Annotated in this window: 63 protein-coding genes and 2 pseudogenes (2 of these 65 cut by a window edge); 39 read left to right on the top strand and 26 right to left on the bottom strand. The window is 41.0% G+C overall.

Annotated elements, in window-relative coordinates:
- From sufB to CDC33_RS17215, 7 genes are all read left to right on the top strand, one after another.
- A protein-coding gene (gene sufB, locus CDC33_RS17245; protein WP_109009508.1) for a Fe-S cluster assembly protein SufB crosses the window boundary here: on the top strand, positions 1-1,165 show its 3' portion. 275 nt of this gene lie to the left of the window's left edge; the window shows 1,165 of its 1,440 coding nt (coding positions 276-1,440); its start codon lies beyond the left edge, outside the window; its stop codon occupies positions 1,163-1,165.
- Between the two features lie 127 nt (positions 1,166-1,292).
- Positions 1,293-2,084: a Fe-S cluster assembly ATPase SufC gene (gene sufC, locus CDC33_RS17240; protein ID WP_109009507.1), complete on the top strand. Its 792-nt coding sequence runs from the start codon at positions 1,293-1,295 to the stop codon at positions 2,082-2,084.
- Positions 2,084-3,454: a Fe-S cluster assembly protein SufD gene (gene sufD, locus CDC33_RS17235; protein ID WP_109009506.1), complete on the top strand. Its 1,371-nt coding sequence runs from the start codon at positions 2,084-2,086 to the stop codon at positions 3,452-3,454. The genes sufC and sufD overlap by 1 nt, the downstream gene beginning before the upstream one ends.
- Before the next feature lie 14 nt (positions 3,455-3,468).
- Positions 3,469-4,731, top strand: coding sequence for a cysteine desulfurase (locus CDC33_RS17230; protein WP_109009505.1), 1,263 nt, complete (start codon positions 3,469-3,471; stop codon positions 4,729-4,731).
- Between the two features lie 103 nt (positions 4,732-4,834).
- Entirely contained in the window at positions 4,835-5,434 is a 600-nt protein-coding gene (locus tag CDC33_RS17225; protein ID WP_109009504.1) for a hypothetical protein, read from the top strand.
- A 106-nt stretch (positions 5,435-5,540) separates the two neighbouring features.
- A complete protein-coding gene (locus CDC33_RS17220; RefSeq protein WP_109009503.1) occupies positions 5,541-6,173 on the top strand; it encodes a Uma2 family endonuclease in 633 nt (210 codons plus the stop codon).
- A gap of 37 nt (positions 6,174-6,210) precedes the next feature.
- Positions 6,211-6,843 carry a Uma2 family endonuclease gene (locus tag CDC33_RS17215; RefSeq protein ID WP_109009502.1) on the top strand — a complete coding sequence of 211 codons (633 nt, stop codon included), beginning with the start codon at positions 6,211-6,213 and terminating at the stop codon, positions 6,841-6,843.
- A gap of 53 nt (positions 6,844-6,896) precedes the next feature.
- On the opposite strand, the gene CDC33_RS17210 is transcribed toward CDC33_RS17215, so the two are convergent.
- Entirely contained in the window at positions 6,897-7,178 is a 282-nt protein-coding gene (locus tag CDC33_RS17210) for a hypothetical protein (RefSeq protein ID WP_146195831.1), read from the bottom strand.
- 291 nt (positions 7,179-7,469) lie between these two features.
- Between CDC33_RS17210 and CDC33_RS17205 the strand changes: the two genes are divergently transcribed.
- Together CDC33_RS17205 and CDC33_RS17200 are read left to right on the top strand one after the other, a co-directional pair.
- Positions 7,470-7,691 carry an addiction module protein gene (locus CDC33_RS17205; RefSeq protein WP_109009500.1) on the top strand — a complete coding sequence of 74 codons (222 nt, stop codon included), beginning with the start codon at positions 7,470-7,472 and terminating at the stop codon, positions 7,689-7,691.
- The gene (locus CDC33_RS17200) at positions 7,688-7,987 is read left to right on the top strand and encodes a type II toxin-antitoxin system RelE/ParE family toxin (RefSeq protein ID WP_109009499.1); all 300 of its coding nucleotides are present in this window, start codon (positions 7,688-7,690) and stop codon (positions 7,985-7,987) included. The genes CDC33_RS17205 and CDC33_RS17200 overlap by 4 nt, the downstream gene beginning before the upstream one ends.
- 103 nt (positions 7,988-8,090) lie before the next feature.
- On the opposite strand, the gene CDC33_RS17195 is transcribed toward CDC33_RS17200, so the two are convergent.
- Positions 8,091-8,789 carry a Uma2 family endonuclease gene (locus CDC33_RS17195; protein ID WP_109012606.1) on the bottom strand — a complete coding sequence of 233 codons (699 nt, stop codon included), beginning with the start codon at positions 8,787-8,789 and terminating at the stop codon, positions 8,091-8,093.
- A 113-nt stretch (positions 8,790-8,902) separates the two neighbouring features.
- Here CDC33_RS17195 and CDC33_RS17190 point away from each other — a divergent pair, with 113 nt between their 5' ends.
- The 3 genes from CDC33_RS17190 to CDC33_RS17180 all read left to right on the top strand — a co-directional run bounded on the left by CDC33_RS17190 (position 8,903) and on the right by CDC33_RS17180 (position 11,481).
- Positions 8,903-10,477, top strand: coding sequence for a CPBP family intramembrane glutamic endopeptidase (locus tag CDC33_RS17190; RefSeq protein WP_109009498.1), 1,575 nt, complete (start codon positions 8,903-8,905; stop codon positions 10,475-10,477).
- Positions 10,478-10,979: 502 nt separating this feature from the next.
- Positions 10,980-11,255 (top strand): TM2 domain-containing protein, encoded by a 276-nt coding sequence (locus CDC33_RS17185; RefSeq protein ID WP_109009497.1) that lies wholly within the window; start codon positions 10,980-10,982, stop codon positions 11,253-11,255.
- Positions 11,256-11,271: 16 nt separating this feature from the next.
- Entirely contained in the window at positions 11,272-11,481 is a 210-nt protein-coding gene (locus tag CDC33_RS17180) for a hypothetical protein (protein ID WP_244919254.1), read from the top strand.
- 170 nt (positions 11,482-11,651) lie between these two features.
- On the opposite strand, the gene CDC33_RS38840 is transcribed toward CDC33_RS17180, so the two are convergent.
- On the bottom strand, positions 11,652-12,485 hold the full coding sequence (locus CDC33_RS38840) for a hypothetical protein (RefSeq protein WP_181374045.1): 834 nt from the start codon (positions 12,483-12,485) through the stop codon (positions 11,652-11,654).
- 717 nt (positions 12,486-13,202) lie between these two features.
- Between CDC33_RS38840 and CDC33_RS17170 the strand changes: the two genes are divergently transcribed.
- Together CDC33_RS17170 and CDC33_RS17165 are read left to right on the top strand one after the other, a co-directional pair.
- Positions 13,203-15,704 carry a heavy metal translocating P-type ATPase gene (locus tag CDC33_RS17170; RefSeq protein ID WP_109009496.1) on the top strand — a complete coding sequence of 834 codons (2,502 nt, stop codon included), beginning with the start codon at positions 13,203-13,205 and terminating at the stop codon, positions 15,702-15,704.
- A gap of 184 nt (positions 15,705-15,888) precedes the next feature.
- Positions 15,889-16,386 carry an FHA domain-containing protein gene (locus tag CDC33_RS17165; protein ID WP_109009495.1) on the top strand — a complete coding sequence of 166 codons (498 nt, stop codon included), beginning with the start codon at positions 15,889-15,891 and terminating at the stop codon, positions 16,384-16,386.
- 72 nt (positions 16,387-16,458) lie between these two features.
- Here the strand turns inward: CDC33_RS17165 and CDC33_RS17160 are convergent, their stop codons facing one another.
- Positions 16,459-16,806 (bottom strand): hypothetical protein, encoded by a 348-nt coding sequence (locus CDC33_RS17160; RefSeq protein ID WP_109009494.1) that lies wholly within the window; start codon positions 16,804-16,806, stop codon positions 16,459-16,461.
- Positions 16,807-17,002: 196 nt separating this feature from the next.
- On the opposite strand from CDC33_RS17160, the gene thyD reads away from it, so the two are divergent.
- On the top strand, positions 17,003-17,923 hold the full coding sequence (gene thyD, locus CDC33_RS17155; protein WP_109009493.1) for a thylakoid membrane protein ThyD: 921 nt from the start codon (positions 17,003-17,005) through the stop codon (positions 17,921-17,923).
- Positions 17,924-18,296: 373 nt separating this feature from the next.
- Positions 18,297-18,455, top strand: coding sequence for a hypothetical protein (locus tag CDC33_RS17150; RefSeq protein WP_244919253.1), 159 nt, complete (start codon positions 18,297-18,299; stop codon positions 18,453-18,455).
- On the opposite strand, the gene CDC33_RS17145 is transcribed toward CDC33_RS17150, so the two are convergent.
- From CDC33_RS17145 to CDC33_RS17115, 6 genes are all read right to left on the bottom strand, one after another.
- Positions 18,441-18,821 carry a hypothetical protein gene (locus tag CDC33_RS17145; protein WP_109009492.1) on the bottom strand — a complete coding sequence of 127 codons (381 nt, stop codon included), beginning with the start codon at positions 18,819-18,821 and terminating at the stop codon, positions 18,441-18,443. The genes CDC33_RS17150 and CDC33_RS17145 overlap by 15 nt on opposite strands.
- A 270-nt stretch (positions 18,822-19,091) precedes the next feature.
- The gene (locus CDC33_RS17140) at positions 19,092-19,601 is read right to left on the bottom strand and encodes a GNAT family N-acetyltransferase (protein ID WP_181374044.1); all 510 of its coding nucleotides are present in this window, start codon (positions 19,599-19,601) and stop codon (positions 19,092-19,094) included.
- Positions 19,601-19,891, bottom strand: coding sequence for a type II toxin-antitoxin system TacA family antitoxin (locus CDC33_RS17135; protein WP_109009490.1), 291 nt, complete (start codon positions 19,889-19,891; stop codon positions 19,601-19,603). Before CDC33_RS17135 ends, CDC33_RS17140 begins: the two co-directional genes overlap by 1 nt.
- A 157-nt stretch (positions 19,892-20,048) precedes the next feature.
- The gene (locus tag CDC33_RS17130) at positions 20,049-20,294 is read right to left on the bottom strand and encodes a DUF8620 family protein (RefSeq protein WP_109009489.1); all 246 of its coding nucleotides are present in this window, start codon (positions 20,292-20,294) and stop codon (positions 20,049-20,051) included.
- Between the two features lie 156 nt (positions 20,295-20,450).
- Entirely contained in the window at positions 20,451-20,873 is a 423-nt protein-coding gene (locus CDC33_RS17120) for a tetratricopeptide repeat protein (RefSeq protein ID WP_109009487.1), read from the bottom strand.
- Between the two features lie 72 nt (positions 20,874-20,945).
- The gene (locus tag CDC33_RS17115) at positions 20,946-21,302 is read right to left on the bottom strand and encodes an iron-sulfur cluster assembly accessory protein (protein ID WP_109009486.1); all 357 of its coding nucleotides are present in this window, start codon (positions 21,300-21,302) and stop codon (positions 20,946-20,948) included.
- Between the two features lie 327 nt (positions 21,303-21,629).
- Between CDC33_RS17115 and CDC33_RS17110 the strand changes: the two genes are divergently transcribed.
- The 4 genes from CDC33_RS17110 to CDC33_RS17095 all read left to right on the top strand — a co-directional run bounded on the left by CDC33_RS17110 (position 21,630) and on the right by CDC33_RS17095 (position 27,743).
- A complete protein-coding gene (locus CDC33_RS17110; RefSeq protein ID WP_109009485.1) occupies positions 21,630-23,267 on the top strand; it encodes a DUF6930 domain-containing protein in 1,638 nt (545 codons plus the stop codon).
- Between the two features lie 2,075 nt (positions 23,268-25,342).
- Positions 25,343-25,519, top strand: coding sequence for a ribbon-helix-helix domain-containing protein (locus tag CDC33_RS17105; RefSeq protein WP_181374043.1), 177 nt, complete (start codon positions 25,343-25,345; stop codon positions 25,517-25,519).
- 274 nt (positions 25,520-25,793) lie between these two features.
- A complete protein-coding gene (gene zds, locus CDC33_RS17100; protein ID WP_109009483.1) occupies positions 25,794-27,233 on the top strand; it encodes a 9,9'-di-cis-zeta-carotene desaturase in 1,440 nt (479 codons plus the stop codon).
- 66 nt (positions 27,234-27,299) lie between these two features.
- Entirely contained in the window at positions 27,300-27,743 is a 444-nt protein-coding gene (locus CDC33_RS17095) for an SRPBCC family protein (protein WP_109009482.1), read from the top strand.
- A gap of 313 nt (positions 27,744-28,056) precedes the next feature.
- On the opposite strand, the gene CDC33_RS17090 is transcribed toward CDC33_RS17095, so the two are convergent.
- From CDC33_RS17090 to CDC33_RS17065, 5 genes are all read right to left on the bottom strand, one after another.
- Positions 28,057-28,368: a HigA family addiction module antitoxin gene (locus tag CDC33_RS17090; RefSeq protein ID WP_109009481.1), complete on the bottom strand. Its 312-nt coding sequence runs from the start codon at positions 28,366-28,368 to the stop codon at positions 28,057-28,059.
- Positions 28,369-28,379: 11 nt separating this feature from the next.
- On the bottom strand, positions 28,380-28,682 hold the full coding sequence (locus tag CDC33_RS17085; protein ID WP_109009480.1) for a type II toxin-antitoxin system RelE/ParE family toxin: 303 nt from the start codon (positions 28,680-28,682) through the stop codon (positions 28,380-28,382).
- Positions 28,683-28,781: 99 nt separating this feature from the next.
- A complete protein-coding gene (locus CDC33_RS17080) occupies positions 28,782-29,018 on the bottom strand; it encodes a 2Fe-2S iron-sulfur cluster-binding protein (protein ID WP_109009479.1) in 237 nt (78 codons plus the stop codon).
- Positions 29,019-29,117: 99 nt separating this feature from the next.
- Positions 29,118-30,596 (bottom strand): cobyric acid synthase CobQ, encoded by a 1,479-nt coding sequence (gene cobQ, locus CDC33_RS17075; RefSeq protein WP_109009478.1) that lies wholly within the window; start codon positions 30,594-30,596, stop codon positions 29,118-29,120.
- 291 nt (positions 30,597-30,887) lie between these two features.
- Positions 30,888-31,292, bottom strand: a complete 405-nt coding sequence (locus CDC33_RS17065) for an Npun_F0494 family protein (RefSeq protein WP_109009476.1) — start codon at positions 31,290-31,292, stop codon at positions 30,888-30,890.
- Between the two features lie 195 nt (positions 31,293-31,487).
- Here CDC33_RS17065 and CDC33_RS17060 point away from each other — a divergent pair, with 195 nt between their 5' ends.
- The gene (locus CDC33_RS17060) at positions 31,488-31,925 is read left to right on the top strand and encodes a peroxiredoxin (protein WP_109009475.1); all 438 of its coding nucleotides are present in this window, start codon (positions 31,488-31,490) and stop codon (positions 31,923-31,925) included.
- Positions 31,926-32,003: 78 nt separating this feature from the next.
- On the opposite strand, the gene CDC33_RS17055 is transcribed toward CDC33_RS17060, so the two are convergent.
- From CDC33_RS17055 to CDC33_RS17025, 6 genes are all read right to left on the bottom strand, one after another.
- Entirely contained in the window at positions 32,004-32,402 is a 399-nt protein-coding gene (locus CDC33_RS17055; RefSeq protein WP_109009474.1) for a hypothetical protein, read from the bottom strand.
- 50 nt (positions 32,403-32,452) lie between these two features.
- Positions 32,453-33,340, bottom strand: a complete 888-nt coding sequence (locus CDC33_RS17050) for an ABC transporter permease (protein ID WP_109009473.1) — start codon at positions 33,338-33,340, stop codon at positions 32,453-32,455.
- A gap of 130 nt (positions 33,341-33,470) precedes the next feature.
- Positions 33,471-34,490, bottom strand: a complete 1,020-nt coding sequence (locus tag CDC33_RS17045; RefSeq protein WP_109009472.1) for an ABC transporter ATP-binding protein — start codon at positions 34,488-34,490, stop codon at positions 33,471-33,473.
- Positions 34,491-35,090: 600 nt separating this feature from the next.
- The gene (locus CDC33_RS17035; protein WP_109009471.1) at positions 35,091-35,717 is read right to left on the bottom strand and encodes a Uma2 family endonuclease; all 627 of its coding nucleotides are present in this window, start codon (positions 35,715-35,717) and stop codon (positions 35,091-35,093) included.
- A gap of 108 nt (positions 35,718-35,825) precedes the next feature.
- Positions 35,826-35,978, bottom strand: a complete 153-nt coding sequence (locus tag CDC33_RS17030; RefSeq protein WP_109009470.1) for a ribbon-helix-helix domain-containing protein — start codon at positions 35,976-35,978, stop codon at positions 35,826-35,828.
- A gap of 376 nt (positions 35,979-36,354) precedes the next feature.
- Positions 36,355-37,836, bottom strand: a complete 1,482-nt coding sequence (locus tag CDC33_RS17025; RefSeq protein WP_109009469.1) for an aminotransferase class I/II-fold pyridoxal phosphate-dependent enzyme — start codon at positions 37,834-37,836, stop codon at positions 36,355-36,357.
- A 392-nt stretch (positions 37,837-38,228) separates the two neighbouring features.
- Between CDC33_RS17025 and CDC33_RS17020 the strand changes: the two genes are divergently transcribed.
- Positions 38,229-38,489 carry a DUF4926 domain-containing protein gene (locus CDC33_RS17020; RefSeq protein ID WP_109009468.1) on the top strand — a complete coding sequence of 87 codons (261 nt, stop codon included), beginning with the start codon at positions 38,229-38,231 and terminating at the stop codon, positions 38,487-38,489.
- A 42-nt stretch (positions 38,490-38,531) separates the two neighbouring features.
- A complete protein-coding gene (locus tag CDC33_RS17015) occupies positions 38,532-39,239 on the top strand; it encodes a M15 family metallopeptidase (RefSeq protein WP_109009467.1) in 708 nt (235 codons plus the stop codon).
- 348 nt (positions 39,240-39,587) lie between these two features.
- Here CDC33_RS17015 and CDC33_RS17010 read toward each other — a convergent pair whose 3' ends face one another.
- On the bottom strand, positions 39,588-40,061 hold the full coding sequence (locus tag CDC33_RS17010; protein ID WP_109009466.1) for a TspO/MBR family protein: 474 nt from the start codon (positions 40,059-40,061) through the stop codon (positions 39,588-39,590).
- 89 nt (positions 40,062-40,150) lie between these two features.
- The gene (locus CDC33_RS17005; protein WP_109009465.1) at positions 40,151-40,624 is read right to left on the bottom strand and encodes a TspO/MBR family protein; all 474 of its coding nucleotides are present in this window, start codon (positions 40,622-40,624) and stop codon (positions 40,151-40,153) included.
- Between the two features lie 132 nt (positions 40,625-40,756).
- On the opposite strand from CDC33_RS17005, the gene CDC33_RS41290 reads away from it, so the two are divergent.
- The 5 genes and pseudogenes from CDC33_RS41290 (at position 40,757) to CDC33_RS16975 (ending at position 44,444) form a co-directional block, all read left to right on the top strand.
- Positions 40,757-40,885 (top strand): hypothetical protein, encoded by a 129-nt coding sequence (locus CDC33_RS41290; protein WP_280524417.1) that lies wholly within the window; start codon positions 40,757-40,759, stop codon positions 40,883-40,885.
- A gap of 607 nt (positions 40,886-41,492) precedes the next feature.
- The gene (locus CDC33_RS16990; protein WP_109009462.1) at positions 41,493-42,848 is read left to right on the top strand and encodes a UDP-N-acetylmuramoyl-tripeptide--D-alanyl-D-alanine ligase; all 1,356 of its coding nucleotides are present in this window, start codon (positions 41,493-41,495) and stop codon (positions 42,846-42,848) included.
- Positions 42,845-42,967 (top strand): annotated as a pseudogene (locus CDC33_RS16985) (GNAT family N-acetyltransferase); the annotation flags it as partial. The gene CDC33_RS16990 and the pseudogene CDC33_RS16985, both read left to right, overlap by 4 nt.
- Positions 42,968-43,396: 429 nt before the next feature.
- Positions 43,397-43,747 (top strand): hypothetical protein, encoded by a 351-nt coding sequence (locus CDC33_RS16980; RefSeq protein ID WP_109009461.1) that lies wholly within the window; start codon positions 43,397-43,399, stop codon positions 43,745-43,747.
- 460 nt (positions 43,748-44,207) lie between these two features.
- Complete coding sequence (locus tag CDC33_RS16975; RefSeq protein ID WP_109009460.1) at positions 44,208-44,444, top strand: hypothetical protein; 237 nt, start codon at positions 44,208-44,210, stop codon at positions 44,442-44,444.
- A 145-nt stretch (positions 44,445-44,589) separates the two neighbouring features.
- On the opposite strand, the gene CDC33_RS16970 is transcribed toward CDC33_RS16975, so the two are convergent.
- Complete coding sequence (locus tag CDC33_RS16970) at positions 44,590-44,862, bottom strand: hypothetical protein (protein WP_109009459.1); 273 nt, start codon at positions 44,860-44,862, stop codon at positions 44,590-44,592.
- Between the two features lie 169 nt (positions 44,863-45,031).
- Between CDC33_RS16970 and CDC33_RS16965 the strand changes: the two genes are divergently transcribed.
- The 3 genes from CDC33_RS16965 to CDC33_RS16955 all read left to right on the top strand — a co-directional run bounded on the left by CDC33_RS16965 (position 45,032) and on the right by CDC33_RS16955 (position 47,985).
- Positions 45,032-46,204, top strand: a complete 1,173-nt coding sequence (locus CDC33_RS16965; RefSeq protein WP_109009458.1) for a pyridoxal phosphate-dependent aminotransferase — start codon at positions 45,032-45,034, stop codon at positions 46,202-46,204.
- A gap of 141 nt (positions 46,205-46,345) precedes the next feature.
- On the top strand, positions 46,346-46,783 hold the full coding sequence (locus CDC33_RS16960; protein ID WP_109009457.1) for a secondary thiamine-phosphate synthase enzyme YjbQ: 438 nt from the start codon (positions 46,346-46,348) through the stop codon (positions 46,781-46,783).
- Between the two features lie 149 nt (positions 46,784-46,932).
- Positions 46,933-47,985 carry a Rieske 2Fe-2S domain-containing protein gene (locus tag CDC33_RS16955; protein WP_109009456.1) on the top strand — a complete coding sequence of 351 codons (1,053 nt, stop codon included), beginning with the start codon at positions 46,933-46,935 and terminating at the stop codon, positions 47,983-47,985.
- A 1-nt stretch (position 47,986) separates the two neighbouring features.
- Here the strand turns inward: CDC33_RS16955 and CDC33_RS16950 are convergent, their stop codons facing one another.
- Complete coding sequence (locus tag CDC33_RS16950; RefSeq protein WP_109009455.1) at positions 47,987-48,664, bottom strand: SDR family oxidoreductase; 678 nt, start codon at positions 48,662-48,664, stop codon at positions 47,987-47,989.
- A gap of 29 nt (positions 48,665-48,693) precedes the next feature.
- Positions 48,694-48,816 (bottom strand): hypothetical protein, encoded by a 123-nt coding sequence (locus CDC33_RS41285; RefSeq protein ID WP_280524416.1) that lies wholly within the window; start codon positions 48,814-48,816, stop codon positions 48,694-48,696.
- 332 nt (positions 48,817-49,148) lie between these two features.
- Between CDC33_RS41285 and CDC33_RS16945 the strand changes: the two genes are divergently transcribed.
- From CDC33_RS16945 to CDC33_RS16900, 8 genes and pseudogenes are all read left to right on the top strand, one after another.
- Positions 49,149-49,544 carry a hypothetical protein gene (locus tag CDC33_RS16945; RefSeq protein WP_109009454.1) on the top strand — a complete coding sequence of 132 codons (396 nt, stop codon included), beginning with the start codon at positions 49,149-49,151 and terminating at the stop codon, positions 49,542-49,544.
- Positions 49,545-49,794: 250 nt separating this feature from the next.
- Positions 49,795-50,037, top strand: a pseudogene (locus tag CDC33_RS16940) (FAD-dependent oxidoreductase); the annotation flags it as partial.
- A gap of 862 nt (positions 50,038-50,899) precedes the next feature.
- Complete coding sequence (locus CDC33_RS16930; RefSeq protein ID WP_109009453.1) at positions 50,900-52,663, top strand: WD40 repeat domain-containing protein; 1,764 nt, start codon at positions 50,900-50,902, stop codon at positions 52,661-52,663.
- A 923-nt stretch (positions 52,664-53,586) separates the two neighbouring features.
- Entirely contained in the window at positions 53,587-54,147 is a 561-nt protein-coding gene (locus CDC33_RS16920; RefSeq protein WP_109012603.1) for a Uma2 family endonuclease, read from the top strand.
- A 185-nt stretch (positions 54,148-54,332) separates the two neighbouring features.
- On the top strand, positions 54,333-54,674 hold the full coding sequence (locus CDC33_RS16915) for a hypothetical protein (RefSeq protein WP_146195830.1): 342 nt from the start codon (positions 54,333-54,335) through the stop codon (positions 54,672-54,674).
- A 73-nt stretch (positions 54,675-54,747) separates the two neighbouring features.
- Complete coding sequence (locus CDC33_RS16910) at positions 54,748-55,308, top strand: Uma2 family endonuclease (protein ID WP_109009451.1); 561 nt, start codon at positions 54,748-54,750, stop codon at positions 55,306-55,308.
- A gap of 214 nt (positions 55,309-55,522) precedes the next feature.
- Positions 55,523-55,726, top strand: coding sequence for a hypothetical protein (locus CDC33_RS16905; protein ID WP_109009450.1), 204 nt, complete (start codon positions 55,523-55,525; stop codon positions 55,724-55,726).
- 78 nt (positions 55,727-55,804) lie between these two features.
- On the top strand, positions 55,805-56,213 hold the 5' portion of the coding sequence (locus CDC33_RS16900) for an AI-2E family transporter (RefSeq protein ID WP_109009449.1). It continues 743 nt past the right edge of the window; only the first 409 of its 1,152 coding nucleotides appear in the window; the start codon lies at positions 55,805-55,807; its stop codon lies beyond the right edge, outside the window.

Raw genomic sequence — 56,213 nt, 5'->3', positions numbered from 1 at the left:
ACTAAACAGCTTGGATGAAGTTGATCCAACCCTTTTAGAAACCTTCGAGAAATTAGGCATTTCTCTATCTGAACAGAAACGGCTGGCAAATGTCGCCGTTGATGCAATTTTCGATAGCGTTTCTGTCGCTACTACATTTAAAGAAAAGCTAGCGGAAGATGGCGTTATTTTCTGTTCGTTTTCCGAAGCGTTGCAAGAACACCCAGAACTGATCAAAAAATATTTGGGTAGCGTTGTTCCTATCGCTGACAATTATTTTGCCGCCTTGAACGCCGCCGTATTTAGCGATGGTTCTTTTGTCTACATTCCTAAAGGCGTGAAATGCCCAATGGAACTGTCTACCTACTTCCGCATCAACTCTGGTGATACGGGACAATTTGAGCGGACTTTGATTGTCGCCGAAGAAGGTAGTTATGTTTCTTACCTCGAAGGTTGTACCGCCCCGATGTATGACAGCAACCAGTTGCACGCCGCAGTTGTGGAACTTGTCGCTCTCGACAACGCCGAAATTAAATATTCCACTGTGCAAAACTGGTACGCTGGCGATGCCAATGGTAAAGGCGGTATTTACAACTTTGTCACCAAGCGCGGTTTGTGTCAGGGCGTAAATTCTAAGATTTCCTGGACTCAAGTAGAAACAGGTTCAGCAATTACTTGGAAATATCCTAGCTGTGTGTTGGTGGGTGATAATTCTGTGGGTGAGTTCTACTCGGTGGCGCTGACAAATCATCAGCAGCAAGCCGATACGGGTAGTAAGATGATTCACGTAGGTAAGAATACCCGCAGTACAATTATTTCTAAAGGAATCTCCGCAGGTAATTCTAGTAATAGTTACCGAGGTTTGGTGAAAGTTAACCCGACGGCAAAAGGGGCGAGAAATTATTCTCAGTGTGACTCAATGCTGATTGGGGATAATGCCCATGCCAACACTTTCCCTTATATTCAGGTGCAAAATAACGGTGCGAAGGTGGAGCATGAAGCTTCTACTTCTAAAATTGGGGAAGATCAGTTATTTTACTTTGCTCAACGGGGCATTTCTTCGGAAGATGCTATTTCGATGATGATTAGCGGCTTCTGTAAGGATGTTTTCAATCAGCTACCGATGGAGTTTGCTGTGGAAGCTGATAAGTTGTTGAGTTTGAAGTTGGAAGGCAGTGTTGGATAAATGGAAGCAAGGATAAACACAGGGACATCGGCGTTCTGTGTTTATCTTTTGGAAGAGTAACGAACCGCCTTCGCGGAGCGTCTCGTAGAGAAGACGCCAAGAGCGCAGAGAAAGAGAAGGAGAGAAGATGATTATTGAAAATAGTGAAGTTGTGCTGTCAGTACGGAATCTGACGGCTAATGTTGATGGGACACCGATTTTGAAGGGTGTGAATCTGGAGGTGCGATCGGGTGAAATTCATGCGATTATGGGGCCGAATGGTTCTGGTAAGAGTACCTTTTCTAAGGTGTTGGCTGGACATCCGGCGTATGAGGTGACTGGCGGTGAGGTGATTTTCCAGGGACAAAATTTGTTGGAGTTGGAGCCGGAGGAACGCGCTAGAAGTGGTGTATTTTTGGCGTTTCAGTATCCGTTAGAAATTCCGGGTGTGAGCAATTTGGATTTCTTGCGGGTGGCGTACAATTCTCGTCGGAAGGCGCAAGGTCTAGAAGAAATAGACGCTTTTGATTTTGATGATTTGATTGAGGAAAAGCTGGATGTGGTGAAGATGAATTCCAGTTTTCTCAGTCGGAGTTTAAATGAAGGGTTTTCTGGTGGTGAGAAGAAGCGGAATGAAATTCTGCAAATGGCGCTGCTAGAACCAAAGTTAGGAATTTTGGATGAAACTGATTCGGGTTTGGATATTGACGCGCTCCGAATTGTGGCGAATGGTGTAAATCAACTGGCAACTCCAGAAAATTCTACAATTTTGATTACTCACTACCAGCGATTACTCGATTATATTGTGCCTGATTTTGTGCATGTGATGGCACAAGGGCAGATTATTACGAGTGGTGGTAAGGAACTGGCGCTGGAATTAGAATCTCGCGGTTATGACTGGGTGCTGGAAGAATTTGCGGCTGCTGAGGTGGGTGTGTAATGAATATTCAAGTATCTCCTAGTCCAATACCTAATTCAAATGCAGTCAGTTTGACATCTATGTTAGATAGAGATGATTATCTGACTGGGTTGTTAAATCAAGTAACGGCAACTAAAACAGAAGGTTGGTTGCAGGAATTACGCCAAAGTGCTGCTAATTGGGTACGTCACTCGATTATCCCGACTACCCGCGAGGAAGAATGGCGGTTTACTGATTTGTCGTCTCTACGAAAGGTGCAATTTAATGTAGAGGCGCGAAATTTCGCGTCTGTAGAATTGGATATTTTGCCAGAAGCGGCTAATAGTCGTTTGATATTTGTGAATGGCGTTTTTGCGCCGGAGTTATCCGCAGTTTCAGATTTGCCATCTGGAATTGTCGTGAGTAATTTGGCTGGTTTGTCTGCGGTTGAGCAGGAGGGTGTACAGCAATATTTAGCTCAAGCTGAGGGAGCGCAGGAAGTTTTTACTGCTCTCAATACGGCTGGGATAACTGATGCTGCTGTGGTGTGGGTGAAGAAGAATGTGGTAGTTGAAACGCCAATTCATTTGGTGTTTATTTCGGTTGCGGGGGAGACTGCGACGATTTCGCAGCCGCGTTGTTTGGTGGTGGCGGAAAGTGGTTCGCAGGTGACGTTGGTTGAGGAATATACGAACCGCCAAGACGCCAAGAGCGCGGAGGACGGAGTTTATTTAACTAACGCGGTTACGGAAATTTGGGTTGGTGAAAATGCCCAAGTTAGTCACATTAGGGTTGAGCAAGAAGGTGCAGAAGCTTTTCATATTGGGAAAACAGCGATCGCACAGGCTCGTGATAGTCGATATACAAGTCATGCCATAACTTTAGGTGCAAAGTTGTCGCGGCATAATTTGGAGATTTTGCAAACTGGTGAGCAGACACAGACTACTCTCAATGGTTTGACGATAATTTCTGGTAAGCAGTTGTCTGATACTCACAGTGCGATCGCACTTAACTATCCTCACGGTACAAGTGACCAATTGCATAAATGTATTGTAGGCGATCGCGCTCATGCGGTGTTCAATGGTAAAGTTTTTGTACCTAAACCAGCGCAGTTAACAAATGCGTCTCAGTTGAATCGCAATTTGCTGTTATCGTCTAAAGCCAGAGTTGATACGAAACCCCAATTGGAAATTACTGCGGATAATGTAAAGTGCGCTCATGGTGCTACCGTTAGCCAATTGGAAGATGATGAAATATTTTATCTGCAAAGTCGGGGAATTGATGAAAACGATGCTCGGAAGTTGTTAATTAATGCCTTCGCTGCTGAAGTTATCAACCAAATACCGATTCCCTCTCTGCGAGAAATCCTTTTAAACATAGTAAATAATCTCAAGTCCCTGACTAATGAGTAATAACTAATCTACCAATGACTTTTACTCCTACCAAAACCCTTGCTGATAAAGTTCGCGCTGACTTCCCGATATTGCATCAGGAAGTTAATGAGAAACCCTTGGTTTATCTCGATAATGCTGCGACATCGCAAAAGCCTTTGTTCGTATTAAATACTCTACGGGATTATTACGAGCAATATAATGCTAACGTCCATCGAGGCGCTCATTCTCTGAGTGCTAAAGCTACTGATGCTTATGAAGGTGCTAGAGATAAAGTTGCCAAATTCATCAATGCTGCATCGCGTCAGGAAATCGTCTACACCCGCAACGCAAGCGAAGCTATTAACCTAGTAGCCTACAGTTGGGGAATGAATAATTTGCAGCCGGGAGATGAGATTATTCTCTCGGTGATGGAACACCACAGTAATATTGTGCCTTGGCAATTGGTCGCACAAAAAACGGGTGCAGTACTGAAATTTGTAGAATTAACACCAGAAGAAACTTTTGATTTGTCACAGTTTAAAAAGCTGATTTCCGACAAAACAAAATTGGTGTCGGTGGTGCATATTTCTAATGCTTTGGGTTGCATTAATCCAGTAGAAGAAATTGGTGCGATCGCTCACAGCTACGGTGCTAAATTTTTAGTTGATGCTTGCCAAAGTGTTCCCCACTACCCTGTAGATGTGCAGAAAATAGATTGTGACTGGTTGGTAGCATCTGGTCATAAAATGTGTGCGCCAACTGGGATAGGATTTCTGTATGGCAAGTTGGAATTGCTAGAATCAATGCCACCATTTTTTGGTGGTGGTGAGATGATTGCAGAGGTGTATTTAGACCATTCCACTTATGCAGAATTACCGCATAAATTTGAAGCTGGTACACCTGCAATTGGAGAAGCGATCGCACTTGGTGCTGCGATCGATTATCTTAGCAGTATCGGCATGGATAAAATCCACGCCTACGAAGCAGAATTAACCGCTTATTTGTTCCAACAATTAGAGCAAATTCCCCAAATTAGAATTTACGGCCCCAAACCAAATGCTAAAGGTGAAGGGAGAGCCGCTCTTGCGTCGTTCACCGCCGGAGAAGTCCACGCCAACGACTTATCTACATTATTAGATCAAGAAGGCGTTGCCATCCGTTCTGGACACCACTGCACACAACCATTACACCGTTACTTAGGACTTGCTGCAACCGCACGAGCAAGTCTATCTTTCTACAACACCCGCGAGGAAATTGATATTTTCATCAAAGCACTGAAAGAAACTCTGGACTTTTTTGCAGGTTTTCTTGCTTAAAGTTACAAAATATTCCGATACTAATTGTGCCAAATATCAGCAACATATCTTGCTAATAGTTGGCACAATTTAATTATCTGGATTATTTACAGGAGTAACTAAAGTGTCATACAGTGACTTTACTTTAGATAGAGTTAGAAAAACCTTTGGCCTAACTATTTCTGATAAAATTGATATATTTGCATCTGTACATGAAGTAGAGTGTCCACCATTACTTGCAGAAGTCTTGCGGGAAAATGTACCTTTAGCTCTTGCTAGTAATACTGAAAAATCCCGTTCAGAGATGATTATTACACCAGTTTTAATTGCTGTAAGGAAATATTTAAATAATCAAATAAGTTTATTTTCTGGTATCGATTTTACTGTTGATTCAGCCCAAGGTTTAAATGGAAATTGCGATTTTATTATTAGCCGTTCACCAGAGTTACTCATTCTGAACGCACCAGTTGTCACAATTGTAGAAGCCAAGAAAGAAAATATCAATGCAGGATTAGGTCAGTGTGTAGCAGAGATGTTAGCAGCTAAATTGTTTAATGAACGTGAGGGTAATAACATTCAGGCAACTTATGGAACTGTCACCACTGGAACTAACTGGAAGTTTTTGAAGCTCATTGGGCAAGTGATTGAAATCGACTTGAGCGAGTATTATATTAATGATATATGTAAAATCATCGGGATTTTATCTAATATCCTGACAGAATAAATATTTTAACTAATTCTGGAGGTTTAACAAGTTTTGTGGTGCAGTCTAAATCCCATTACAAATCTTAATTACGAATTAAGAATTACGAATTACGAATTATTTTAATATGCTTGTCAAATCAACGCCTGCGGAACAAAGAACAGTCCTACACAACGTTAGCTGGGAAACCTTTGAAGCCTTGCTGAGAGATACAGGTGAAGATAGAGGTTCTCGGTTTGCTTACGACTGTGGCACTTTAGAAATCATGACTCCACTTTTTGAACACGAAAATCCTAAAATTCAGTTTGACCGATTGATATTCGCTTTAGCAGTGGAATTAAAAACTAAAATTAGAAGTGCTGGTTCTACAACATTGAAACGTAAACCAATAACAAAGGTAATAGAACCAGATACTTGCTATTATATTCAAAATGAGCCACTAATTAGGGGTAAACAAGAATTAGATTTAACAACAGACCCAGCACCAGATTTAGCAGTTGAAATTGATATTACTAGCAGCTCTGTTAATAAATTTAATATTTATGCAGCTTTAGGTGTAGGAGAATTATGGACATATAATGGAGAAGTTTTAAAATTTTACCAATTAGTAGAAAACCAGTATATTGAGATTAAGTTAAGTATAGCTTTTCCTTTAATTTCTGTTAGTGAAATGAATAGATTTATCCAGCAAAGTAAAACTATGGATGAAATTGATTTGGTGCAATCATTCAGCGCTTGGGTGCGTGGAAAGATAGCTTAAAATCATGAATTAATTACAAATTACAAATTATTTTAATATGCTTGTCAAGTCAACGGTTGGTGAACAAAGAACAGTGCTACATAACATTAGCTGGGAAACCTTTGAAGCCTTGTTGAGAGATACAGGTGAAGATAGAGGTTCTCGGTTTGCTTATGATTGCGGTGTTTTAGAAATTATGACTCCACTTTTTGAACACGAAAATCCTAAGATTCAGTTTGACCGATTTATTCTAGTCTTGGCTGAAGAATTAGGAATAGAAATTATAAGTGCTGGTTCTACAACATTAAAACGAAGAATTACAAAGCGGGGAATAGAACCAGATACTTGCTACTATATCCAAAACGAACCAGCTATTAGAGGTAAGGTAAAGCTAAATTTAGAAAATGATCCGCCGCCTGATTTAGCAATTGAGATTGACATTACCAGTAGTTCAGTTAACAAATTGGGGATTTATTCAGCCTTGGGTGTAACTGAACTTTGGAGATATGATGGACAAAATTTAAAATTTTATCAGTTGATAGAGGGGCAATATGTCGAGTGTAAGTTTAGTATTGCCTTTCCTATAGTTTCAGTGAGTGAGATAAGCAGATTTATTGAGCAAAGTAAATGTATGGGTGAAATTGCTTTGCTCAAATCCTTTCGCGCTTGGGTGAGGGAGAGGATAAGTTAGTTGGCTGATGATTTGTCTTGGCGAGTAACACAATTACACTTAAATTAATGCTACTAAGTTTGCTGATCATCTTTTTTAGTCCCAATTTTTGTAAGTGTCAGCCATATAATAAAGACTCCTATAAAAATATATATAGTTGCATTACTAATCTCAACAATACCAAATTTTTCAACGATCAATTGAGAAAAACTAGTTAAAGTTGCGAAAGCAATAAAAATTAATGATAACCCAGTAATAATTCCACCAATTAGTTTTAATATTGTAATATTTTCACTTTTATCATCTATTCTATTAGGGGTAAAAAATCTTATAACAGACATAATATCCTCCAACATAAACATACTCTCCGATTAAAAATGAATTGTACAAAGTTGTACTTGTACACTTTATAAGATTATTATGATAATGCCAATAGGGTAACAGGTATCCTCACAAAATAAATATATTTGACTTCAGATTTAACTAATCTAAGGTAGATATGATGTGTGTGGATCTGCTGCACTGTTTATTAGCTGCTAGAACATTTACTGAATCAGACAAACTTTATCTATTACTTTCCTGGGAAGAAGATAAGTCATTTATAATCTAAAATAAAATTATATTGAGCAACTGCATTAACAAAAACCATGCACCCCATATTAAAAATTGATATTTCTGAACTAAGCGTATCTGAACGTATACAGCTTGCCGAGGACTTATGGGACAGCATTCTTACCACACCCGATGAAGTTCTCCTGAGCGATGAGCAAAAACAAGAATTAGATAGACGTTTGGAGATGCACCACCAAAACCCAAACCGAGGTTCAACCTGGCAATCTGTGAAGCAAAGACTAGGTTTACCTGAATGAGCTATCAGTTAATAATTAGTCCAGAAGCAGAACTGGATATTCAAGATGCTTTTGAATGGTATGAACAACGTGATTCTGGAGTAGGTTCGGAGTTTGTACGTGCAGTTGATAGCTGTTTAGCATTAATCGGACGCAACCCTTCAGCTTATCCAGTGGTGTATCGACAAGCGCGGCGATTATTAATACGTAGGTTTCCCTATGGTGTTATTTATATTGTAGAAGAAAATGTTATCACTGTAATTGCTTGTTACCACGTCAAGCGTAATCCTAAACAATGGCAGAGCAGGAATATTTGAAGGCTTTTATAATCTCGCCTACAATCACCTGAACCATCTATAATTCCTGTTCTCAAATAAGTCATTAGTAATAGTGTAATCAAAGCGATCGCACCCCACAAAATCAACTCAAAGAATCTGGGTCTATTCCCAACTTTCGTAATTCTTGTGCCAGTCTTTGAGCACGTTCTTCAGCAGTGGTAGCGCGTTGTTCGGCTGCTGTAGCTCGTTCTTCTGGGGTTAGATATCTGACTCCTTGTTTGTCATACCAATACAACCAATCCCGCGTAATTCCCTGATAGGTTCCCCGTTCATAACTAATTGCTAAACCTATCTCTGATAACCAAACTAGATTTCCTGGCTGCAATACATATTCACCATTTACAAAGCGATAAACTTCTAAAGGTGCTTTTCTCCGGCGTTGGGGATTGTAGACAACATAATACAAAATCTCCATTTTTGCATAAAGTTTCTTTTTGCTGGTGTATTCCCCACGCCGTCTGTGAGAAACAACTTCTAATGCCATAATCGGCATCACCTTTTCTTCCCACAACACATAGCTTAAACGCAAGTTCTCATCAAAAACTCGCTCGACTCCTAAGCTTAAAAACCCATCGGGTACAATTGGCGGTAATTCAGGATCGTAATATATCCCCATATCAACCCCAAAAAACCAATCCATCCGGCTTGCCCACAGCCAAGCTAAGATGGCTTCTAACAAGCCCGGAATCAAATGTTGTAGTTGATTATCCACAGGTTCATCGTCAGAATCGGGCAGATCCTCGGCGGAGGGTAAGCAGTGCAATGGGTTGTAATTTAACATGATGGGTGCAAGCGCAAACTTATAATATTGATGATATCTATCCACCTCTGACTTTTTCTTGCGATAATTCCCAAGGGGGACGCGCTCTCCATTGGCTAGTAAAAGAGGGATAGATGACACTCAAGCGATTAGTTTTAATTTTTATACTGACGCCGATAGCAGTTCTGTTGGCAGTTTGGGCTTTATTCAGTAGTTGGCAAGAACCTCAGTTCCAAAGTCGCCTAGAACTATACCAAACCAATATTGCTCTCCAAGCCGAAGCTTGGCAATCAGAAAATAACAGCGATGACAATCTCAAAGCAGTTCAAGAAGCAATACTTGGTGAGCAACCCCTAGAAAGCGCCACAAAGCAGTATCAAGAGGCGCGTCAATCAGTTGCAGCTAATTTAGACAAAGTTAACAACAAACTTAAACAATTACGCTCTCAACCTGAAATAACTCCCATACCTCCGAAACCTCTACCGGATGTTCCTCCCACTACTAAAACTTCTAAAAAGGGACAGCAACAGTTACAGGAGTCCCTCAAGCAATTACAAAAATTACAGGCTGAATTAGACTTGCGCCTGGGAATTTTACAAGCACAGCAAGGACAGACGGATACAGCTCTCAAAACTTGGAGCGAATTACAACAACGCTCAGATATCAATCCAGAATTTGGAGAAACCGCAGCTGTATTAAGTGGACTGTGGAGCAATCCTCCCCGTCTGCTCCAAAATTCTCAAGAACGGATTCAGAAGAATTTAGAAGGTTGGTTTCGCTCTACTGCTTTGGTTCAGTTATACCAACTCCAGCAACGACAAGACGCTTTATCAGCAGTTAAAGCTGCACAACAAGAATCTGCTGCTCAAGCGGTGATCAAATTAGCAGTTATTGGCACTATCCCCACTTTGGCAGCTTTAACTGGTCTAATACTGCTGATTTTCTTAGTTGCTCAACGCTTGTTGAAAGGAAAAACCTCGTTACTCGCTCAAAATGCTGATGTCCCTTGGTCAACACCTTGGGATGGTGAAACGATTTTGCAGGTTTTTATCGTCGGCTTTTTCTTCATGGGGCAAATTTTTGTCCCTTTATTGCTATCGCTACTCCCCATCCCTCGTCCTGCGGGTGATGTGCGACTTCAGGCTTTTTATGTTTTAGTTAGTTACTTTCTAGTCGCATTGGGTGCGCTGTTAGTGCTGTATTTTTCTCTCAAGCGCTTTTTTCCATTACCAGAATTTTGGTTTCGCTTCCGTTTTCAAGATAACTGGTTTTTATGGGGACTAGGAGGCTATTGCGCGGCTTTACCTATAGTTGTGGTGGTATCTTTGATTAATCAACAGCTATGGCAAGGACAAGGTGGTAGTAACCCTCTGTTGCAATTAGCGTTGGAAAGCCAAGATGGTGTAGCACTTGGCATATTTTTCTCCACAGCAGCGATCGCAGCTCCATTTTTTGAAGAAATTCTGTTTCGCGGCTTTTTGCTACCCTCTCTGACTCGCTACTTACCCGTGTGGGGAGCGATTCTTACAAGTGCTTTGTTGTTTGCGATCGCTCACCTGAGCTTGTCGGAAATTCTTCCCCTCACTGCATTGGGAATTGTCTTAGGGGTCGTTTACACGCGATCGCGCAACCTCCTTGCTCCTATGCTCCTCCATAGCCTCTGGAATAGTGGCACATTATTAAGCCTATTTGTCTTGGGTAGTAATTAACACTATATATCTACTGTTGCAAAAAACAAAAATATCTGATTCTATCTGCATAGGTAAAAACAATTTACTAGTTATATCTCGTTATTAGTGCGATGGCGTTTCATGCCCCGTGGAAGCAATGTCTACTACAGGCTACGCCTATGCAAAAAACTCCGGAAATAATACTGATGGACTTGTAAAAAGTGGTGTAGCAGTTTTCGCTGATTCTTGAGGTTCATTCCTCCAAGATAAATGTCTTACTTAAAAATCTGCAAAATTGCCGCACCAGGGTTTGCGATCGTCAAATCTACCAAAAGTTATTAAGGAGCGCCAGATTTTCCGGCTATGCCGGAAGACATTTTAGCGTACTCTCTGGAATAGAAGTACGCTGATTTTGGCTATTTATCTTGGGGCTTATTTGTACTTAAAAAATTAAAAATATATGTATTAAGCAAGTAAATGTATTTGCTTTGATTACAATAAAGACTTTATTTTTATACCTCACTTATCAAGGAGCAGCACTATGTCAAATTTCAACCCCAGTCACCCTACCAAACAACTTCTAGCTGGTTACTGTGCCATTATCCTTGGAGGATTTGGGGTTCATAAATTTATTCTAGGATACGCTCCAGAAGGCTTTATTATGTTAGTGATTTCTGTAGTCGGAGGTTCTTTTACCTACGGAATTGCCTTGTTAATTATGGTACTTGTAGGTTTAATTGAAGGCATGATTTATTTGAATAAGCCTCCTGAAGAATTTGTAAATACCTACTTTGTGAATAAGCAGGGCTGGTTCTAGTGCAAGAAAGCAGTTCATGCTGGAGGCTGATTATTTCTCTTTTTATATGCTCATTTTCAAACCTAAACAGCTTTACTGGGCAATATTTTTCTTGTTGGGCGTAGGGTATTTCAGCGTTATGTCTCATTTGGAAATCAACTATTTCTTAAAAAGCCTGATTGCGATCGTGCCAATGCAAGTAGTAGCTATTATCTATGTGACTTATTTACGCTGGAGCCGTCATTGACCCTATGGGGAACTCAAAATTCCAAATCATCAAAGTTCAGATCCGCCACCAAACTTCTAGGCGCCGGAAACCGACGCTCAGAGTCAAGGGAAACCGACGCTCCGACTTCCCTCAAAATTAAAAATTAATCTAAAATCCTTCTGAGTAGCATTACATGCAAGGTGTTTAAATTATCTTCTTCGAGAAGATGCTAACTTCTTGTTTATAAGTAAGCCACCAAATGCAAAGAATGCCAGAGCAAGGTTAGTACTGGGTTCGGGTACTGAGGTGACGTTATCAAGTGACTGAAATCTAATAAAATCCAATTGGTAAGCTGAATTCACACAACAATTATCGAAAGATATGCTGTCATTAGACTGGTCGCCAAATGCCACAGTACCAACTACACTTTCGTTTTGTGGTGTTACACCAGTACGTGTTAGTACAGGAGTCGCAGTACCTGCAATAATGTCATCAAAAGAGTTATCCACGTAGACATTCAGATTGCCATCTATATAGCTAATTGCATATTCATGAAAAACAGAAGTGTCGATTGCAAAGCTATCCCCTACTAAGTCTGACCACTGTATACTTTTTTCGCCTATAGTTAATGAATTAGCCCGATCTACCTCAGAAAAAGAATAATTGCCATTTGGGAAAAAAATCTGCTGTGCGAAGGGTGACAAGCCCAAACCATAGTCAAAAGAGTTGAAAGAAGAACGCAGTACTTTTACACCCAACGAAATTATATAATTGTTAGCATTAATGTTTCTGCTATACAGATTAACTGCTGTTCCGGTAGTACTTACACTCAATACATCACTTGGTCTACCACTGAATTGTGGTGTCACCGTTATTGTACTATTCGGTGGTTCAGAACTCTCTAATTGCCAACCAACAGCTTCAGGTGTGCCGGTGCCGTCAAAGAGGAAGGTTGCTGCTTGTGCCGCAGAGGGTAAACCAACACTAGCGCAGCCCAGAACAAGACCAGCACTAGCAATGCCCAGTTTTTGAGTTAATTTCATTAAAAATTTCCTTCAATTCAAATTAGATCATTTAAGTCTTAAAATGTCGGTTAACGGTTATGAGTAACAATAGAATGTGTTACTCACACTCTGTAACTTTTATAAAGTATTATTTATTAATTTTTTTTTTCAATATATAAAAATAAAGTTCACTAATTCTTCATAAATCTATTACCTCTGCTTGATAAAGTAAAACTTAAAACTTTAAAACGTGACAGACCACGTAAAAAACTTAAGGTAATGGCTACTGATAAAGGTTAGGATTCACTCATAAAAACGTGCTGCCCTACGTAAGCGCGGTATTCGACCCCAATTACCAAAACGGGTATGCAAAACCAAGAAAAATAGAGGTAGGCTGATTAAAATCGCCGTTCCAAAATTTCAATAGGAACGTTGTTTTCCTTGGTATCAACGTAAATATCGTCGTCTAGTCATTCGTTGAGAACAAAAAAAGTATATTTTGATGCATTAATTGACCTTGCTACTATTCATATCTGGATTCAAAAAATTTTATTAGTGGGATAGGTTCAGATAAATTTGAGAACTTGGAACGTTGAATTAGAGTGCAGCGATAGTCATTGACCCTCAGCGAGATACGATAAATTAATAAATTTAATAGGGTTGACATACAGTCGTAGTTCCATATTTCGCCTACGCTCAAATTAGAGACGCTTTTACTCAGGCGTTGAATTTCTGTAGCGAATCTAAACACTTGCCATGCAACTTGTCCCAAAAACTAAGCTAACCCCAGAATTTGACCCAATCCTAGAGAAAATTATTCTCGATGTTGGGGGTATGAAGTGTGCTGGGTGTGTGAACGCAGTAGAACGACAGCTAACCCAACATCCAGGAGTCAAGAGTGCCTGTGTGAACCTGGCCACAGAGGTAGCAGTTGTAGAGTCAGAAACTGGTGCGGTAGATGCAGATGCACTAGCACAGAGATTAACAGCCGTTGGATTCCCGACTCAACCCCGAAAACCTAATGGCACAGTCGCAGACGAAATATCTACCTTACCAGATCCAGCAGAACGACAACGCAAAGAAATGCGCTCTTCTTTTAGGCAGTTAGCGATCGCTGCAATCTTACTATTATTGTCGGGAAGTGGACATTTTGGTAATCTTGGTAGCTCAGTGCTGCCAGTACTAAATAACATCTGGTTTCACTGTGGATTAGCGACAGTAGCCCTATTAATTCCCGGTCGCCCCATTTTAGTAGATGGCTGGCTGGGCTGGCGGCGAAATGCGCCTAACATGAACACTCTGGTGGGATTAGGAACGCTGACAGCCTACGTTGCTAGTTTAGTAGCGCTGCTATTTCCCAAAATGGGTTGGGAGTGTTTCTTTGACGAACCAGTAATGATGCTGGGCTTTATTCTTTTGGGAAGGACATTAGAACAACAAGCTAGAGGTCGTGCTGCTGCGGCATTTAGGAAATTGCTAGCACTCCAGCCACAGGTAGCGCAATTGATTGCCAACCCAGAAAAAGGAGGAATGGGATCTTCTAGTGTAGAGATTCCTGCTGAACAAGTACGTGTTGGTGAATGGGTACAAGTACTGCCAGGTGATAAAATTCCTGTCGATGGTGAAGTGGTGGTTGGTAAAACAACGGTGGATGAATCCATGTTGACTGGGGAAGCCGTGCCAGTAATTAAGCAACCAGGCGATATGGTAACAGGAGGGACGCTAAACCAGTCAGGAGCGATCGCTATTCAGACAACCCGGACTGGAAATGATACAACTTTAGCTCGGATTGTTGCCCTAGTAGAAGCCGCCCAAACTCGAAAAGCCCCAGTACAGAAATTAGCAGATACAGTAGCTGGTTACTTTACTTATGGAGTGCTGACAGCATCTGTATTAACATTTGTCTTTTGGTACTTTTTCGGTACTCACATCTGGGCTGATGTCAGCATGTCTGGTGGCATGGAAATGATGAGCCACGCTACACATGAAGCTCCCCACTCCTCTTTATTAATTAGTTTAAAACTAGCGATCGCAGTTATGGTAGTCGCCTGTCCCTGTGCTTTGGGACTTGCCACACCAACAGCCATTCTTGTCGGGACTGCTATGGGCGCAGAACGGGGTCTGTTAATCAAAGGCGGCGACGTTTTAGAAAAAGTACACAAGTTAAACACCGTAGTCTTTGATAAAACCGGCACTTTGACCACGGGTAATCCCATCGTTACAGATTGTCTGTTAATTGAGGAAATGGGGAGTAAGGAACTCCACTCCCCACTCCCCAGTACAGACGCGATTAATCGCGTCTCTGCCTACTCCCTCATCCAACTAGCAGCAGCCGTAGAAAGCGGTACTCACCACCCCCTAGCAAAAGCGATTCAGCAAGAAGCACAGCAGCAACAGTTATCTATTCCAGAGGCTGTGGAGTTTCACACGGAACCAGGACTAGGAGTCTCTGCTGTCGTAGAGGGCAAAGTTGTACTCTTGGGTAACTGGGACTGGTTGAGTTGGCACGGCATTGCTATTAACGAAACTGCACAACAGGTAGCACAGAATTTGGCAACAGATGGTAAAACGGTCGTTTGCGTAGCAGTTGGGGGAGCTTTAGCCGGGTTAATTGCTGTTTCTGATCCCCTCAGACCAGATGCCCAATCCACCGTAGACAAATTGCGTCAGATGGGCTTACGGGTAATGTTGCTCAGTGGCGATCGCCAAGAAGCAGCTAATGCTATAGCCAAACAACTAGGATTAGATAGTGCTGATGTCATAGCAGGTGTTCCCCCAGCCAAAAAAGCAGCTGCAATACAAGCACTCCAGAACGAGGGACTGGGGACTAGGGACTGGGGACTAGGAAAAATTCTTCCCAATCCCCAATCCTCAATCCCCAATCCCCAATCCGTTGTGGCAATGGTAGGAGATGGAATCAACGATGCTCCAGCTTTATCCCAGGCAGATGTAGGAATTGCTTTACACTCCGGGACAGATGTGGCGATGGAAACTGCTGAAATTGTCCTAATGCGCGATCGCTTAAACGATGTCGTTGAATCTATTCAGCTTAGTCGCGCCACTTTCAACAAAATCCGCCAAAATTTATTCTGGGCTTTTGCATATAATACAGTTGGGATACCTTTAGCAGCAGGCGTTTTATTCCCTAGTCTGGGTTTTGTCCTTAACCCCTCTGGTGCTGCTGCATTAATGGCTTTCAGCTCTGTTAGCGTCGTCACAAACTCAATATTATTAAGGCGATTAGCTCATCACCCGTAAAATTTCCCTTCTCTTGTTAAACTGAGTCGCCCCGTCAGCTTTTACGCAGCCCATAAAGCCTCTTGAAACACTTACCAAAGCTATCATAGCTAGTGGAGTAGAACGAATATGTTCTACTCTTTCAAGGTATTATGCAACTTTAAAGCTTATTTAGATCAGCACCACAGATTTATGGTGCCCGAAAATGGCAAGATACGATACTAAACAAATATTGATCAATCACAGTTCCACCAATTTGTCAATGGCAGCAGAAACCAATGAAAACCATCTACTGATTATTGAAGACGATCAAGGTCGCAAAGAATTTTCTCTAGAGCACCCCGTCTACTCTATCGGTAGAGATCGTGAGTGTAATATCCGTTTGATGTCGCAGTTTGTCTCCCGCCGCCATGCCACGTTAGTGAGATTGCCACGAGATCATAATAGTCATAGCTACTATTACCGGATTGTAGATGGCGATGCCAAAGGCAAGCCTAGTTCCAACGGTTTGATGATTAATGGACGTAAGATACCAGCTCACGATCTTAGAAATGAAGACGAGATCGTTTTTGGCCCTCAAGTACGTGCTATTTATTACCTTTTAAGAAACACTCAGCGTTTGGGACAAACGGATTCGAGTGAGTACGATATTACACTAATAAACCCCGGTATGGCCGAGGATTTAGAGGATGTGGAAGAGTGAATTATAACTACCAATAACAGCTTGATAATCCCACGTCTTGAAGTCGTGGGAGTGTCAATTCAATCACCAAAGCTATCCTGCAATACTTTCAATCAAATGCCAATGGCGGCTACTTTCAATTGACTGCTTGATGACTTCAAACATTTGTCGGCAGTAATTATCTAGTTGGAGTGGTAGTTCTTCATTTTTAATCACAATGCTCATCCGGGTTTCTGTTTCAGTAGATTTTGATTTATCAATCAATACTTCTACTGTGATCAATTTAGGAAAAGGAACATGGCCCGGAACTTCACGAGCGATAATATAATCGCCAGTGTAGTATTGAATATCCAACTGACAGTCCTGTAGAAGTTCTACAAGTAACGGCAACAGATGGTCACTCTTGACAGAAACAGTAAATGAACAGGTATAGCGAGCCATAATAGCCCCACGCCTTGCAACACTCTGTCCATCCTATAATACCGAAGTATCTAAACGAAAAGTGATTAAAAAAGCAAAGTTTTTGAGATTAGGCATTACCAGATACACAGTCACATCTGTTCTATCCACAACGAAAGTGCCGTAAGCTGAAAGTTTGATCAAAAACTTTACAATAAAGGTTTGGCTGAGGTAGAACATGAAAGTCGCAATTACTGGAGCAACAGGATTTGTCGGTAGTCGTTTGGTACAACGACTCCATGCAAAAGGTGATCAAATAGTAGTATTAACTCGGAACACCACCTTTGCTCAAAAGGTTTTTCCATCCGAGGCTTTTGCAAATGTAGAAATTGTTGCCTATACACCAAATACATCTGGTTCTTGGCAAAGCATTATCGCTAGTTGTGATGCCGTAGTTAATTTGGCAGGAGAACCCATTGGTGAGGGACGCTGGACACCAGAACGCAAACAAGAAATCCTCAATAGCCGGAAGCTAGGTACCCAAAAAATAGTTGAAGCAATAACCAACGCTAACCCCAAACCAACTGTTTTAATTAATGCTTCGGCTATTGGCTACTACGGCACCAGCGAAACAGCAAATTTTGATGAAACAAGCCAATCTGGTAACGATTTTCTCGCCCAAGTCTGTCAAGTCTGGGAAGCAGAGGCGAGAAAGGTACAAGATGCTGGTGTACGATTAGTAATTCTGCGTTTTGGGATTGTTCTGGGTAATGGTGGTGCCTTGGATAAAATGATTACGCCTTTCAAACTCTTTGCTGGTGGCCCCATTGGCAGTGGTAGGCAGTGGTTCTCATGGATTCACGTAGACGATTTAGTTAGCCTGATTCTGGAAGCTTTAACTAAACCGGAAATAGAAGGTGTATATAACGGCACTGCCCCGAACCCAGTCAGAATGATAGATTTAAGCCAAACCTTGGGAGAAGTGATGAATCGCCCTTCTTGGCTGCCTGTTCCTGGTTTTGCGATCGAAGCTCTTTTAGGAGACGGGGCTATGGTAGTTTTAGAAGGTCAACAAGTCATCCCCAAGCGCACCCTAGAAACAGGTTTTGAGTACAAATATCCTAATTTGCAATCAGCGTTAAGACAAATTCTTAATTAAAAGGAAGTGGGGAGTGGGGAAATGATTGCAGCACAAAATAACAAGAGTAGTTTGTTACTCTTAGGACTTACGCACTGTACAAAATAACTATCTTGTGCATTAACCTAAATACGTTGTTTCGGGCTTTTATCAATCACCTTTGATTGAGTGCGTAGGCGTAGCCCGCCGCAGGCATCGCTAAAATCTCATTGAAAAATCTAGCTATCAGCCTTGAAAACTCTACCTGTTATTTTGGCTTTTCTGTCAATGCGTAAGTTCTATACCAGTCAGCCACTTGCTTAACTGTAGCGATCGCTAATTTCAGTCAAGTAGTTTTGACTCATTCGGTGTCAAAATCGTTGTAGGCTGTGAATCGCAGGGTCTCAGTCTCCCAGTGAAAACAAATCGTCATGGTCGTGCCAAGGTTCTTACTCAGTCAGAAATACAGCTAATTTTCAGTGACGGCTTAGATAATGACCGCGATCGCGCCTTGTTCGGTGTATGCCTATTTAGTGCAAAATATAATTACAACTTTGATTTAGTGCCCACATAAGTTTTTACCGTTTAAACTATTATTTTCAATACACTCATTTGTCAATGGGGTATTTTGAGCAGGACGAAAGAAGTTTGATATTTGTCCAAAAATTGAAAGTAATATACTAGTAACTATAAGTAAACCAAAACAACCTAACCATGCACCTATAGCTGATCCTTGGGCACTAAGCCTTTTAAATTCTGTAAGCATTTCTAAACGGAGTTCTGCATAAGCAATTTCAGGATTTTCTGATGAAATTATCTTATCGTAAATAAAATTACACGCTTGTAAATCAAGTGTAATTCCTAAATATCTAAGTTCTTGAATAAGGCTATCTGCTAATTCATTTGGGCTAGGAGACGTTAGATCGTTAGTATTTGACATGACTTTAGTTTGTGTAAAAAGGTTCTTCAGTACTTAGTCATAGAGTTCCCTAAATATCAGTAAAGCTATCCTTAAGAGCAAAATTTTATATTTCTTATAGGATAAGTAAGTTAATGGTTGTGGGTAGATGTCGGGAAATGGGGTAAAATCATCTTTCTCAATCACCTTCAGCGATCGCACCCAACCGCAAAAGCAAAACCCCGTGCTACGTGAGATGCTACGGGGTCTAATTTGAGGGTGTTGGGGGAATGGGTGGGAAGGGTTTTCATTTTAATCTATAATGCTTGCTCGAATATCTTTTAAAGTCATCATTAGTGTTAATGGTTCTATTGGTGATGGTTGAAACCCACGTTTTAAATAAAATCTTTTGGCTTCTTCATCTTTAGCGTGAACCAAAATACATCTAACACCTGCTATTTGGGATACTGATAAAATACGAATAATAGCATCTTTTAATAAGCCAGACCCTATACCCTGTCCTTGCCATTTGGTATCGACTGCTAGTCTACCAATAAGCATACACGGTATAGGGTCTGGTGCGTTCCGTTTAGCTTTGCTAACAGCTACTAAATGAGTTACAGATCCGGTTGCTAAACAGTAATAGCCTATTACTTGATTTTCAACAGTTACCACAAAAGTTCTAGCCGTATCCCCCTCATTTTTCAAAGCTTTCTCCTTCAGCCAGTTATTCAAAGCTTCTGATTTAGATTTAAACTCTAATAGATCATGCTCATGAGTAAGTGGCTGAGGAGGATTAATAGTTTTTGTTTGTTCTATCATTAATCCCAAGGCGATTTAGTCGTTAATAATTTACGAATTTCTTCATTCGCTTTAGGTGGTGAGTCCAACATAGCAAGGAAATTTTGATATTTTTCCTCGTTTAACGCGAAGAAGGTTTTGTCACAGATGACTTTTTCAGCTTCTCGGCAGGCTACCTCTAACATAAAGTCAGAACGGTTCTTACCAAGAATCGAAGCGGCATTATCAATTAAATCCCGTTGTTGTTCTTGAACTCTAATATTAATTACTTGGTTACGACCAAGGTTATCCATTTTAGAACGGCCAAGCATTGGGTATCTTCCATTTGTGTATCTCATTTAGCGTTGCTGAATTAAGTTTCAAGCTTCATTCAGCAATGCTTAATATCTAATATAGAACATTGTGTATACAACGTCAACACAAAGTTTGGGGTTGACGACTGTTGTCAAATTATGCTCTTCTGCTGCGCTATTGACTAGATAGAAATTTTTTGGAAACCCAACTGATAATACCACTGAGAATGGCACCGCCCATGAGGATACCGATCGCTGGGTTAAACACGGGTTGCCACAGTTTATGCCACAAATCCAAACCCAAGTTTACTCCTACAGAATCACCGATCGCAGCGATCGCTAACCAGATAAAGCCAAACAAAACCAAAAAAACATCGGCGACTAAAATCGTGTTTAGCCAATTTAATAATTTATCTTTCATGATGGGAATGGGAAATGGGGAGTGGGGAGTGGGGAGTGGGGAATGAGAAATAGGGAGTTGGTATTAGCAAGAAACAAGCTAGACAAAAGAGACTTATTCAATAATTTTTCCTTGTCCCTTTTCCACTCCCTACTCCCTATTCCCTACTCCCTGTCCTTATTCTTCAAACAGCCAATTTTTGACTTTTGTCAAACTCTGCCAACCTGGTTTTCTACTTAAACCATCTTCAATACTGGTTTTTATTTCATCGCGCCATTCTTCATTGACAAAAAGTAGCTGCTGTGCTATATCAATATGTTCTCGTAAACCTTTTTGACCTGTTTCCAGCATTGCTAAGGCCAGATTGACTCTAGCCTGTGGGTCTTGTGGATTTAACTTGACTGCTTTCTGTGCAGCTTTGTAAGCCAAATTGGGTTTGTTATCGAGTAGATATAACCAGGCTAAACAAATCCAAGCAGCACTAGTTTTAGGAGCGCGATCGCACACTTCTTTAAACACAGGGATTAAAGAATCTACTGCCTCTCCTGCTTTATAGCGTTCCAAACCTGTATCAAATAGGGATTCAACTGTATTAGTCATTGGTCATTAGTCATTAGTTATTAGTCATTTGTCTTTCGTCCAATGACAAGGGACAAATGACAAATGACAATATTACACCCCAAATGACTTGCCGCAACCACAAGTTTGATTGGCATTGGGGTTAGTGAATTGAAAGCCACCGCCAATCATGGCATCGCTATAATCGAGCATTAAACCGTAGAGATATAATAGACTCTTGCGATCGCTAACAATTTTGAAGCCATCATAGTCAAAAACTTCATCCTGTGGGGTGATCTTGCTAGTGTCTTCAAAGTCCATCATGTAAGACATCCCTGAACAGCCACCCTGACGGACTCCTACCCGTAAGCAGAAGTCTGTGCCTTGCTTGTCCCGGAGGGATTTTACCTGGTGCAATGCGGCTTCGCTCAACAGAATTCCGCGTTGTTGAGACCCAATTGCTTGTGTCATCTGCTTTTTTAACTCCTTAATTAGTCTAAGCTTTACCTGATATCGGCTGGTTAATGCCTTTGGGTTGCGATTAGTGTTTTTGTATTCATTCTAGCGGCTTAGATGTCGTTAGATGCCAAATTGTAAACACTCCGTCAAAAGCAGCCAAACATTTTTATTCTAGAATTAGAGACTCAGTGTGTTTAGAGATTCGGTATTTTTGGAGTTCAAACCTGGCGGCAGTCACCAGAAGCAACTATCTTTCAGGTGCAGCCATAAAAACTTAATCCGAGGCTAGCTATCCCCCAAAGTCTACTTCCAAATTGCTTCTTTTGATTAACTTATTCTATGACAAGTTTTAATCGCTCTACCAGTCGTCGGTTGAAGAAACTAACTCAAATTCCTTCTGTATGGGAGGGCGATCGCCGTCCGTTGTCATCACCAAACCAGCACTCAGATGAGGAAAAAGGAGAATGCATTCTTTGGGTAGATTACTCCCAAGGTGTGGTTCGAGGAATGGATGTGGTAGCTTCAGATATCGGCCCAGAAGCAATAGTTCGTACCTTAATGCGAGCAATGGAGCATCCTCACAGTCCGGCAAGACCTGCCAGACCTCAAAGAATTGTAGTCAAAGACCGCGAGATTCAATTCTACCTGCGGGGGGTGCTGCAAGATTTGGATATTGCCATTGACTACGCACCAGAACTGCCTTTAATTGACGAACTGTTTCGCGGGTTCGCTGACATCCTCGATAGTCAAACCCCCGACTTACCTCCACAATATGCACAAATCTTGCGAGAGAAAGCATTTGCAATTTGGCAAGCAGCACCTTGGGAATTTTTGGAAGAACAGCAAATTTTGTCAATCGAGATTAATAAGTGGGATGTTGGCACACTCTATGCCTCAGTCATGGGAATGCTGGGAATGGAGTATGGAATTTTGTTTTACCGCTCAGAAGAGTCTTTAAAACAGTTTCGCGCCGCAGTTTTAACGGATGAAGAATCAACGGAGCATCTAGAAGAAGCGTTCCTTAAGCAAGATTGCTTATTTCTCACCTTTGAGAGTGCTGATGAAACCGATGAAGATGAGGATGAAGAAAGTGATTTGGCGGATCTGCCATTATCAGAAATTGACCCTACCTTCGGTAATATCCACCCCTTAGAAGGACTACGTTCTGTCTTGTATGACGAAGAAGCACTGGTAATCTTTGTTGCGATCGAAAGCCTGATCCGCTTTATTCGCGATCACCGTCGCCAGCTTCATGAAGACATTTTCCCTCCCCTTAGCCGTCGCTATCGCATTTCTCTGCCGCAGTCGGAAGAATCAACTAAATCTCTGCCTGTTACAGTCTCTACCATGCCGCAGTTAGCAGCAGAATTAGAGGAAATGGCAGACTTTGATATCGATGACGAGGAGAGCGAAAACCTTGACTCCCCAAATTTCCAATCATTGCAAGATGACTTGATACCAGAAGATTCCTTCCTCAGCTTAGGTGTGGTGTCCTGGGAAATGTTGGAGTCCTTGCGTAAAGGGGTTAGCTACCATCCGGCTGGTGAAATCAAACAAGTGGGTGACGGTTTGCCGGTGATTTTAATTCAAACTTCCCGCCCCAAGGCTAAGACTGTAATTGAAAGAATTGAAGCAATAGGGGGACTGAGAGCTATTTGCTTTAATCCAGGTGCCGATCCCTTCGATGGCGATCGCTACGACCTGGGTTTATTACAAACTCAAAATGGCGAATTATTCCTATTTGGAGAATTTTTAGATGAAGATCCTATTCATGTAGAAGCCCGGAAAAAATGGAATCAGCGCTGTAAAAATACTAAGGGCTACTGTGGCTTAATCATTGCTAAAGGACTAACCGGAGCCTCTCGTGGCAATCCTCAGTTACGAGATATGATGGCTTTGTTTGAAGCGCGATCGCTTTCACCTAAAGATTTAGGTATTGGCACTCTTCAACTGATGCCCCAACTTAAATTTGAATAGTTGCACAAATTCCCCCAATCCTCAATCTCAAATTGTAGTTATGAGAAATTAAGTAGGTGGGCGTAGTTCAACATAAGATCAAACCTCACACTCAATCCCTTTCCTCTGCTAAAAAGAGAGAAGCCGGAAGCAGGGTGAGGTTTTATATTTAATTTTACCCACTTACTTACAGCAGTTTTCCTTTGCATGGAGTATAAAGCTACGGGTTTTCAGGCAGGAGGTACAAACTCTTTATATCTAATGCGTGAATCTGCATTTTGTGCCTCACTTCCTTGCAAAGTGCTGTAAGTTGATGGGTATTTGATTCACATATTGACTAAACTGCATTCGGGAGAAGAAAAAGGGAAAGCTTTATCTTTTAAGGTTGACCATTCTTCTTTTTAACTCAATTAAACCAGAAAAATAAATTTGCATAGGTTGGGTTGAGGAACGTAGCAAGATCCCACAGCGTAATCTAACATTTTCCGGCATTTGGTTTCACTTCGTACTCCTACGAGGATCTTGCTACAACCCAAGCGTATGGCTTGTTAACTCTTCAAACTTCTGATTTTAAGAAAGCCAAAGATTGAAAAATCCACAGCAGAGAAAATCTCTGCTCTGGATTTTCCTTTAGCTCAGAGTTCTCTCTGAATTCTGCTATGTATCAACAGCAGTAGGTGACCAATGATTAGAAGCTAACTTTATCTCAATTTCATGAAGTAGCTGTATTTTGAAATTTTTCCAGTCATTCTATATGAATGTTTACCAGTATAAATCAGTACAAACAGCTAAAAAAATCTCCCCAAAATTCTGTTTAATAAAATCTAGGTGACGTACCTAGATATAGAAATATTTTTTTAACCATTTTCTGAGTTTTCCATCTTGTTATGTATCAATATCATTAAGCAGAATATCAGAATATATCTTTTTCTTTGTAATTTTTTTATAAAGTATGAGAGTGAGTTTATTTAGTCTCTAAATGAAGATTATTTAAAGCGTATAAACAATAGATATAATGAATACGTAATTGAAAAAAACGGAATATACAATTGTTCTTATGAGTGTACTTAACTAAATAATAAATGTTTGTAAATCCAAAGTATATTAGCAGTAAATTATTTTTTAGCTGTGAAAAATTTACTGCCTAATTTAGGGTACAAAAATTTGCAAAAAAATAATTTGTCTAATCTTTCAATAGATACATACTATGGATGAGAAAAAAAGCACTGAGTCTAAGACAAACTATATCGCTAGAGAGAAGATAAAACACATCTCAGATTGCATCTTATTTTTACGGCGAGTTAGTGTAAAAGCATGAAGCAAAAATAAAATATTGTTCTCGGCAACAGCCAAGTAACACCATCTCTGTTTGGCGAGCATTTATCTGTGTAAAATTACAGATAATGCTGTTAAAATTTACCAACATTTCAGCTATTTACACCCAGAAAACTGAGTTTTATAAGCTTTTTGGTGGTTACTATATTGACGCAAAGAAGCAATCAGCTTGATCGAGGATAGCCAAAATTCATAAACGTTCAGTAGCTTTTAACTTCGTGGTTAAAGTAATGGGTTTAGATGGGTGTTTGTTTGAGAGCGAACGCTTATTTGCCTACTTTTAAGTGATTATTCACAACCTCTATAGACGATGATAACCCGCCTGTTATAAAGCATTTCGGCATGATAATGATTCTGAAGCTTTATTTTATGGTGTTATCTGAGATGTTCTCTCCAAGTGGGTTTGGCTAACTTGGTTAAGAGATAAGGTCAAATACTTCCGATGGAGAATAACTTTGGAAATCTTGATTGAGTCAACAGTACGTGTCTCAAATTCATTTATAAAATTTCATTGTCAGGCTTTACTCATGATGTTAGTAGCGTTATTATCTTCAAAAGCAACTATGTGGTCTTTATCCTGTCACCAGAGTAACAAATAAAGTGTAGTTTTTTATTTTTTTTAGGAAATGATGAATACTTTGACAAAACGAACATTTTTAATATTAATGATATTACTTGTTTCGTGAGACAAATTCTGATAACCTTATCGGTTCCCTCTTTAATTTAGAATTTTTCGACGATCTAAATATCCAGCAGATAGCATGATAATGACAAATAAAAAATGGGCTGTTAAACGTATCACTGTCAATCTCGCAACACAGGAAGCGGAAAAGCTAGAAAAATATTGTCAACAAACAGGTAGACCCGCAACCGATGTGATTCGCGAACTGATTAGAAGTTTGCCTGTCTCCGATGACGACAAAGATGTAAACAACTAAGAAGTTGCTTTTACGGTTTACCAGATAACTGCTTTGTTACCAAAAAATAGCTATGATATTTTTTTGAGTCCGTCGCTATGGACAAGAGTTTGTGTAGCTGATACAGACGCGTTTTTCTCGCGTCTGGTCAATTGCCGGGACTAAAACGAGGGATCAAAAAGATTTTAGTATCGAAATTGCGATGCTTTAATATGCTGGTGGAGTTGATATTAAGTAGCAAATTCCGACACCAACCCAGTTACAATCTGTAAAGAAACTGAAAAGGAACGACGGAATGCGTGTTGCAATCGTAGGTGCGGGACTGGCTGGGCTAGCAACCGCAGTAGATTTAACTGATGCTGGTTGTGAAGTAGAGATTTTTGAGTCTCGTCCGTTTGTAGGTGGTAAAGTTGGCAGTTGGGTTGATGGAGATGGCAACCATCTAGAAATGGGTTTGCATGTATTTTTCGGCTGCTACTACCAACTATTTGACTTGATGAAGAAAGTGGGGGTGTTAGAAAACTTACGCCTCAAAGAACATACCCACACTTTTATTAATAAAGGAGGCCGCAGTGGTGCTTTGGATTTTCGGTTCCTGACAGGTGCGCCTTTCAATGGCTTAAAGGCATTTTTCACGACCTCTCAACTATCGTTGCAGGATAAACTGCAAAATGCGATCGCTCTAGGTACTAGTCCCATAGTTCGCGGGTTGCTAGACTTTAACGGGGCGATGAAAACCATCCGCAACTTAGATAAAGTTAGCTTTGCCGACTGGTTCCGTAGTCACGGTGGGAGTAATGGCAGCATCAAACGTATGTGGAATCCCATTGCCTACGCATTGGGATTTATTGATTGCGAAAGTATGTCTGCCCGTTGTATGTTAACGATATTCCAGTTATTTGCAGTCAGAACTGAAGCCTCAGTTTTGCGAATGCTGGAAGGTTCTCCATCTGAGTATTTACACAAGCCCATTCTGGAATATTTAGAAGTTAGAGGCACAAAAGTTTACACACGTAGGCAAGTTCGGGAAATTCAATTTACTGAGTTAGACGAACAAACCCGCGTCACTGGTATAATAGTTGCCCAAGGTGATACATTAGAAACTATCACTGCTGATGCTTACGTTTTTGCCTGTGATGTTCCAGGAATTCAACGCATCCTACCCCACGAGTGGCGTAAGTGGTCAGAATTTGACAATATTTACAAACTAGATGCAGTGCCAGTAGCTACAGTACAGTTACGTTTCGATGGTTGGGTAACTGAACTGAACGATGCAGAGCAACGTAAACAGCTAAATCATGCGGCCGGAATTGATAATTTGCTGTATACAGCCGATGCTGACTTTTCTTGTTTTGCCGATTTGGCGTTGACTAGCCCTGCTGATTATTATCGCCCAGGACAGGGTTCATTGTTACAGTTAGTTCTGACACCGGGAGATCCGTTTATTGCACAAAGTAATGAAGCGATCGCACAACATGTCCTCAAGCAAGTGCATGAACTGTTTCCCTCGTCGCGGGAGCTAAATATGACTTGGTACAGTGTGGTAAAACTTGCTCAATCTCTCTATCGAGAAGCGCCAGGCATGGATGCGTACCGTCCCGATCAAAAAACACCAGTAGGTAATTTCTTCCTTGCAGGGAGTTATACTCAGCAAGATTACATCGACAGCATGGAAGGTGCTACTATTTCTGGACGGCGGGCGGCAAAGGTGATTTTAGAGAGTTTGAAGAAATAACTAACTGCGTACTCCTGCAAAGAAGCAAGCTATGCAAAGCATCTCAAAGAGAAGGAAGAAGAGAGAATGTCAGATTGGTTAGAGCATACTGTGCAGGTAGAAGTAGACGCTCCCATAGATTTAGTATGGAGCCTCTGGTCTGATTTGGAGCAAATGCCCCGGTGGATGAAGTGGATTGATTCGGTGAAAATTCCGCCCGATAATCCAGATATATCTCTTTGGAAACTGAAGACGGGCAGTCTAGAATTTACTTGGAAATCCCGGATTCTCAAAGTTATTCCCAACCAAATTATCCAATGGGAATCGATTGATGGTTTGCCGAATCAGGGAGCGATTCGCTTTTACGATCGCCACAATAGTAGTGTTGTCAAAATGACCATTTCCTATGCCATCCCCGGTATTATTGGCAAAATTATGGATAACTTGTTTTTGGGGCGGGTAGTTGAATCGACTATTCAAGCCGATTTGGAAAGGTTTAAAGAATACGCGCTGAATGTTAAAGCTAATTGATATAGATAACCTGAGTTCGGGTTAAGCCAGAAGCTAAAAAGCTTATTCTGTAAGGATTAAGCAAAACTCTAAGTGATAAAAGAAGCGATTAAAGTGGACTCATTTTGTCAATAAGGCTTACAAATGAGACTAATATCAACAATATGCCTTATTGAGAATAGATTAAAACAGAGCTTCAGACCTAACAATGAGAAATCAAGGGTTTTGAGGATTTCTTATCCCGAACTCAGGTTAGATAGCAAAAATAGGCACTAGGAAACAATGTGTAAAAGGTTCTTGCTATCTATCCAAAAAAATCGAAAATTCAATTTTTTTATGCCTTGACTTGTTTTAACTCAGGTAATATTCGAGGAGAAATAGTTGCCTGAATTTCTTTACCCATTTTTTCTTCAGCTAGTCTAAGCTCATAATTTTTTTGTAAATTCATCCACAACTCGGCACCAGTACCAAACCATTGCCCTAACCGTAATGCCGTGTCAGCAGTAATTGCTCGTTCACCATTAATTATTTCAGTAATACGGTTTGTTGGTACATGAAGGATACGTGCTAACTCACTTGCGCTCATCTGCAATTCATGAAGCTCATCAGCAAGAATTTTTCCAGGATGGATAGGTGGTCGTGCCATGTTGTTCTCCTTTAAGGATGATAATCTGTAATTTCGATGTTGAAAGGTTTAGATTCTTCGTCTGGCCAATTGAAACAAATTCGCCATTGCTTATTTATCCGAATACTATATTGACCTTTTCTATCACCCTCTAAAGACTCAAAATGGTTGCTCGGTAGTTTCATCAGAGATTCTTTGTTAGTAGCGGCTTCTAATATATCAAGTCGTTTATATGCTTGATCTGTAAAAGCCTGAAACTCTTTTACCCTCTCACCTAAAGCAAACCGCTCCGTCCTTTTATCTTTAAACTTTGGATATTTGTCTGGCGGAGACATAAATTAGTAATGGAAAATATTATGTGTTACGTAACTCATAATGGAATCTATCTACAATAGCACAATTAATATCCGCATAGCACACTAACGGGGACGACATTACCAAGTTGGGTCAGTAAACAAATTAATCGTCAATTCCTCGTGTGGTGGTACTGCGGTTATACAAGCGCGGATGATTTCTCCATCCTCTAATTCGACGGTGCAAGCGTGACAAGACCCCATTAAACAACCGGTGGGAATAAATACCCCAGCCCGGTCTGCTACATCTAATAGGGCTTCTCCCACTTCGGCATCTACTGTGACATCATCTGGTAAAAAGCGGATACGAACAATCATTAGTCATTAGTCATTAGTCATTGGTCATTAGTCATTGGTCATTAGCAGATGACTAATGATACTGTAAGCGAAAAAATGTGCGATTTTTATGCATTTACTTTAAGACAAAAATGGAGTTAAGTCTAAATGGCTTTCTACTTCAGTGGCTAGGGAGTCTAAAATCTGCTCTCGCTGTTCGCGGTAGTTAGCAACTCCAGTGGGCAAAGATTTTAAACCACGCTGTTGACGGAGGCGATTTAACCAAGCGCGTCGCCAAGGGCCATTGTCAAAAAGGCCGTGGAGGTAACTTCCCCAAACTGATTGACAACTATCCACTAATCCTAAATTAATATCGTCAAATAGGGCATGGTACGATTGAGGGTCTATACCTTGCTGTTCGATGCGCGATCGCCCTTGGTGAATTTCAAAGCCATTTACTGGCAAGCCCTGTTGCGGATAATTCGAGCTAACTTGACGCTGGCGGGCGATTTTTTGTCCAGTGATTACAGTTCTGATTGGTAAAAGATTTAACCCTTGATACCTGCCTGCTTGTCCTTCTATCCCTTCAGGATCAGCGATGATTTGACCGAGCATTTGATACCCACCGCAGATACCTAAAACCGTTCCCCCAGAAGCAGCATAGTGTTGGATAGCTTCTGCCATACCGCTTTTTTGCAGCAGTAGCAAATCAGCAATTGTGGTCTTTGTTCCTGGGATAATTACGGCATCAGGATGTCCTAAATCTTGCTTAGGACTGAGATATTTTACTGAAACAGTGCTTTCTGATTCGAGTGGGTCAAAGTCAGTAAAATTGGCAATTCTAGGTAAGCGAATGACGGCAATATTGAGGTCAGCTTGGGCTTTATAGGATTCCCGTTCTAGCAAATCAAGGGAGTCTTCTGCTGGAAAAACTTGTTGTAAGTAGGGTATAACACCAATAACGGGGATACCTGTGCGCTCTTCTAACCATTTTATCCCTGGTTCTAGGAGCGATCGCTGTCCTCGAAACTTGTTAATTACTACACCCTTAATTAAGGCGCGTTCATCTGGTTCTAATAACTCTAAGGTTCCAACCACATGGGCAAAAGCACCACCCCGATCAATATCAACTACTAACATCGTTGGCGCATTTAAATGTTTTGCCACCCGCATATTAGTTAAGTCACGGTGCTTGAGGTTAATCTCTGCTGGACTACCGGCACCTTCACAAACCAACATGTCAAATTCTGTTCCTAAATGCTGTAGCGATTCTTCAATTGTCCGCCACCCCAGGTCAAAATATTGCTCGTAGTAATCTGAGGCACTTACTTTCCCAACAGACCTGCCTTTAATAATTACTTGGGAAGTCATATCCCCTTGAGGTTTGAGTAAAATTGGGTTCATTTCTACCCAAGGCACGACTCCCGCCGCCCAAGCTTGCACTGCTTGGGCATAGCCAATCTCTCCACCATTGGCAGTGACATAAGCATTTAAAGCCATATTTTGACCTTTAAAGGGAGCCACTCGCCAGCCACGCCGCGACAGAATGCGACAAATAGCTGTAGTTAAAAGTGATTTCCCTGCATGGGATGTTGTCCCCACCACCATAATTGATTTCATAGTTGCTATTAGTTAGTTTTCAGGATACAGGGTGAATTTTTAGGAGCGAACAATAGCCGAGCAGGGGGAGATGAGGGAGATGAGGGAGCAGGGGAGGCAGGGGAAGAAAAACTATTGATTATTGACCAATGCCCAATGCCCAATGCCCCATGCCCCATGCCCCATGCCCACCATAAGCATCACAAAGTTTAATTATTAGATGATTATGGTAAAGACTTCGTGAATAGATGTGACATTTCCGTATATATTGTTCCCTTTGATTCCCTAATCCTAACTTTTTAGTTTTGTATTCTAAAAAGGTATCCGTAACCAACGAATCACAGCATCGGATAAACGATCGCGCCATGAAGGTGTCCGCCAATTTTTTCCCTGATATTGTTCTACCAACTGGCGACCCAAGGGAGTGAGGCGAAAACTATCTGTAATCCCCTGACCATCGACTTCTCGCCGTAATACACCCACTTGAATCAGCCAGCCCAAGGCGTTGTCACAGGCTAATTCTGATAAAGGGCGTTTTGTATAGCCCTGCTTGAGGCCATTTTCTAAGGCGATCGCAGTTAATGACACACTCTGGTGTCCCATGACTTCAAATAAAGATAAATTGAAGGGTGAACACACTAGCGATCGCTCGGCTCTGTCTACTGTGCTTTGAGGATAGACAAAAATATTTGGGTTTTGGGAATCAACAGCAGGCATTGTGTATGGGTAGTAGTTTTTCTTCTGATAAAAATTAATGTAAGAATATATTTTTGCTTGTAGCAACCACCTCATTTAACCAAAAATTGCTTGCCTAAAGTATAGTTATGCTATTTTTTAGTAATTATATTAAATGATTATAAATTAATGTAAAATTTCAAGTGCATCAACAATCTGAAACAGGAAAGGTTAATTATGCCTCTAGCAGTTGGTACGGATGCACCTGCATTTACCGCTAAAGATACAAACGGCAACACAGTCTCGTTATCTGATTTAAGGGGAAAGACTGTTGTTTTGTATTTTTACCCCAAAGATGACACGCCAGGTTGCACCAAACAAGCCTGTAGTTTTCGGGATGCCCAGTCTCAATATCAAGGTAAAGATATTGTTATCTTGGGAGTCAGTGCTGATGATGAAGTCTCCCATCAGGCATTCACCCAAAAATATGATTTGAATTTTCCCCTACTGGCTGACACCGACAAATCCCTCATCAAAGCTTTCGATGTGGATGGCGGTGGTTATGCCAAGCGCGTCACCTACGTAATTGACCCCAACGGCAAAATTACCCATGTTGACACTAGTGTAAATACCACTACCCATGCTAGCGATGTTTTAGCTGCACTTGGGCTGTAGTTTTTTACCTAATAACTAAGGATTTTTTAAATAGTCTCGGCCCCGAGCCTCTAGAGGCTTGGGGTTCTTTGGTTGAATTCAGTTACCTGATTGTGGTGTAACCGATGGCGGCGTAGCTGATGGTAGTGTAAACGATGGCAAACTGGGGTTTGCTTGCTGTTGTTGACCTTGAATTAATTTTTGTTGCCTTGCTTTAAAGGCTGCTGCGGCTGAGTCTAGTTGTTCATTCTGTTGGTTAGAATCCCAGTTGAGAGTCCCAAAATTTGCCCGATGAATCAGGTCAAACATGTTGAAGTTGTCTGAGTTTGAACGGGAGAAGGGATCGGTATTTTGGTCAGTTGTACTATTACTAGGAAAAGCATCGGCTGGGCTGCTGACTTGAGCCGAACTTGGTTGAGCTATGAGCAAGGAAGCAAAGCTAATTCCTGCCAGGGTAGCCACAAAGAGTCTAGGAATTTGTAAAAATGATTTTTTCATGGGATTTTGACCCTAAAATTGCTCTCCTAAAATTGCTCTATTTTATCTCTTTAAGCAAGAGTTCGCCGCAGTTGGGGTTGAATACTCAGTAAGGCGACAACGGCAAAGCCAAATAATACCAGCAAGGCTCCCCCAAAGGTAACATCACCCCAAGGAGCTTGCATGACTACGCTACTTAGTTCCCAACTACTGTGGAGATACAGATAGCGAATGGGTTCGATCGCATAGCTGAGAGGATTTAGAGTAGCTACAACCTGCAACCATTGAGGCATGAAGGATAAAGGAGCCAAAGCTGTACTGGCAAACAATAATGGTAGGTTAGTGACGAAAATCACTGCAATTAATTCAATGTGTCCGGGTAGAGCGAAAGCTAAACCAAGGGAGATGGCTGTTACACCCAAAGCTAAGAGAAAGACAATTAGAGCGATCGCAAATAAACCCGTTGCATCTGGTAGTCCAGCCCCAATAAACGCTGCTGCTGCAACAATTACGCCTGCTTGCAGCAAACTTTGGCTGATGATAAAGATTGCTGAAGCAAAGACAATAGAAAACCGTGATGCTAACGGTGCTACCAGCAAACGATTCAAAAAGCCGAACTCGCGGTCAAACATTACGGGCAAACCAGCATTCAGCGCCCCAGCAAAGGCTGTAAACACAATTACTCCAGCAGCCAAAAATTGACCGTAATTTGTCGTACTGCCAAACAATCCCTTGGGGGCATTTTGAAATAATGCACCAAATAGCACCAACCACATCACCGGCTGAATAATTCCGGCAACCAATGTGGAGGGACGCCGTTGCAATTGAATAAACAAGCGACGAGTTAAAGCCAACGTCTCTTGTACCAATTCACCGAAAAAGTTAGGTGCAGGATTAGCATCTGCTTGTGGCGATGCTAAGGGCTGCCAATTGATATCAGATTTAGGAGTAACGCTCATGATTGGGGATTGGGGATTAGGGATTGGGGATTAGGGATTAGGGATTAGGGATTGGGGATTAGGGATTGGGGATTGGGGATTGGGGATTAGCAAAACTCTTTCCCAGTCCCCAGTCCCCAGTCCCCAGCACCTATCTCATATTCTGCTTTTTCTCAGCTTTCGGATCGCGAGTGGCAACGGCTGCTAGTTCTGCATCCATTAGTGTGCGTCCTGTAGCGGCGAGGTAAACATCATCGAGGCTGGGGCGAGATTGGGCTATGCCAAATATGGGCAAGCCAGCAGTATTCAGGGCTTGCTGTATGTTGATCAGAACATCGTTCTGAGGTGTCACTACTAAGTTGAGGGAATTACCTTGAGCGCTGTTGATGATCACTTCTTGCACAAACGGTAAAGGTTGCAAGAGGTTTTTGGCTTTTTCTGCTTCCTCAATGGGGGAAAACTCGCGGATTCGCAAAGTGATGCGATCGCCCCCTACTTGATCTTTCAATTGTGAAGGTGTCCCAGCAGCAATTACAACGCCGCGATCTATAATTGCCACGCGATCGGCTAAAGCGTCAATCTCTTCTAGATAATGGCTGGTAATTACTACCGTCGTCCCAGAGGCGCGTAATTTTCTCAGGAAGTCCCATACCACAAAACGCGTCTCTATGTCAAGTCCTACTGTTGGCTCATCTAAGACTAAAACATCCGGTGAATGGAGTAACCCAGCAGCCAAGTCTAGGCGCTTGCGTAAACCGCCGGAATAGGTTCCTGTCTTCTTATTGGCGTATTCTTGCAAGCCAAGTAAATCTAATACAGTCTCAATGCGCTGTTTGGCTACTGCGCCTGGGAGGTGATAAAGTGCGGCTTGCAGTTGCAGCAGTTCTCTTCCAGTCAGCACCTTATCTATAGCGACTTCTTGAGCTACGTAGCCTAGTCGTTGTCTTGCCAGTTTCGGATTATCTAATACAGAGATGCCAGATACTTCGATTTTGCCAGCATCCGGTGTGGTGAGTGTACATAAAGCACGCAAGGTAGTAGTTTTCCCCGCACCGTTGGGGCCAAGTAAACCAAAAATTTCTCCTGGTTCTACCTGAAAGGAAACATCTTGAACGGCAACCACTGTACCGTAGCGCTTTTGCAAATTTTGAATGAAAACGGCGGGAGCCATGACAGCCTATCCCCAACTATACAAATCTCAATAAAGTCTATCTTTATTGTAGAAGGTGGGGACTAGGAAATAGCGCATGAGCGAAAATCTGTAAACGAGTTAGCTTCATGCACCATGCTGCCAAAATTTCTGCTCCTTTTAAGCAAGTTGTTTGATTACATTTGTAGCAAAATACACCAAATAATAGAGCTTTGTGACTTGAAAAGCAGCTTTTGTGACTTGAAAAGCAGCTTGTGTGACTTGAAAAGTAGCTTTTGCGACTTGAAAAGTAGCTTTTGCGACTTGAAAAGCAGCTTTTGTGACTTGAAAAGCAGCTTTTGCAACTTGAAAAGCAGCTTTTGTGACTTGAAAAGCAGCTTTTGCGACTTGAAAAGCAGCTTTTGTGACTCGTAAACTAACTTTTGCGACTAGTTTTGTATTAACGGGACTTAAACAAAAGTTAAAAGCGAAAAAGAGTATAATACTTAGCTAGCATAGCTTTCACGTTGAAAAAAGCTCATGAAAGAAACCACCCCCGCAGCCATGCCCCCAAGATGAGAAAGATGGTGTCAACGGTTTGATGATGTGTTTACCATCCCCAAAAATTAATTTAATTCAACTTTATCTGGTAGTGTTTCCAGCTTGAAAAATCTGCTCGGCGGTTAAATTCAATTCCGGGAAAATAGTTGAGATAATCTGATCGCTTCCACGGAACTGACTGACTTGGTATTCGCCCTCAACTAGTGAATAAATCGATATTGTAGGCTGTTTGGAATTGCCAATGAACGATTTGCCTGCCAGAGCTAGGTAATCTACAATCCAATATTCTTGAATACCAATTTCTTCATACATACCACGCTTGGTATAGTAGTCGGTACGCCAATTTGTACTAACTACTTCAATTACACAAGGAATTGAGTCACTCTGACTAACTGTAGATTGTTTTTCCCAGAAAGGTTCATTTATCAGATTGGAGCGATTAATTAATAATACATCTGGTGAATAACCAGCTTCATTTTCAGGTGGTTTGACTAGTGCTGTTTTTGGAATGAAGTAGGGAAGATTTAGTCGCTTGATATCGACTGATATTTCAAGTGCCAAAAAACCAATAATATTTTCGTGGGGGCCTGTTGGTTGTGTCATTTCTACAATTACTCCATCATGCAGTTCATATCGCCCCCCGTCGGGTTTCCACTGAACAAATTCTTCAAAGGTTACTAGCTTGGTTTTTGGTAAAGCTTGAGTCATATAGTCATCCTTATTAATTGTTCTGTTTTCATTGTTAATTGTCTGTTGATTTAGATTTTCGGTTAGAAAATTTATCTCCTTTCTTCAGAGATTATTTTTTTCATTAGGCTAGTTAAGCTTACCTTCTTTTTCAGTTTGTTCCACGTCACGCCGTAGTAAATAAGCTGCTAAATCGGCAAGGCTCGTACCTTCAATATCAGCCCATCGCTGTAATTTTTCATGAGTCAAATCAGGCAACGAAACGCTTACTCTTTTGGACACTGTAGCTTTTTTGATAATGGGCTAATAAATCTTTGAACACCTTTATTGAAGCCTTAGAAGCGTTTAGAACAGCTATAGGAATCCGGTTTGATTTCTGAAAATATCTGTAGGATGTGTTAGCGACAGCGTAACGCATCAAACCCTTGATAATAGTGCGTTACGAACTCCGTTCTAACACACTCTACAATACCTAATTCCGTTCAAAAATCAAATAGTAATCCTATATGTCTTTTCGATTTGTCGATTGGTTGAACTTGAATCGTGACGTGTTTGCTGCTTATAAAGCTAGTTTAGGTTACATTTGGGCTTAATTTTTGTCTAAGTCCCGTTAACGCTAGGATGTGGGGCTTCTAGGCGTTCAAGCTAAATTAGTACACTATTTAACAACTTTCAAAGTTTCGAGGCTAGTGTCATTGCAGCCACTGATAAATCCTCCCATCGTCTGGATTTGTTGCAAGTAGTCAAGAACGGGTTTGGTGATGAGTTCTCCTGGCATTAATACGGGAATTCCCGGAGGATAGGGACAGACGATTTCGGCACAGATGCGTTGATTAGTCTGTATCAAAGGTAATATTTCACTTACAGCAAAAAAGGCTTCACGGGGAGAAAAATGTAAAGCATGACACTGTGTAGTAAAAAGATCCTGCCAAAGATCGCTTTTAAAAGTTAAGTTGGTTCGGCGATATTCTTTGGCAAGAATGGTAAAACTTTGTATTAGTTGCTCAATATCGGCTGGGGTATTGCCCAAGCTAATGATAAAGGTGAGATGTTGCAGTGAAGCGAATTCGGCGGTGACAGCAAATTTTTCATCCAGAATTTCTTCTGCCTCAAATCCGGTTAAACCTAAACCAGAAACAGTGACAGTTAATCGCGTTTCATCTAAAGCTACAAAGCCGGAAGATCCCCCCAACACCTCTTGATAAACAGGAATCTGTAAAACAGATAATCCAGGAATTTGACTGATTTTTGTTCTAGCTTTATTAGCAAGTTGTAAAGTGCGAGACATCAGCATTTTTCCGTGGAGTGCCATTTGCTGACGCGCTGCATCTAAAGAAGCTAAAAGTAAATAACTAGGACTGGTAGATTGTACGAGTTGCAAAGCCTTACTGATGCGATCGCCATCTATCCTGTTACCTTGAATGTGCAGCATCGATGCCTGTGTCATTGCACCAAGTACTTTGTGGATGGATTGTACAGTTAAATCAGCACCTGCGGCTAAGGCTGGAGTGGGTAATTCTGGATGAAAGGCAAAGTGAGCGCCGTGTGCTTCATCTACAAGTAGAGGAATATTATATTGATGGGTAATGCTGGCGATCGCACTCAAATTTCCGCAAACGCCGTAATATGTTGGGTAAACTGTCAACACTGCTTTAGTGTCTGGATGTTGTTGGAGTGCAGATTCTATAGCATTAGGCGTGATGCTATGGGCAATATCTAAAACTGAATCGTATTCAGGATTGAGAAAAATTGGTATTGCACCAGAGAGAATTAAACCAGCGATCGCAGATGAATGGACATTGCGAGGCAGAATAATTTTATCACCTGTGCCACAGGTAGCGAGAATAGCTGCTTCAATCCCACAGGTAGAACCATTGACAAGGAACCATGTTTGTGATGCGCCAAATGCCTCAGATGCTAGTTGTTGTGCTTCTTGAATAACACCTTGGGGTGCAAAGAGATTATCTAAATCAGCTAATTCGGTTAAATCAGCGCGAAAGACGGCTTTACCAAATAAATCAGCCAAAGATTGAGAAATTCCCTTACCTTGTTTATGTCCTGGGGTGTAAAAAGGTGCATGGAGTCTTGCTGCATTGGCTTTTAAGGCATCTAATAAAGGTGTTTGCTTTTGATTGAGCATTTTTGAAGAAACAAACCGTTAATATGGTCAACAGTTTAAGGTAGATTGAATAGTACCTGATATAGATGGAATCAGGCTGCGAACAATCCGGGAAACTAACGCTAATAATCTATTCCCTCAAAGACTCAAAAAAGACTTGTGTTCTGAATGAATGTACTCGTGTTCTGGACGAAAGTCCTTGTGTTCTGAACGAATGGACTTGTGTTCTGGACGAATGGACTTGTGTTCTGGACGAAAGTCCTTGTGTTCTGAACGAATGGACTTGTGTTCTGGACGAAAGTCCTTGTGTTCTGAACGAATGGACTTGTGTTCTGGACGAAAGTCCTTGTGTTCTGAACGAATGGACTTGTGTGTACACCATAGACTCTTCGAGAGGGGACTATGATAGTTAAATGGAAAAAGTTAAACCTTTGGATACTATTGCTACACTCAAGCCCATTCCCATTGAGAGATTACAACTAATAGAAGAAGATTATACTTCTATCGAAAGCTTACCTAGTGGGCAAGTTGGAACAATTGTAGAAGTGTATGAGCAAGAAGAAGAATATCATTATTTAGTCGAGTTTGCTGATACCCAAGGCTGTGAATATGCAATGGCGACTTTGAGAGCAGATGAAATTTTAGTTTTACATTATGATTTGGCAATTGCCTAATGTAGAGCATGAGGTAATAATTACGAATTACGAATTATTCACATGAGGCCCTATCATCAAATCCCAATTTTTGAGTGTGGTGAACCGCTAATAAAGATTCCTTTAGAATTGTTTGCGGTGGAATCTCCCCATCCTTATGAAAAATTAGGTGCTACTTATGGCGATCGCTCCCCTTATTATCTTCGTCAAAGCGTTATTGAAAAATTGATCCAAGCGCAAAATTATCTTCAACTGCTGCATCCAAACTGGCGTATCCAAATTTTTGATGCTTATCGCCCGATCGCAGTCCAGCAGTTTATGGTAGATTACAGCTTCGCTCAAGCAGTGCGGGATAGGGGATTAACTGATGTGGAATTATCCCCAAACCAACGCCAAGAAATTTGGGAAGCGGTTTATGCAATTTGGGCTTTACCAAGTTTGGATGAAAAAACTCCCCCTCCTCACAGTACAGGTGCGGCGGTGGATGTGACGCTAGTAGATGATGCAGGGCAAATAGTAAATATGGGTTCGCCCATTGATGAAATGTCAGAGCGATCGCACCCAGATTATTATGCCAATAGCGATCGCCCAGAAGCCCAAAATTATCATGCTCACCGTCAGTTATTGCAAAATGTAATGTTAAAAGCAGGCTTTCAACGCAATCCTAGAGAGTGGTGGCATTTTTCTATTGGCGATCAAATGTGGGCTTGGCTGAATAATCAATCGAATCCAGCCAATCCTGTCACAGCACGTTATGGGCGTCTTACATAGATGCAGGCAGAAGAATTTTAGATTTTGGATTTTGAATTTTGGATTGAACAATCTAATGCGATTACCAGAAACTCTTTAACAATCCAAAATCTCAAACTAGTATGCTACGGTACGAATAGAGCCAATACGGTTCGGTTAAGGCAAGAGACGCGATAAATCGCCGTCTCTACAAAGGACTGATTATTGTAAAGACGGCGATTTATCGCGTCTTTGGATCTAGAGCGTGTCATCAAAAAACCTTATCCGAACCGTATTGCGAATAGAGCAACTATTTAAAATCCCTAAAGAGCTTATTTCATAATACTTTTGACTTTTGACTTTCGACTGCGTTACTTCCGCCCTGCGGTACTATGCATCTAAAGGATTTAACTCTTTTAATTCGTCGGTAGTGTAAGTACCAATGGGAGTCCAAATTAGATAGGGAAGGAGTAACAGCGCCGCCGTTAAAGAAATTGGCAAAACGCTGATTGCGAGGACAACGCCTGAAATCAAACCGATTAGCCCAAGAACTTCCCCAACTTTGAGGCTGCGAAACCTCAACATTGTAGGTATATAGGCAACGGTGATAATTTCTACCAAGAGATATAAAGCCATTAGTAGCCAAGTAATTGGGCTTCCGGGATTTTTTTCCCAGACAATATAAGCTGAAGCTGCACCGCAAACAAAAATTACAGTCCAAATGACCGGAATTAGCGGCTCAAAAACTAGCCAACGTGGGCGACTTAAATTTGCAAACCATTTAACATCACGCGGTGTGATGAAGAAACTACCAAGGGCGACGAAGAAAGTTACAGCCCCAATTATTATCCAAGATGGAATCATAATGCACTCCTGCTTGTGTATTTTGTCAAGTCATACACTGCAAGTTTGACAATTTAAGCTATATGTTTAATCATTCCCTGGTGCGAATCTTAAGCATCTTGAGGATTGAGACTGATCATCTGCCAAGTGGTATAAGTACCAATGGGACTCCACAGCAAATAAGGAACTAGTAATAGTGCTGCCCAACCAGAAAAACCTAAAACTGCAAGTATCAATAAAGCACAAATGATAAAACCTGTGCCACCAAGAATTGTACCGACTTTCAGGCTGCGAAGCTTAAACATTACAGGTGTATAGGCAATGGTTACAATTTCTAAAAGCAAGTATAAACCCATGATTAACCAGGTTGAGGTGCTTCCTGGATCTTTTTCCCAGACAATATAAGCTGACCAAGCACCGCAAATAAATATTACAGTCCAGATAATAGGAATCGCACCCTCAAAAGTTAGCCATCTCGGCCGTTGTAAGCGCTTGAACCATTGGCGATCGCTAGGTGTAATTACGTTAGCTGCTAAAGCAACTAAGAAAGCGACACCCCCAATCACCATCCAAGATTTAATCATGGTCGTTATCCTTTACAAGCGCTATCTATCGCTTAATATCACTTTCTATAGTGTGATTTTGTCAATTTAGTTGCTAATTACTCATCACCCCTGAGTTTGAAACCTTCACATCGTTCGGCAGGATTTTAAATTATGGTATTGGGAATTGGGCATTGGGCATTGGGCATGGGCATTGGGTATTGGGTATTGGGAATTGGGCATTGGGCATGGGAAAGAGGACTTGGGGACAAGGGGAAACACTTGTTGCAAGTTCTGATTTAAGTCCCCTTGTCCCCTTGTCTCCCTTGCCCCTGCCTCCTGCCTCCTGCCTTCTTCACTTGTAATTATTCTTATTTTTACCTAAAGATTCAATTTCAAGGTAGTTTCTTATTACTTATGACAGTTACTTCAAATCATCCTGATGAGTGAAAGTATATATACTTAATAACTGAGGTTCAAAGCATGGACTCAACAGGTAAGGTTCAAACTGGGGACTCATCCTGGTCTCTTCCACTGCCGTTGAAAGAGTATGCAATGAGCCGAGTAACTGTCTACTTTTATAGCGACAGATGGGTTCCAATTAAATATTGTTCTTTGGAAAAGGCAATTTTGCTTCACCAAAAAGCAAACTTAGAAGGCAAGGAAATTTTATTATTTCCTGCTAATCTAGACCCTAATCAACTCTCAAACTCTTTTAACTAAAAGGCATTGAGTAGACTATTTTTCAAACATCTTGGCAACAAATGAATCGGCTATAGAGGCGTATCTACATAAGTACGCCTTTATCTATAAATAAGACCTTTTTAAAAAATCGTAAATCTTGTGGTTCAATGCAGTATTATGCCATAATTCGATTTTATAATTTTGAACTTTAAATTGTAAATTAATTATGCATTGTTCTGCCACCCTAAACCAACTGGTTGAAGTTCTTTTGGCCAGTTCTGTAAACTTATCTGAAAATGCTTTAAAACAAGTAAGTTACGGTATACAAACAGATAGCCGTACCCTGAAGCCGGGTGAAGTATTTCTAGCTTTACGAGGCGAAAAGTTTGATGGACACGAATTTGTGCAAACTGCGATCGCAAAGGGTGCAATAGTGGCAATTGTGGATTTTGAATACGAAAATCCGGGGCTTCCTGTATTACAAGTAAAAGACACCCTCAAAGCATATCAGAAAATTGGCAGATGGTGGCGCGATCGCTTTAACATTCCTGTAATTGGTGTAACAGGTTCCGTAGGTAAAACTACAACTAAAGAATTAATTGCCGCAGTTTTAGGAACTAAGGGGCTTGTTCACAAAACTTATGGAAATTACAACAACGAAATTGGTGTCCCGAAAACTCTCCTAGAACTTGGCGCAGAAAATGACTACGCCGTGATTGAAATGGCGATGCGGGGTAGGGGACAAATTGCCGAACTGACGCAAATAGCACGTCCAACAATTGGAGTGATTACCAATGTAGGGACGGCACATATTGAATTACTGGGTTCGGAAGAAGCGATCGCACAAGCAAAATGTGAGTTGTTAGCCGAAATGTCTGCTGATAGTGTGGCAATTCTCAACCACGACAATCCTTTATTAATGTCCACGGCAGCAAAATTTTGGCACGGAGAAGTTTTAACTTACGGCTTTTCTGGTGGGGATATCCAAGGACAATTAATTGATAACGACACTGTAGAAGTTGCCGGAATCCAACTACCTGTACCTTTACCTGGTCGTCACAATGCAACAAATTTCTTGGCAGCTTTAGCGGTAGCAAAAGTGTTGGGGATCGATTGGGCAAGCCTTAAAGCAGGTGTAATGGTGGATATGCCCACAGGGCGATCGCAGCGATTTACCTTACCCAACGATGTGGTAATCTTAGATGAAACCTATAATGCTGCACCAGAAGCTATGATCGCAGCCTTGCAATTATTGGCAGACACACCCGGAAAACGGAAAATTGCTGTGTTGGGTGCAATGAAAGAATTGGGAGAGCGATCGCAGCAGTTGCACCAGCGAGTGGGAGAAACAGTAAAAAATTTGAATTTAGACGGCTTGTTGGTTTTGGTTGATGGACAAGATGCCGAAGCGATCGCTATTAGTGCCAAAGGTATTCCATCGGAGTGCTTTGCAACTCATGCTGATTTGGTGGCTAGGTTAAAGACATTTGTGCAAGCAGGCGATCGTTTATTATTCAAAGCCGCTCATTCCGTGGGGCTAGATCGGGTAGTCAATCAGTTACGTGCAGAATTTTCCAGATGATACCACTAGAAACCCAACGTCTCATACTGCGAGACTTTGTAGAATCAGATTGGCAAGCAGTTCATCAATACGCTAGCGATCGTGAGGTTGTGCGTTATTTGACTTTTGGGCCCAATACGATTCGGATAAGCAGGGGAGGCAGCTTTCAAGGGTAGGGATTTAAAAATCAGGCAGTAGAGAGGTTAACTCATCCCCCGGCTTGAAGGTGGGGGATTTCGAGTCATTAGTCATTAGTAGTTATACACGATTTTTCGTGTTTAATAATACTAATGACTATTGACCAATGACTAATGACAATTTTAAAAAAATAAACAATTTACAATTCTATATACACCCTTTAATTAATTACCGAAGCTCTTTAATAATAAATCAAACTATTAAAATAAATTAGCACTCAAGGCTTGCCAGTGCTAATTATTGACTAAGGTTTACTGTTTATAATATAGGTATAAATTATACTTTTTATAGATGCTTTAGCTACTTCTTAGACATTATGTTAGAAAAAACTAAAGCTTTACTGCAAGTAATTTAAAATTGGGAGTGGTAGTATGAAATATACTTTTGATATTGTCGGAGTATCTCCACTTTTGCAGTTTTTTAATCACCAACAGCAAAATGGGCAAAAACCACCCCGCCAAGGCGTGGAATACTTGGGAATGCATACCTGTACACTAGATACGTTTCTAGAATCAGTGGAATCAGTTCCAGCAAAGTGGGATTGGAATCTGGATCAAGTGGTAGATACCGTGATTCAGTTTTGGTTGAATAACTCAGACAGCATTCGTTATTGGAAAGTACGTTTAACTGATGCTGGTAAGGATAATTTACTAGTCGCAAGATTGGCGGATATAACCGCCTTACAAGCTGAATTTGAATCCCTACTAGATAAGGAGTGGTGAAGGGAGAAATAGGTAAAATTGAAAAAGAATTTAGGGGTGGAGCAACTCTTGCTTTGCCTTTAGTCAGAATGCACGCTTTTTTGTGTTGTTTTCGTTTTTAAGTGCTTTGAGAACTTTGAGATATAAATTTTTTAATAGTATTTTTGAAGACCTTTGCGTTCATTTTTACACTGGTACAGATTTTACTTATGTGTATGCATACAAATCATACAAACCCAATATTTGCCAAACTTTCTGCTTGAGCATTGTTATGCTCTAAAAACAATTACAAATTAAGGCTTTGAGATTCATTGCCACCTGAAAATTCTAACCTCAGTGGTCTAAAATATAGCGCTCAATGTTGACAATTTTTTAATAATCGAATAACAAGGTGGCAGCAGCATTAAAAAAAAGCGTTAGTGCATTCCTACCTAGAAACTAATTAACGCCCTTCATTAAACTTCATACGGTTAACATAATTATGCCAGAAAATACGGATTACAAAGCCTCTAAATCAGACAATCAAGCTATTGCTTATAAAGAACGCCTCAATTCTTGGGCGATCGCTCGTCTACTTCCTAATACGCAACGGGAAATTGTTGCTCGCTTCCGCAGCCGTTCTGATGCCGAAGGCTATATGCGGCATCTCCCCCAGGAAACACCAAATGCTTATTACATGGTTGTTTTTGATTGTCAACGCCAAGAAGCTGTGATTTAAGGTATAAGTATAGGCACTAAACCTATAGACCTCTTGCAAAAGTGTTTTTTGCACTCTTGGGGAAAAGGGTAATGGTTTTAGGGGAAGGGGACAATACAGAACTTTTTCCCTTCCCCCCGCCCCTTATCCCCAGAGCAGGGTGATTTCATACAAAGAAAGAAAAAACTTTGTGCAGTTGGTTAGATAGGGCACGTTGTGCTTGAGGAATAGTTCGGAAACAGAGTTTGCGGGCGATCGTAATGAAAAAGTTGTGTAAGATAGACCAATTGACAGGGGCATTGCCACCACGGCGTGGTGGAAAGTCTTCTTGGAATGTCACATCTCGAACCCAATGCAGCCGATTTTCGATGCCCCAAGACAAGTGGATATCAGAAAGTAACTGTTGAGCTTCCAGACGTTGACTACGGTCGGTAGCCACAATATCCTGTCATTGTACCTAGCAAGATCACGAACAGTACCAACCACAATTCATGTCTTCGTCCTTTAACCGAAGCGTATTGTAAGTGTGGGAATCTATCACAAAGGAACTTTCCATCTTTTCCAGATTAAGGGATACTAAAGCCAGGTAGATAGATAGGCAAGGAAATATGGAATCCCTAACCTCTCGTATGCAGGCGGTACAGTCGCCAATTATTCCTGTGGTTGGGGAACTGATTAAAGACTCTCCTGGAACAATCTCTCTAGGACAGGGTGTTGTTTATTACAATCCACCACCGGAAGCAATAGAATTTTTACCCAAATTCTTAGCCGAACCCACTAATAATTTATACAAATCAGTTGAAGGAATTCCCCCGTTGCTGACAGCACTTGCAGAAAAATTGCAAACCTTCAACGGTATTGAAATCAATGGGGAAAATTGTATCGTGGTGACAGCCGGGAGCAATATGGCATTTATGAATGCCATTCTTGCAATAACTGAGCCAGGCGATGAAATTATTTTGAATACGCCTTACTATTTCAACCACGAAATGGCGATCGCAATGGCTGGTTGTCGTGCAGTGTTAGTGGCGACAGATGAAAATTACCAACTGCGTCCAGATGCGATCGCTCAAGCAATTACCCCCAAAACGCGGGCTGTGGTGACAATTTCACCAAATAACCCGACTGGAGTTGTCTATTCAGAAACAGCATTGCACCAAGTAAATCAAATTTGCGCTACTTGCGGCATTTACCACATCAGCGATGAAGCTTATGAATACTTTACCTATAACGGGGTAAAACACGTTTCCCCTGGTGCATTTGAGAATAGTAGCGAGTACACCATTTCTCTTTTTAGCCTTTCTAAAGCATACGGTTTTGCCAGTTGGCGCATTGGCTACATGGTGATTCCCAAACACTTATTTATTTCCGTCAAACAAGTCCAGGATACAATTTTGATTTGTCCGCCAGTAATTTCCCAATATGCAGCTTTAGGGGCATTGCAAGCAAAAGCGGAGTATTTACAGAGTCATATAAGTGCAATAGCTCAAGTTCGACAATTAGTACTCGACTCCCTTAACCGCCTACAAGGTTTATGTAGTATTACACCTGCCAATGGTGCTTTCTATTTTTTCCTCAAAGTTAATACTCAGATGAATGCTTTGGAGTTAGTTAAAAGACTAATCCAGGAACATAAAGTAGCAGTTATTCCAGGTACAACCTTTGGTATGGATGACGGATGCTACCTCCGCGTTGCCTACGGTGCGCTGCAAAAAGATACAGCAAAAGATGGTATAGAAAGATTAGTGCAAGGTTTGGAAACTATAGTTAGGAGTTTGTAGAGACGCGATTAATCGCGTCTGTTGGGAGTTAGGAGTAGAGACGCAATTAATCGCGTCTGTTAAGAGTTGATATTTAATTTATGAGAACGTTAGACTGTGTTGAGGTACCTCCTTTACAATCCCAAATATAAAATTGAAGAGATGCCAATTATTAATAAGTTAATTGAAATTGAAACTGAACCAAAAATTAATATTCATAATATAACACCACAAATCCAAGATTTTCTTACTTCAACATCAATTAAAAATGGACAAATTTTAGTATTTTCTCGACACACAACCACAGCTTTAGCTATCAACGAAGATGAAGTCAGATTATTAGAAGATATAAAAGTGTTTTTGCAAAAATTAGCACCTGAATCAGACAGCTATTTACATAATGACTTGCATTTAAGAGATGTCCCGGAAGATGAACCAATTAATGCTCACTCTCATTTAATGGCAATGATGCTGACAACTAGTGAGATAATTCCCATTGTGGATGGTAAATTAGCTCTGGGAACCTGGCAATCTGTATTGTTTTTTGAGTTGGATGGGCCGCGCAAAAGAACGGTATTTTTTCAAATTTCTGGTGAATAATGCAACTTCACACCTGTAATCCTTTTAGAGCAACCTAAATCTGAGAGAATTACCTACAGCAATTAAAACCCTGAAAGAATGTTTCTAAGCATAACCTTCCTTTCCACAAACCAGAACTTTTGTTGTGACAAAGGCAGACGCAATTAGTGATGAAAAATAACGATAACTTTGTATTACGTAATACTTGGTACTATGCTCTGCCTAGTAATCAGATTAAGCCAGGTATGATGATCAGCCGCATTTTCTTGGGAGAACCAGTGCTGCTAGTCCGCAGTCAGGATGGTAAAGTTTCTGCGATGACAGATATTTGTCCACATCGTGGTGTGCCCTTGAGTTGTGGTAGATTCAATGGACAAGAAGTAGAATGCTGTTACCACGGTTGGCGCTTTGACCCGGCTGGACGCTGCACTGCAATACCTTCTCTTGTAGAAGAGCAGCAAATGGATTTGAGGCGCTTTGACGTAGATTCATATACAGTCCGGGAAGCACAAGGGAATATCTGGATATATATGGCTGATCCCGATAACCCTCAACCTGCTTCTGAGATGGAGATTCCGGTAATTCCAGGGTTTGGCGATCGCTCTCACCAGTTCGTAGAAGTGGTAAAGTTCCCTTGTTTTATAGATCATGCAGTGGTAGGTCTGATGGACCCTGCTCATTCACCTTATGTTCATCGCGCTTGGTGGTGGCGAAGTGAGCAACTGCACGAAGAAGTGAAGCAATTCGATGCTTCGCCCTATGGCTTCACAATGCGACGACATCGATTACCAGCAAATGGGGGTCGATTATACTGGCTGATTGGCGGTGGTGTGCCAGAAACGGAGATTTCTTTTCGTTTACCTGGAGTCAGAATCGAAGAAACCACAATTGGCAACCATCGAGTCGTTAATTTAACGGCAGTTACACCAATTTCAGACACAGAAACTGAAGTAACTTTTGCTCTTTACTGGACACTTCCTTGGGTAGGATTTTTCAAGCCACTGTTACATGTGCTGGCGCGAACTTTCATTGGTCAAGACCGAACGGTTGTAGAAAAGCAGCAGATTGGTTTGAAATATAATCCCGTGCTGCGACTGATTAAAGACTCAGATATGCAGGCGCAGTGGTATTACCAGTTAAAGCGAGAGTATGCTAAGTCTGTCGCTGAAAGACGAGAATTTGTGAATCCTGTCAAGGGTCAGATACTCCGGTGGCGTGCTTAAATTACTGCAAAGTAAATTCTGCAAATTCTCTTTGTCCAAACTGCATATTTCGGTCTATCGCTGACAAAATTTTATTATTGGCACGCTCACTATTTAAACAGCGACCAACTAACTGCGCCACATCTGCACGATTTATGCTACCAATAATGTGCGGATCTTCAGTTAAAACACCATTACCTGTTGCTGGTTCTGACTTTAGTCCACCAGGACGGATGATTGTATAGGTGAGTCCACTGGCAATTAAGTGTTGTTCAGCTTTGTCTTTCTCAGCTAAAACTTTTCCCAGTACCGCTAAAACTTGGGGTGAGACAGCAACAACACTATTGCCAGCACCAATGGAAGACACAAGAATAAACTTTTGCACCCCAGCTTTAACTGCTGCATCAATCAGATTTTTATTACCAGGGTAATCGGGTCTTTCTACATCTGATGGTAAACCGCCAATAGTACTGATAACGGTGTGAATAGGTTCATCTGTAAGCATTGCGCGTTCTACATCGCCAACATTCAAGGCATCTCCCAGAACTACCTCAATACCGATTTTTTCTAGTTCACTAGCAACTGCTGTTGTTCTCAGGAGTGCTTTGACTTTTAGCTGTTGCGCTGTCAGATATTGAGCAATTTCTCGACCAACACCGCGACTTGCTCCAGCCAGAAAAATATAAGATGCACTTGTCATATTGATTTTGGATTAGCTAATAAGCTTAACTATTTACGCTCAAAAGATTTTATCAAAGGATTGGCAGCAGTTAATAATTGCTCAAGCTCCTGGGATGCTTTTGGCTGGTGGCGAACATAAGTGTCAATAAACAGACTAATAATTTCACTCATCAGCAAACGTAACTTTTCTTGGGATTGAGTAGCTTCTAAGTCGAGATATGGTCTAACTGTAGTGGAGTCTGGCTCATCAACGATCTAAAATAACGAAGTAACTAAGTAAAGGAAGAAGGCAGTAGTAGAGACGCAATTAATCGCATCTGTATAAGAGTCAGGAAAATTATTTTGCTGATTGGTATTTTACATTGAATTATGTTTACCTACTGACAATAAAAAATACTAGTACAAAAATTCTATTTACAGCAGATCGCAGTAAGTATTGTGTAATAAACGATTGTGCCAATCTTGCAAATAAGTTTTCAAGGATAAACTTCAAGGATAAATTTATGGCTAAAAAATATCAAACCAATCTAGAACAATACCAAGATGTTAGATTATCTGCCACCACAAGAATTTGGGTAATTACAGTCGCCATTCTCGGAGTTTGCGTCCCACTATCAGTCGTTACTAGAAGCGGTGCTATTCTTCCTTTAGTTGCAATTGGTGGCGCAGCTGTTGGTACGGTTGCTGTTTGGCGTTCTGATGAGCAAAAATCAAAAACTAACTATTTGCAACAGCAACAAATAGAACTGTTAGAGCAAAGATTAGCAAATTTAGAAACAATTGTTAGCAGTGATGACTTGAATTTGCAAATGAAAATTAAACAGATTGAGGCAAAGGATACTTTTGGCGACTCCTCTGATCTAAGTACTACAACCAGACAACCAAAACGCAAAGGTTAAAATAATTCGTAATGACTTTTCCTGGTTTTTAAGTAGCTTATTAGTAAGATATACTACCCCATTTTCGTGGCTCATGGTAACTGAAGAATTGTTTACACAAAAAGAAAGTAATAATTTTCGCCAAAATGTATTAATTGTTGGTGGGGGGCCTAGCAATACGGTTCGGTTAAAGGGCAAAGGGAAAAGGGGAAAGGTTTTCAATACATCCTTTACCCTTTACCCCTTACCCTTTCCCCAGACCACAAGGAAAGTGAAAAATGCTTATCCGAACCGTATTGGGGGGCCTAGTGGACTTGCCACCGCATTAATGTTGGCTAAACGTGGTTGGATAAATATTACGGTTTTGGAACAACGTGTTACTGCTGATTACTATGAACCTGACAAGTCATTCAATTATCAAATTGATGGTCGAGGTCAAAAATTCATAGACTTTCTCGGACTTACGGATAAGCTATCAGAAATTAGCGTTCCAAGTACGGAATTTTTATTAACGAACTTTGGGGGTTTAAGTCCCCAGCAAGATAGGCAGCACGTTTTGTGTCGGGGTCTAAATCCCCGTCACAAAACGTAATTGCGAATTGCGTTAGCGGAGCGGGGCGTTAGCCCATTGCGAATTGCGAATTGGTTTAATCCTCCAGCATTCTTTCTCATCCAGAATTATCAACTTTCCTACCAGCAAATCTGGGTTATGGTTCAACGTACCACCAAGACCTTTTATATACTCAGTATGATACTCATTTGTGGGTTGTTGGCTTTAGTATTCAAGAATTTAGTAGGTATTTATTGATTTGAAATGGTACAAGAAGCTCGGAATACAATTATGTGTGACTTTTGACTTCCGCCGTGCTGTAATAGGTTATTTTTGTGTATGGATTTGTTGACTTCAGGTTACGGCAATCTTTGAAGCCCCTCTCACATTAAACTTTCCTTTGCGGCTATAACTGTCTCTAGGGAAACAGTATCTCTTTCTCCATCTCCGTTAGAATTGACTGACATCATTTAATTCTATATACTTCAACTGCATCAGTTCATGAAATGTCTAAGTGCAATAATCTCTATCTTTCTCAGAAACATCTGCTAATTGCTGTGTTTTATTAGACTACTAAGAATTACTGTATAGGATTACTATTTGATTTTTGAACGAAATTAAGTATTGTAGAGTGTGTTAGAACGGAGTTCGTAACGCACTATGAACACGAGTTTGATGCCGTACTCTCCGTGCTAACACATCCTACGTATATTTTCTCCAAATCAAACCGGATTCCTATATTTTTAATTAACTAAGGTTATAAACTTGAGTAATTGCATTGGTATAGCTTACCGTAGGTATGCAATAGTTTGCCGCAGGAATGCAGATGGATTGGATTAGCTTACTCAAATCTCAACAAGCTGACTTCCTTCAACGTGTGAAAAAACCTAAAACTTATGACTTATCTTTGCTAGAAAGTCAAGTCAAGGGTTGTCACACTGAAATTATGGCTTTTTGGGGCGAGCCTTTGGCTAGACTCCAAGAACTTTCTCGCCAACAAGCAGAAGTTCTTGCCAAAAATCCGCCGCCAACGCCACCAGAATATCCTGAACCTCCTGACTGGACGATACCTTTTCCCAAATATTTCCAACAACAAGCCCAAGATTATCTTTTGCGGGAGCATATTGTTGACCGGGTGATAACTGAACGTTTGGGGAAGTTGGTAAAAAAGGTATCACAAGATACTGTGGAAAACATGGTTTTAGATGATGAGGGAAGTTTGTGTGGCGAAAGCAAGTTTTCTTATGTACTAAAAGATAATCCTCAGCTAAGTGTTCAAGTTTATGTTGCTGATGGAGAAAGTTTTAATGGTATTAAGAAAAACAAAATTAGGTGGTCGGTTACTCAAGAAGATTTAAGAAAGCACCAAGTATTAATTTTTCTGTGTTTGTTTTATCCATCTACAGGTAAGCTAGGATACGACGAGAAACAGTGCATAATTACAGGCTTTTTACCTGCAAATCAAATTGAACTTACTGAACCAAAACTCTACATTAATCCGAGTCACTTGTTGTATGCAGGGGGGTTAAATTGGTATTTAGAATCACTTATTGGTAAAAAAGACACGTCGCCATTAATTCATGATTTAGCGATCGCAGATACAATACAGACTCTACCATCAGAGCATTGCCTTAAGGGTATAGTCGGTGACTGGGAATGCTGGCAAACTTTGCAAGGACACACCAGAGGTATTAATTGCCTAGCTTTCAGTTCTGGGTATAATAATGGCACTTTACCCATATTGGCAAGTGGTAGTCGGGGAGAGACAAAACTCTGGGATTTAAGCAAGGGTGAATTAATAGATACATTATCAGAGTATCCTTGGGTGATATCTGGGCTGGTGGATGAAGTGAATTCCGTAGCTTTTAGTTCAGATGGACAAACTTTAGTCAGTTGCGGTGCAGATTCCACAATTAAGCTTTGGCATGTAGGCGCTTTAGATTTAATAGATATTTTGCACAAACATAATGGGGTAGTGCGGTGTGCTGCTTTCACCCCAGATGGCAGAATGTTAGCAACAGGCGGAGATGATAGAAAAATTCTGTTTTGGGATTTGATGCAACGTCAGGTTGCGATCGCACTCTCTTTAGATGATACAGCTGCTCATTCCCTGGTTTTGAGTCGAGACGGCGAAACTTTAGTTACAGGTAGCTATCGCAAAATCAAAGTCTGGCGCACCTTACCCCAGACGGGGATAAAAAGTTTAAAGGATGCACAACCACTGCATACTCTCATGGGTCATTCTCACATCGTTCGTTCTTTGGCCATTAGTGCAGATGGTAAAATGCTCGTGAGTGGTAGCTGGGATCAAACGATTAAAATTTGGCAATTGGAGACAGGGGGATTACTTCATACTCTGAAAGGACATAGAGATAGAATATATGCGATCGCATTAAGTCCCGATGGACAAATAATTGCTAGCGGTAGTGCTGATAAAACCATTAAGTTGTGGCATCTACAAACTGGGGAATTGCTGGGTACGTTTACAGGTCATACTCATATAGTCACAGCATTAGCTTTCACAGCTTCCGGTGAGATGTTGGTTAGCGGGAGCTTGGATAAGACAATTAAAATTTGGCAACGGAGTTGAAGGTTACACGGTTTAACCAGTGCATCTGAAAAGTTAACGGAAAATCGAGATTATTCCCTCCACTTCGTTGCCTTAAGAATGATGAAATCTACCTCACGCATACTTTTAAAACATTCTCGAAGTCAAAATCTAAAATCGCAAACGACGCTTCACAAATGTCAGTATTGGATTAAATTTAACTAACTCAGGATAAACAGGAATAAAAGACAGCTTTTGCTTGCTAAATCTAACTGCTAACGTCCTTGCTGAAGTAAAAATTTTGCCTTCATAAAGTTTCTGAGAAGCAAGAATCCCCCGCTAACCGCAAAGCGGTGTAGCGGGGGAGTGTCAAACCTTATCAATCTTGAAGTGAAACGGTATTACCTTAAGAGTAGCAGCTTCCGCTTTCCCTGTAGCAGCTTCCGCTTTGACGTTTCCGTGTTTCGCGCAGTCTGTAGCAGCTTCCGCTTTGACGTTTCCGTGTTCCGCGCAGTCTGTAGCAGCTTCCGCTTTGACGTTTCCGTGTTCCGCGCAGTCTGTAGCAGCTTCCGCTTTGACGTTTCCGTGTTCCGCGCAGTCTGTAGCAGCTTCCGCTTTGACGTTATGAGAAACAGACTCGTGTTACAGCATCTTCCCTTAAATAGAATACGCTTTTGAGTCAAAGCAATGCTGTGCCTCAACAATAAATATGGTTTTAATTGGCAAAAAATGTTGTAATACCATTTCGGATTTTAGGGAACTCCAAAAAATAAATTATCCAATTTTTGGAATCACAACAACTTTCCCTCCCCCTGCTTCCAACTAAGAGATCCCCCTAAAAGCGTACCCCTTTGGGGATCTTGCTACGCGTAGCGTCCCGCAGGGATGGGATATTTTTTTATTTGGAAGTCCCTGCAATCAACTAAAATCAAACTAAAGCTATTGTCGAAATGGTAGAAAAAGCTATGACGGTAACTACCTATAAATGGACAATTGAACGCTATCACCGAGCAATAGAAGCAGGGATTTTTGACGACCAACCCATTGAACTATTGCGCGGCGACCTCATAGTTATGCCCCCAGAACGCGAACCCCATGCCTACTACAATACAGAAGCAGCTGATTATCTCCGCACACTGCTAGGTGAACGCGCAAAAATCCGCGATGCCAAACCCATCACCTTACCAAACAACTCAGAACCTGTCCCCGATGTGGCTATTGTCAAACCTCTAGGCGAGGTCTACTTAGAACACCACCCTTACCCTGAAGATATTTTCTGGATTATCGAATTTTCTAAGTCAACCTTGAGCAAAGACTTAGGTGATAAAAAAGACATCTATGCAGAAGCAGGCATTGCTGAATATTGGGTTGTCAATCTCAAAAATTCTCAGTTACAAGTATTTCGAGACTTAAAAAATGGGCAATACACAACTGAACTGACATTAACCACAGGTACTATTGTCCCCCTAGCCTTTGGTGATGTATCAGTCCAAGTTAATCGCCTGGTAGGTTTCCCAAAAATATAATTTTTAGCACCTATCAAAAATGAAGGATGCGAGGCGTAGCAAGCTTTAAGAGTAGGCGATCGCGATCGCACTCTGAATTATTAATGGTGCGTTACCCTAAAGCGATATCACCCTACTGGCTAACAGCATTTACCACATAGCACACAGAGTAGCGATCGCTCTTTGGTACTGTAAGTAAAGATGGATTGAGTTTATCAAAAAATATGAGGCTTGAAAATCAATTATCTAAACTCATTGCTTTTTTGCTTTCAACGATACTAATTATTAGACTAAATTTTATCTTGCTTAGGTCAAGTGTAGATTTACATTTTTATTTAAAAAACAGCAACGTTGCATTATATCCTGATTATTCTTTATTCCAATTAGCTAGACATATTTTAAAAGTTTTTGGAGCAACTATAGTTGAAGTGGCTTTCGTATGGTTATTAGTAATTTTAAATACTATATCTTTACGAGTCGGTTTAATCATTACTTTGGTTCTGCTTATCCTAACTGGAATGATAATTTTAGTGCCAATTAGTATTTAAACTAGATTCTGCCTCTATCGGGCGCTTTGTAAGTTCGTCCATAATAAAACTATCCCCTCTATGCTATTTGCTGATGACTATTGCCACTCAACCCCAACGGACTTTAGAAGATTTCCTCAAACTACCAGAAACTGAGCCAGCATCAGACTTTATTAACGGAGAAATCATTCAAAAACCAATGCCCCAAGGTGAACATAGCCGACTACAGGCTAAATTTTGTAATGTTATTAATAACGTAACTGAAAGCCAAAAAATTGCTTACGCTTTTTCAGAACTACGCTGTACCTTTGGCGGTGCTTCTATCGTCCCTGATGTGTCTGTATTTCGCTGGGACACAATTCCTAAAACTCCATCTGGCAGAATTGCTAACCGCTTTGAAATTCATCCTGACTGGGCAATTGAGATTATTTCCCCAGATCAAAGGTTAAAAAAAGTGTTGAGTAAATTATTGCATTGTTCGCGCAATGGTACTGAATTAGGCTGGTTAATCAACCCAGAAGACGAAAGTGTGCTAGGGATTTTTCCTGGACAGCGAGTGGAATTATACGAAGGTGCTGATAAATTACCTATCCTTGACGGTATCGATTTGGAACTGACTGTGGAACAAGTTTTTGGCTGGTTGAGTTTCACGTAAAAAAGCGATCGCATTTCCCAAAGAAATAGGACTTACGCACACTCTACGAATTCTCGGCGCTCTTGGCGTCTTGGCGGTTCGAGAAATTAAGCTTTTTAGCAATTTTTGCGTAAGTCCTAAGAAAGTTGCAAAGGATTGTATCTGTAGGTTTATTGTAGAAACTGGGCGGTACAGCGCTTCGTGTGTACCACAAAAATTTGTATGCCGTACTTTTATGCAAAATCAACTAGGATTTGTTCTGAAACTGCTTTTACTCTCAGCTTTGTTATCGGTATTAATTAAGTACGCAGGGCCAAGTCTATCAATTCCGGCGACAGCAACCAACGCGCTAATTATAGTATTGTTGCCGATCGCGATTATGGCGATCGCGCTACTGTGGCGATTCCAAGCACAGAAACAAAATTCACTCAAACCATAGACGCACAAGTTACTAAAATCAGTTAATCTAGCTGAATTACCAAAAAATTGCATCTCGCCAACCGTTGGGAGTTAGCCTGTGAACCTCGGTCAATGGATCGGCTTAATCGCCATCGTTCTTTCTTTATACATCCTGTGGCAAATTCGGGAAGTGCTTTTGCTCATGTTTGCCGCAGTTGTGTTAGCCACCACCTTAAATCGGCTAGCGAAACGCTTCCAACGCTTAGGTATGAGGCGTGGATTCGCCGTCCTCCTCGCAGTAGCTATCTTTTTTGCAGTTATTGCGGGTTTTTTCTGGCTAATTGTGCCGCCATTTGTACAGCAGTTTCAAGAACTAACCTATCAGGTTCCTAAAGGGTTTGGGCGCTTTAATGATTGGCTTGATGCCCTGAGAAGTCATATTCCTACTCAGTTGATTCCCTACATCCCAGATATCAATAGCCTTATCCAACAAGCACAGCCTTTTGCCAATCGGCTATTGGGAAACT

It is taken from the genome of Nostoc commune NIES-4072, assembly GCF_003113895.1.
In the GTDB taxonomy this organism is placed as follows: Bacteria; Cyanobacteriota; Cyanobacteriia; order Cyanobacteriales; family Nostocaceae; genus Nostoc; species Nostoc commune.
This window is presented reverse-complemented; position numbering and strand designations above follow the sequence as displayed.

Bases quoted from the DNA above. Each gene is read 5' to 3' on its own strand.
- CDC33_RS17110 (WP_109009485.1), top strand. From the start codon at position 21,630: ATGACAAGTTTTAATCGCTCTACCAGTCGTCGGTTGAAGAAACTAACT.
- CDC33_RS17065 (WP_109009476.1), bottom strand. From the start codon at position 31,292: ATGCCTGCTGTTGATTCCCAAAACCCAAATATTTTTGTCTATCCTCAA.
- sufC (WP_109009507.1), top strand. From the start codon at position 1,293: ATGATTATTGAAAATAGTGAAGTTGTGCTGTCAGTACGGAATCTGACG.
- CDC33_RS17190 (WP_109009498.1), top strand. From the start codon at position 8,903: ATGACACTCAAGCGATTAGTTTTAATTTTTATACTGACGCCGATAGCA.
- sufD (WP_109009506.1), top strand. From the start codon at position 2,084: ATGAATATTCAAGTATCTCCTAGTCCAATACCTAATTCAAATGCAGTC.
- CDC33_RS17105 (WP_181374043.1), top strand. From the start codon at position 25,343: ATGATAATGACAAATAAAAAATGGGCTGTTAAACGTATCACTGTCAAT.
- CDC33_RS17060 (WP_109009475.1), top strand. From the start codon at position 31,488: ATGCCTCTAGCAGTTGGTACGGATGCACCTGCATTTACCGCTAAAGAT.
- CDC33_RS17025 (WP_109009469.1), bottom strand. From the start codon at position 37,836: ATGCTCAATCAAAAGCAAACACCTTTATTAGATGCCTTAAAAGCCAAT.
- CDC33_RS16960 (WP_109009457.1), top strand. From the start codon at position 46,346: ATGCCAATTATTAATAAGTTAATTGAAATTGAAACTGAACCAAAAATT.
- CDC33_RS16980 (WP_109009461.1), top strand. From the start codon at position 43,397: ATGAAATATACTTTTGATATTGTCGGAGTATCTCCACTTTTGCAGTTT.
- CDC33_RS17140 (WP_181374044.1), bottom strand. From the start codon at position 19,601: ATGATAGAACAAACAAAAACTATTAATCCTCCTCAGCCACTTACTCAT.
- CDC33_RS16920 (WP_109012603.1), top strand. From the start codon at position 53,587: ATGACGGTAACTACCTATAAATGGACAATTGAACGCTATCACCGAGCA.
- CDC33_RS17130 (WP_109009489.1), bottom strand. From the start codon at position 20,294: ATGAAAGATAAATTATTAAATTGGCTAAACACGATTTTAGTCGCCGAT.
- CDC33_RS17120 (WP_109009487.1), bottom strand. From the start codon at position 20,873: ATGACTAATACAGTTGAATCCCTATTTGATACAGGTTTGGAACGCTAT.
- CDC33_RS17200 (WP_109009499.1), top strand. From the start codon at position 7,688: ATGAGCTATCAGTTAATAATTAGTCCAGAAGCAGAACTGGATATTCAA.
- CDC33_RS17045 (WP_109009472.1), bottom strand. From the start codon at position 34,490: ATGGCTCCCGCCGTTTTCATTCAAAATTTGCAAAAGCGCTACGGTACA.
- CDC33_RS17015 (WP_109009467.1), top strand. From the start codon at position 38,532: ATGAGGCCCTATCATCAAATCCCAATTTTTGAGTGTGGTGAACCGCTA.
- CDC33_RS17160 (WP_109009494.1), bottom strand. From the start codon at position 16,806: ATGGCTCGCTATACCTGTTCATTTACTGTTTCTGTCAAGAGTGACCAT.
- CDC33_RS41290 (WP_280524417.1), top strand. From the start codon at position 40,757: ATGGTATTGGGAATTGGGCATTGGGCATTGGGCATGGGCATTGGGTAT.
- CDC33_RS17205 (WP_109009500.1), top strand. From the start codon at position 7,470: ATGCACCCCATATTAAAAATTGATATTTCTGAACTAAGCGTATCTGAA.
- CDC33_RS16905 (WP_109009450.1), top strand. From the start codon at position 55,523: ATGCAAAATCAACTAGGATTTGTTCTGAAACTGCTTTTACTCTCAGCT.
- CDC33_RS16950 (WP_109009455.1), bottom strand. From the start codon at position 48,664: ATGACAAGTGCATCTTATATTTTTCTGGCTGGAGCAAGTCGCGGTGTT.
- CDC33_RS17095 (WP_109009482.1), top strand. From the start codon at position 27,300: ATGTCAGATTGGTTAGAGCATACTGTGCAGGTAGAAGTAGACGCTCCC.
- CDC33_RS17115 (WP_109009486.1), bottom strand. From the start codon at position 21,302: ATGACACAAGCAATTGGGTCTCAACAACGCGGAATTCTGTTGAGCGAA.
- thyD (WP_109009493.1), top strand. From the start codon at position 17,003: ATGAAAGTCGCAATTACTGGAGCAACAGGATTTGTCGGTAGTCGTTTG.
- CDC33_RS17090 (WP_109009481.1), bottom strand. From the start codon at position 28,368: ATGGCACGACCACCTATCCATCCTGGAAAAATTCTTGCTGATGAGCTT.
- CDC33_RS17035 (WP_109009471.1), bottom strand. From the start codon at position 35,717: ATGACTCAAGCTTTACCAAAAACCAAGCTAGTAACCTTTGAAGAATTT.
- CDC33_RS17230 (WP_109009505.1), top strand. From the start codon at position 3,469: ATGACTTTTACTCCTACCAAAACCCTTGCTGATAAAGTTCGCGCTGAC.
- CDC33_RS16965 (WP_109009458.1), top strand. From the start codon at position 45,032: ATGGAATCCCTAACCTCTCGTATGCAGGCGGTACAGTCGCCAATTATT.
- CDC33_RS38840 (WP_181374045.1), bottom strand. From the start codon at position 12,485: ATGAAATTAACTCAAAAACTGGGCATTGCTAGTGCTGGTCTTGTTCTG.
- CDC33_RS17135 (WP_109009490.1), bottom strand. From the start codon at position 19,891: ATGCTTGGCCGTTCTAAAATGGATAACCTTGGTCGTAACCAAGTAATT.
- CDC33_RS17170 (WP_109009496.1), top strand. From the start codon at position 13,203: ATGCAACTTGTCCCAAAAACTAAGCTAACCCCAGAATTTGACCCAATC.
- CDC33_RS17215 (WP_109009502.1), top strand. From the start codon at position 6,211: ATGCTTGTCAAGTCAACGGTTGGTGAACAAAGAACAGTGCTACATAAC.
- CDC33_RS17010 (WP_109009466.1), bottom strand. From the start codon at position 40,061: ATGATTCCATCTTGGATAATAATTGGGGCTGTAACTTTCTTCGTCGCC.
- CDC33_RS17220 (WP_109009503.1), top strand. From the start codon at position 5,541: ATGCTTGTCAAATCAACGCCTGCGGAACAAAGAACAGTCCTACACAAC.
- CDC33_RS17020 (WP_109009468.1), top strand. From the start codon at position 38,229: ATGGAAAAAGTTAAACCTTTGGATACTATTGCTACACTCAAGCCCATT.
- CDC33_RS17195 (WP_109012606.1), bottom strand. From the start codon at position 8,789: ATGTTAAATTACAACCCATTGCACTGCTTACCCTCCGCCGAGGATCTG.
- CDC33_RS17145 (WP_109009492.1), bottom strand. From the start codon at position 18,821: ATGTCAAATACTAACGATCTAACGTCTCCTAGCCCAAATGAATTAGCA.
- CDC33_RS16975 (WP_109009460.1), top strand. From the start codon at position 44,208: ATGCCAGAAAATACGGATTACAAAGCCTCTAAATCAGACAATCAAGCT.
- CDC33_RS17165 (WP_109009495.1), top strand. From the start codon at position 15,889: ATGGCAAGATACGATACTAAACAAATATTGATCAATCACAGTTCCACC.
- CDC33_RS16955 (WP_109009456.1), top strand. From the start codon at position 46,933: ATGAAAAATAACGATAACTTTGTATTACGTAATACTTGGTACTATGCT.
- CDC33_RS16990 (WP_109009462.1), top strand. From the start codon at position 41,493: ATGCATTGTTCTGCCACCCTAAACCAACTGGTTGAAGTTCTTTTGGCC.
- CDC33_RS17005 (WP_109009465.1), bottom strand. From the start codon at position 40,624: ATGATTAAATCTTGGATGGTGATTGGGGGTGTCGCTTTCTTAGTTGCT.
- CDC33_RS16910 (WP_109009451.1), top strand. From the start codon at position 54,748: ATGACTATTGCCACTCAACCCCAACGGACTTTAGAAGATTTCCTCAAA.
- CDC33_RS41285 (WP_280524416.1), bottom strand. From the start codon at position 48,816: ATGAGTGAAATTATTAGTCTGTTTATTGACACTTATGTTCGCCACCAG.
- CDC33_RS17185 (WP_109009497.1), top strand. From the start codon at position 10,980: ATGTCAAATTTCAACCCCAGTCACCCTACCAAACAACTTCTAGCTGGT.
- CDC33_RS16945 (WP_109009454.1), top strand. From the start codon at position 49,149: ATGGCTAAAAAATATCAAACCAATCTAGAACAATACCAAGATGTTAGA.
- zds (WP_109009483.1), top strand. From the start codon at position 25,794: ATGCGTGTTGCAATCGTAGGTGCGGGACTGGCTGGGCTAGCAACCGCA.
- cobQ (WP_109009478.1), bottom strand. From the start codon at position 30,596: ATGAAATCAATTATGGTGGTGGGGACAACATCCCATGCAGGGAAATCA.
- CDC33_RS17180 (WP_244919254.1), top strand. From the start codon at position 11,272: ATGCTGGAGGCTGATTATTTCTCTTTTTATATGCTCATTTTCAAACCT.
- CDC33_RS17055 (WP_109009474.1), bottom strand. From the start codon at position 32,402: ATGAAAAAATCATTTTTACAAATTCCTAGACTCTTTGTGGCTACCCTG.
- CDC33_RS17080 (WP_109009479.1), bottom strand. From the start codon at position 29,018: ATGATTGTTCGTATCCGCTTTTTACCAGATGATGTCACAGTAGATGCC.
- CDC33_RS17210 (WP_146195831.1), bottom strand. From the start codon at position 7,178: ATGTTGGAGGATATTATGTCTGTTATAAGATTTTTTACCCCTAATAGA.
- CDC33_RS16930 (WP_109009453.1), top strand. From the start codon at position 50,900: ATGGATTGGATTAGCTTACTCAAATCTCAACAAGCTGACTTCCTTCAA.
- CDC33_RS17085 (WP_109009480.1), bottom strand. From the start codon at position 28,682: ATGTCTCCGCCAGACAAATATCCAAAGTTTAAAGATAAAAGGACGGAG.
- CDC33_RS17050 (WP_109009473.1), bottom strand. From the start codon at position 33,340: ATGAGCGTTACTCCTAAATCTGATATCAATTGGCAGCCCTTAGCATCG.